Genomic DNA, 57671 nt, shown 5'->3' with positions numbered 1-57671 from the left:
GCTTCTGTCTATCTTCAAGGTCAGGTTCAATTTAATAATGAGGCTTATACGGGAAGTGCCTCGGTAAGTCTTTCCTGCCGTGGGTCTGGGTGGATTTATTCTTCAGATTGGACCCAAACAAATTCAAATGGAGAATATGAGTTTGAGTCAAGCGATGATTTTTATAATCCCTGCTCTTCTACTTATTCGAGTTACAGCTGGAGTTCTTGCGAAGTGTACGCCTATCAGTGGGGTAATTCCTCGGCTTCAAGTAGCACAAGCTATGAATCCGTTTCTATTGATTGTGCCCAGACTCAGGAAAAAAATCTTCAGTTTATCTCCAAGGATGAAACCATCGAGGTGACGCTAAGCGCAGGAGGCACTCCTGTTACAGAGGGAATGGATGTTTCATGTTCCCAAAACTCTTCGCCTTGGGGTTATGCCTGGATTGATGAGTCCACAGAGGGTGTTTATGTGTTGAATTCTACACCCGGGACTTACACCTGTTACGCCTATTGTGATTGGACTTACTGGAATAATCAGGGCAGCTCATGTCCCTATAGCAATTTTAGTCAGGCTACTGTTACTGTTACCGATGGGGGTGATGCCGCCACAGCCGCACTGACAGCAAGCGTCAAGGACAAGACAATCCGTATCGCTGTGACAGCCGGAAGTGAGGAAGTGACCGATGGAATGACGGTTTCTTGCAGTCAGCAAGCATCCCCATGGGGTTATTCAAGCACGTCGGAGGCTTCCGATGCGGGTCTGTATGAAATTTTAGTAACAGAAGGCACTTATTATTGCTCTTCCTATTGCAACACATGGCCATGCAGCTATTCGGGAAATCCAAGTACTTATGTCACGGTCAATTCTTCAGATACAACGGTGGATGCCGAATTGGCCTACCAGGTTAAGGACAAGGATATTCATGTGCAATTATATGCGGGGGATGGGGCCATCATCAGTGGGATGTCGGTATCATGCTATCAGCAAGGGGGAGCCTGGGATTATGTATCTGACTATGAGTCAAGCAATGGAATTTACGAACTGGATGTGGGGACGGGAACCTACATGTGTTCGGCTTATTGCCTCAATTGGAATTCTTGTGATGCAACGGGTTACCCTCAGGCAACCGTCGTTGTTGAAGAAAGCGATAACGAGCCCATTGATGTAACGCTGACCTTTCTTGAAAACGATGCCACTTTGTCGGGCATTGTCACAGACGGATCTTCGGGACTGGCCAATATCTGGGTGAGTATTAATGCCTACCAAATTTCTGGTCAAACATCCGCATCGGTAAGTGCTAACGTTGTCAAGGCAGCTACCGTGAGTGGGGGGACTGCCAGTTCAACCCAGGTGTATGCTTCCGCCCAAACCAACTCTAGTGGCGCTTTTACAACCACTCTACCGGCGGGAACCTATACCGTGTCGGTTTATCCCCCATGGGATCGGCAAGATCTGGCGGCAACAAGCCAGGAAGTGACGGTAAGTTCTAACCAAACCACTTCAGTTAGTTTGGTCATGCAAGAAAAAACATCCCAAATTACGGGAAGGGTGACCGATGGCGATGGAAACGGGATTCAGGCCTACATCAATGGAAATAGCTATAGTGGTTCCACTTATACAGGGGATTATTTCTGGACCGAAACGGCCGATGATGGAACTTATACCGTGTATGCTGTTGAAGGAAGAACTTACAATGTGACGGCCTCAGCTAATACATGGGATGGATCCAATACCGACATCTGCAATTACAGTAACGAGGGAATGCAGGCTGTTACAGCGACCAGCGGGAGCCAAACACTCAATTTTACGTTTCCAACCTGCGATTGTTCCATGACGGTCAATGCGGTTGATTCAAACGGGAATATCATTTCCACTGTTTCCGGAAGTGTCGATGCAACGCCTACTTCTTTTGGATCGGGGGATTATTTTTATGGCATATGGGGCTGGTTGCAATCGGGAACGGGGATCGTCAAAGTTCAGGAAGGAACAGAGTATTCATTCAATGTATGGTTTTATGATTCGGATTATGTCGGGGATTCCGAAGAAATCGGCACCTGCAGCGATGGAGTGGGTTCGGTCAATATAACCATGGCTCCGATTATTGAGAATGCTGTTTCGGGAGCCTATGTCGATGGCGATGGGGATGCCGTTGATCTTTCCGATACGGGCTATATTTCTGTCTATGCCACCAAGGGTAAAATGTATCGAAGTTGTACGGCAACCACTTCAAGCTTTTCCTGTGATCTTTCGGAAGGGGAATGGATGTTGGGTTACTGGATCAATCCGGCAAGCGGTTGGGCCTCGGCTTCTTCAGGAACAACGACAAGCACCGTGACGGTAAGTTCATCGGGAACCGTCGCCCAAAATATCACTCTCTTAAAAACGGGAACCATTCAGGTGACTGTTTTGGATTTGGACGGCAGTGGTCGATCCAATGTCACCGTTCAGGCCAATCCCTATTCTTCGGCGCAAGAAGGGGCTAATGATTATCAGCGGAATTTCGGCTCGGGTTGGTGTCAAACGGACGCAAATGGTCAGTGCAATCTCAATGTCAGTGCGGCGGCTGGTTCGGGCACTGTTTATTATGTCAATGCCCATGTTCCCAACAGCATGAAAATTGATGAATCGTTGAATAACCCTGAAGAACAAGCAGTCACGGTTGTGGCCAACCAGACATCTTCAGTAAGCCTTTCTTTTAAGGAGCCTGACGGATCCACCCTGATAACGGTTACCGAAGATGAGGTGGCGGCTTCGATTTCTTTAAAGTCCGTTCGAGCTTTGATCGTGGGTGCCGGGCGATCGAAGGCCCCCACTCCTTTAAAGGCGGTTGTCAATGCTGACGAATCAGCTTCTTCGAGCCCTGTGGCTTACAGCACCATTGATTGTTTTTCTCCCCAGGGTGGGTCCTTTGAAACCACCGCCGATGAAAGTGGACAAGCGACTGTTCCCTGCACGACCGATGACACCTGGTATTGTGTGGCTCATAAAAAGGTGGCCAATGCCATTTATCTTTCGGAGGCAACTTCAGTCACCTGTACGGCCGAGGGGGGAACGGGAACTTTGGCAGTGGATCATGTGGCCACCGTTCCTGAATCAAAAAGCATGACGGTGACGGATGCTTCCACCCAATCGGTTTCTATTGAACTTTCAGACGGGACATCGTTTTTCTTTCCCCAAGGATCCTTGGGGGATGCCGATGAGACGGTGACGGTCAATGTTGATATCACCATCACTCCCTTTACCTCAAATAAGATACCTGCTTCGTTTTACGCTTATTCTGTCTATGCTTTTGATGAAAACAACGTGGCCATTACGCAATTGAATTCTCCCGCTACATTCACCCTTGCTTTCAACAACACCCAGGTTGAAAACATGGGCCTTACCACGGGAGATATTGAACCCAGTTATTATGATGATTCTGCAGGAACCTATACGCAGATCAACAATTCCACAATTAATGGGAGCACCGATACCATCTCGTTTAGTCAAAACCATCTCACCGATTTTGCCGTTGTCGGAAACGGTTTCCTGGGAGCTGTTCAGGGGGATGATGGTGGAGCTATTGGGGAAGGGGATGATGAAGGAAGTTCGGGTTCGGCGGGAAGCGGTGGGGGATGTTCCCTTTTGCCATCAACCGAGGGGAAATCAGCCGTGTTTTTGATCATGATATTTTTTGGTGGCGTTGTTGTTCTAATTCGTTGGAACAAAAATGAAGTGTAGCCGTATCGCTTTCATTTCCCGTTTTTTTCCAGAGCACGCCTTGTTACAAACGTCTTGTTATCTAACAACTTTCCCAAAAATCTACCGATAACTGTTATAGGGTGGCTATGCATTCAATGATCTATGGTAGAAAAATCCTTAAAAGTGACTGAAAAGGCAGTAACGGCGGTTTATAAGCAAATAACGCCGAAAGACAGTCCCCTGCCTCCCATCGATTGGAACGCTCGATTCACAGCTGATGAGCAATTTATCAAAGCGCAGCAAAATAACCCTAACGCCAAAAGTAACCTTTTTTATATTTTGAGGGATCGCATTGCCGCTTATGGGGTTGAAGCAGAAACCATCAGCTCGTTCATAAAAACGCTAGAAACGTACGGGGGAGAGGAGTTAAAAAAGCGTTTCAAAAAAATAATTTTTCAGACAGCTTCCATTGGATATCGCGAGCATAAATTTGCAGAAGTCATTGGGTGGCTCAAAAATTATGTTGTCTATGAACGAAACGGCAGCAGCTATGTCTTAGCTGATGGTTTTGTCCCTTATTATAACAATCCTGATTTTCTCTGCACTCCACTTTGGTCGACATGGCGCGACCAAACCAAAACAAAAAACGCAACAGCATTCTGCGCTTTGGAAGCGGGCTGGAAAGAAAATGAATCGACCCGTGTGGGCCAGCAACTTTTTTCAGGTATGGAATATTTTCTCGAACATGAAGTGGCAGGCCAGAGACATTATGTTTTTGAAGCGCTCTTGAATAAACCTCAACAGGCTGCCAAGGCTGAACCTAAGCTTGAAACAACTAAACCTGCTCAAACTCAGGAAGTCTCTTCGAAAATCATTCAACTACCAGAAGGCGAGGTTGTCATTCCGGAAAAAACTCTTCAGGAACTGGCAACCATGGCCTTAGACAACAAAGCGAAAGGAACTCCCTTTGTTACAGAAAAATATATTGGCATTTTTATTCAACTACCATCAGATGTTCCGTGGCAGTTTCATTCCATAGTCCAAGCTAATATTGCTACTGATATAAACATCCAGGGGGGCCTTGGAGAAGTCGTAGAAAGAAGCTGGTCACCTTTTAAGCCCGTGCCCGGAGAGAAGGGCCTTTATTATAGCTTATCAGCCATCCTGCCTTGGACAAAACCCGGCACTTATGTATTGAATGGAGCAAGCTACATTCGTAAACAAGCTGCCGTTGTTGTTGTTGAAAAAAAAAGTGCCGTTGTTGTTCTTGAAGAAAAAAGTAAGGGTTTCCGATTAAACATTCCAGTCACTGGAGAAGTCGTTATTCCTGAACCAGCACAAGCGACTGTGTTCAAAGTGGCACCATTGCAGACAGCCAACGATAAAATTACATTTCAAGTCAACATTATCAATCCAGCGCCAACAAAAAAAGATGCCTTGCAGTTGCCCAATAAATTAAACATGACAGTCTATCTTGAGAGCAACACAAAAATTGGAAGGGTTTATTATTTCCAAAACCTTATGGCACAAAAAAGTGAAGGAAAAGATTCTTCCGCCTACACTTTTACTCTTCCCTATCAGCATTTTTTTAAATTGAAGGATGCACAGCTCAACGTAGCCTTTGATGTGGTGACTGCAGGGGGGAAACAAGCACGAATCAGTTTCCCCTTTACCTTACCACCCCAAGCAACAAGCCCTTTCGATGCCTTGAGCCTACAACTGCCTAAATATCCAGCTCCATTTCCATGGACCATATTGGAAGTGCAGTCTTCGGATACTGACGACGTTCTTGTTCAAGCAATAGCATCTGGGGATATTTATTTCGAAGGCTTTCAAGAAATTGGCACAGCTCGTTTGGATGTGGTGGAAAATAAACGCCGCTTAAAAATTCCATTGCTGTTCGATCGACAAGACCGTTGGTGGGATTATAGAAATGGAAACAAAAAACTCCATGTCGCAGGAACTTTGAGTTTTAAGTTGCCCACTGCCCCTGCTGGTGAATGGCAAATTTCGATCAATGCTTTTCTTGATATTCCCTATTTGAAAGGGATCAATTATCCAGATCCTCATTTACGACCAGCAAAAGAGCCCCCTCCCCAGAACTCCCCCATTGATTCAGTTTCTGTTGACGACTTTGAACGCAACCATTCCATGAAGTGGAAGCTTGCCAAATCAGAATTGCAAGCAGGCGAGACCACAACCTTACATATGACAATCCCCGAAGTTCCTGGTGATCTTGATTTGCTCTCCTTTAACGAAAAATCCGTTAAGCGCATGACCTTTGAGTTGCAAGGACCAGATAATCTCAAAATGTACATTCCCATTACAAAAGTAAAACAAACAAGTCATAACGAATGGGATCTTCAATTTCAGATTCCATTTTTAACTCCAACGGCAAATTATTCACTCAAGCCTCTATTCTATGATTACATAAGACCAACCCATCAAATCACAAGTACCGTTAATGGGAAAAAATATCGCCAAAAAATCATGCTCAATTTAGAGAAATCCGAGACGCCAACGTATCAGATTCACATTACCGGAACCAGTGGTATATCAGGGCACGGAAAGCGTGTAGAAGAAAAGGTGCCAAATGAGTAAACTTATTCGCATCGGAATTATTTTTGATGGAACAGATCAAAATCGTGATGCTGTTGCCGTTCTCGACTCAGGAGTCAAACACGAACTGACCGACGCATGGAAGGCAGCAGGTTATGATTCCGTCTATCTTTTAGCCGGAAATAGATATGATTTTTGCAATGCCACCGTGCAATGTCGTGGCAATCAATTGAAAGATTTGCACGATGTCATTCAAAAAATTGTCGCGCTCGATACTGCTGGAAAAGGCCCTGCATTTTGGAAAGATGTTGCGGTTGAATTTGTCTCCAATGGGCACGGAGGTGGGGAAGGCAAAGAGCATCAGATTGGCGCGCTTAAATTAACCGACATCATACAAGAATTAGGGAATATTCCTCCGGAAGCGCAAAGAGTGATGCGTTTTGAAGAATGCGGCGCAGCAAATATTATCGGTGTTCAACATATGTTGGATCCAAACGATCTTGCGCTTGCCTACTCTGGACAAGATGCAGATGGAACTGCTCTTCACAATTTTACCGACAGCGCAGCACTCGGTTATCGTGGGGCACAAACAGGGAACGATTCACAGCAAAGCATGTTTTGGCGAGGTCAGGCGAGTATTCAAGGTTCTCGATTTGCTCATCGTGGCATGGTATTTTTGCGCGGGGCACAATTTGTTGATCGCGGCTTTGGCACAGAAACTTTACCAGATCCATTTCCGCGAAGCATCGTATCTGTAACAGATCTGGTAACATTGATTGAAACCTTGGGAACCTCCTATGATAAGGGCATCACCATTGTTGGTTTCTCAGCAGGGGCTTCATCAAAACAAAAAAATACATTAGAGCAATTTAAAACTTTTGCAGAAAAATATCCAGGCTGGGTACAATTTTTATGGGTTGATAGCAAAACAGCAAAAGAATTTTATCCACAAGCAACGCGCTTCCAAGAACCCCAATTTATTTTTCACTTTCCCGGTGCTGATCCAACAAAACTTTTTACGTTAAATGAAACAAAAAAAATGCTCGACGACATCCTCCATGGCACCAGCATGTTGCGATAAGTTAAGTTGCAGGGGTTATCCATTAATGCCCAAGTTAAGCAAGAACCTGCAAATGTTCCTGGCACGCGTGTAAGTTTAAAATTTTCACTTTCATTTCCCGTTTTTTTCCAGAGCAGTTTTCGTCGTTTTCCTGGATCGGACTTCGGAGGGTTTGCCATCCACGATGGGAAGGAATTCTTCAAGGGTAGCAATCACGCAAGGGCCATAAGCCATCGCGGCATTTGCGGGAATGACGCTTTTGACGACTCCTTGCGATACTTCCATAAAAACATCTCCCACATCGCAGGTTCGTGTAACCGTTTTGCGGTAAAGGGTGGGCCATTGGGTTTCGGAGTCGATTATTTTTTTCTCTTCGACAGTTTTATCTTCTTTTTTTTTGGTATAAAGCCATACCTGTTCCCCTTTTTTGTGTGAATAATGCTCTGTCTGATAATAGGGTTGGCCTTTAAGACGAATTAATTGCTCCTCGCTTAAGCCCGACTGGATGGAATCTGAAGCCAAGGAAGTAGACACAAAAGTGATACAAAGTAAGATTAAAAGAATGAATAACTTCATGAGTTAAAGACATGTCATAAGACGATTTGTTTGTACAGGGGCCCCTTTTCAAAAAAATTTTCTCAAACTTGGTTTTGTGATCAATGGTATGCACCCCAAGGCAAGCCCTGGACCCAAGATTCTCCGCCTAAGGCGGAGGGCTTTGACTCGGCAAGGCTCGCATCCTACGCCAACAAGCGTAGGGGATAAATAAAATATGAAACGGTGTATTCTTAAAATTAAAGGTCGTGTCCAAGGCGTGGGCTATCGGGCCAGTGCCCTTCGCGAGGGTTTACGTTTGGGATTAACAGGTTGGGTGTGCAATTGTTTTGATGGAAGTGTGGAGGCCGTCGTTGAAGGCAAGCCGGAAAAAATTGAAGCTTTTGTAGCTTGGTGCCATCGTGGACCGGCCTTAGCCCATGTATTAGAAGTAAAAATTTCGCAAGCTCCTGCCACGGGAGAATTTCAGGATTTTTTTATCCGGTAGAAAAAACCATTTCCCTAAAATTTCGCCTTTTTTCTTATTTCTTTGTTCTTCTGTGGATAAGTTGTGGGTAAATATTCAAATCCCAATAGAATAAATAAGTTAAAAGGAGTTTATTTATCCACATCTCTTTTAGGGGCGGCCAAAATTTTAATTTCAAACAAAAAAAGTCTTTAATTTTAATAATTTAAATCAAATCTGATTGAGTATTTGCCTTGACAGTTTCCCGTTCCTTGGTTTAATCTGCCCAAATAGTGGGATAAAGTGGTAAAAGGTAGGAGTGATTCCTGCCTAAGGCAGGCACGGCGTGAATCGCCCGTACCAAAGTGGGAAATTAAAAATGTTTAGAGGTAGGTTTGAACATACAATTGATACGAAGGGACGCACCTCCATTCCGTCCAAGTTTCGTGAGATTCTCATCACCAACTACGATGAACGCCTTATCATTACCAATTTTGACAATTGTTTATGGGCTTATCCCTTTGCAGAATGGCAGACCATTGAAAATAAAGTGGCTGCACTTCCCCAATTCAAAAAAGAAGTCAAAGCGCTTCAGCGTGTTTTTATTTCAGCTGCCACCGAATGCCCCATCGACAAGCAGGGGCGCATTCTTATTCCCCCCACTTTGCGTGATTATGCAGGGCTGAAAAATAATATTGTTTTTGTCGGGATGACCAAACGAATTGAAGTCTGGTCGAAAGACCGTTGGAACGAAGAATTTGAAAAGTCGCAACAGCATGTAACGTCCGATGAGGCAGGGCTCGGTGATTTGGGCCTATGAAATTTTACTTCTAAAAGAGGGAGGTAAACATGTTTGACATTATCAAGGTGCAGGACATTTCCGTTTTGCATTTATACGGCGAAATTTCACTTTTAGAAGTTGAGTATATTCGCGAAGTTTTTCATTCGCTTAAAAATTGTGACCACAGAAAAATCGTTCTCGACCTGGCCAATGTAGATCACGTGCACTTCAGAGCCGTACAGCATTGGGCCCATGAAGCCAAATTATTGCAGGGAATAGAAGGGGATCTGTGCCTGGTAAAACCCAGCCGTGAAACCAAAAACATGATGCAGTTTACCGGGGCTGATCAATATTTGCGCGACTACGAAACCTTGGCAGATGCCATTTTAAGTTTTTTGAAATCGCCTTCGGTTTTTTCAGATGCATCGGTGATGAGCTTAAAAGACGTGGCCAATCTTACAATGGATAAAGAAACCACGGACAAAAAACCAAAGAGCTCCTCGTTTTTGGTGCATTAAATTTTGTGCATATTAGTGTTCTTTTAAAAGAAACAATACAAGCCCTGCAGGTCAGGCCGGATGGGGTTTATCTGGATGCCACAGGCGGGATGGGTGGGCACGCCAGGGAACTTGTCCAGAATCTGGGTAAGAATGGCCGGCTGTATGTGGCTGATGCCGACTGGCGCACAGTTGAAAAATTGGAGGATATTTTCAAGGGCGATGCCCGCGTGTGTGTATTGCATGCACGATTTTCGGAACTAGGGGCTCTTTTACAAAAAAAAACGATGGAACCCGTCGATGGGTTGGTTGCTGATTTGGGTTTTTCAAGCTTTCAGCTTGAGAGTGCCGAATATGGTTTCAGTTTTAAGGAAACAGCCCCCCTGGATATGCGGCTGGATGTACGGCGTGAAAGATCGGCTTTGGATCTTATTGATGATTTGAGCGCAGAAGAACTGGCCAATCTTTTTTATACGCTGGGGGAAGAACGTTACTCGCGCAAAATCGCAGTTGCTTTAAAGCATGACTATCTCCAGGGAACCATCCATTCCACAGCGGATCTGCGGGGGTTGTGCGAACGGGTGTTGGGGCGATGGTATCGGGGACAAAAAATTCATCCGGCGACGCGGGTGTTTCAGGCTCTGCGCATAGCGGTAAACCATGAAGTCCAGGAACTTGAAGCTCTTTTAAAAGCATTGCCAAGTCTTCTTAAAAAAGGAGGAAGGGCGGCCATTATTTCGTTTCATTCGCTGGAAGACCGGCGTGTTAAAATTTTTTTCAGGGAAATGGCCAAGGGGGACTGGAAAGTGATCACAAAAAAACCGGTCACACCCAGTGAGGAAGAAATAGGAAATAATCCTCGCAGCAGAAGTGCCAAATTAAGGATCATAGAAAGGACATTCTAAATTCATGTCACGCGTATTTTCACCTTCCATGATGGGTTCTGATCTTGTTCGTCGCCAGCGGGTGTTTACCAAGGACGATTTTGTCAAAACACGTTTTTTGTTTCGAATACTTTTCCTGGTGGCTTTCATGGCCATTTTAAGCCTGTTTTATATCTGGACGCGGGTTCAAATTGTTGAATACGGGTATGAACTAAACATGCTTAAAAGCCGTCAGCATCAGTTTGCAGAAGAAAATAAAAAATTAAAACTGGAAGCGGCAACACTTAAATCCCCTCAAAGATTAGAACAGATGGCCATCAATGAATTAAAAATGGCGCCGCTAAAGCCGGAACAAATTCAGACCCTGCCGTAGGGGCGAACACCCTCCTTAGGCGGGCAGGCAAGGTTCGCCCCTACCGATTCCATTATGGAATGGACCTCAATTAAATGGATCAAGCTTCGCATTCTCATCATTAGCACTTTTTTTGTGCTTTTTTTGGGCCTTATTTTATTCCGTAGTTATCAATTGCAGATTTTTGAGAATGCCCGTGTTAAAAACCTAGCCCGCAGACAATATCAAACGACCCTTCCCGTACAATTTAAACGGGGGACCATTTATGACCGCAATGGGAATGCCTTGGCCCTTGATGTGCAGGTGGCCTCTGTGGCCATTCACCCTTCTGAAATAGAAGACAAAAATCAGATCGTCAAAGAACTTTCAGCCATTTTAAAAATACCCCCGGTTAAAATTTCCTCCAAAATTCGTGAAGGACGAAAATTTGAATGGGTGGCCAGACGTCTGGCTTTTGAAACAGGGCAAAAAATAAAGGATCTAAAACTGAAAGGTGTTTCCATTGTTCCGGAGTATCGGCGTTTTTATCCCAATAAAGAATTGGCCGGAGCCGTACTTGGCTCGGTGGGTTATGATGCCAAGGCTTTGGCGGGGATTGAGCTTTCCATGGATTCGTTCTTGCGTGCGGGCTCTGATGAAGTGATTGCCGAAAAAGATGCCCGTGGCCGTTTTTATACACCCGTTCAGAGCCAGGATTATTACCATGACATTCACCTGACTTTGGATGCGAACCTGCAATATACCGCCGAGAAATATCTTACCGAAACAGCCAAGCAATATAATCCCAAAAGCGGCTTTGCCATTATCCTTAACCCCCAAACGGGGGAAGTGCTGGCCATGGCCAATTACCCCACCTTTAATCCCAATGTGTACTGGGAATACAGCATGGACAACTGGAAGAACCATGCCGTGGTTGATACTTACGAACCGGGGTCCACCTTCAAGGCCATTTTGGCGGCTTCAGCCCTTAACTCGGGGAAAGTGAATATCAACGACAAGTTTTTTTGTGAGAATGGTTCGTATGTGATTGGCAAACGTGTCATTCACGACCACGAAAATTACGGTTCTCTTTCACTTGCCGAAATTGTCAAGGTTTCCTCCAACATCGGGATTACCAAAGTGGCTTTAAAAACGGGCAAAAAAGTATTTTACGACACCATGTTTGATCTGGGCTTTAACCAGGCCGTCAATCTGAAACTTCCCGGGGAACAACGTGGCTCTGTGGCTCCCTATCAAAAATGGAAGGATATTGATTTTAGCAATATGGCCTTTGGTCAGGGTTTGACTGTGAGCGGAATGCAAATGGCCCAGGCTTATGCAACCATTGCCAACAAAGGGATCAGGATGAAGCCCTATCTGGTGCACCGCATTGTTGATTCAAGTGGTGTGACCATTATCGAAAACATGGCGACAGTGGCAAGCCAGGCATTAAAGGAAGATGCGGCTATTGTCTTAAAAAATGCCTTGAAAGGCGTGGTCCAACCCGGTGGTACGGGGAAACTGGCCAGGCTTGATGAATATACTGTGGCAGGAAAAACAGGGACGGCCCAAAAAGTGAATGTTCAAACAAAGGTCTATGATGAGCATGATTATGTCAGTTCTTTTATTGGTTTTGTGCCTGCCGACAATCCTGAGTTCATGATTTATGTGGTTTACGATTCCCCCCATCCCCTTCATACCGGCGGTGCCGTGGCGGCGCCCACTTTCCGTAAAATTGCGCAGGATGCACTGGCTTATGCTGGGGTTCCTCCGGAACATATAAAACTTGCCTTGGGACGGGAAGGTGATGCAGAGAAAAAGAGATGAAACTAGAAACCTTGCTGAAAAACTGTCTCCCACTCAAAACACGCGGGAATACGGATATCGAGGTAAGTGGTGTCGAATATAATTCAAAAAAAGTAAAACCAGGGGCGCTCTTTGTGGCCATCCCCGGGTTTAAGACAGATGGCAGGGCCTATGTATTCCAAGCCGTGGCGCAAGGAGCCTCTGCCGTCGTTTTTGAAGGGGAGTTTTTTGAAAATATAAATCTGCCTCAAATACGGGTTGCCAACGCGCGAAGCGCTCTTGCTTTGTTGTCGGAAGTCTACTTTGGGTATCCATCCCAAAAAATGTATGTGGCCGGTGTTACCGGCACCAATGGAAAAACCACCCTTACCTATCTGGCCGAAAGTCTCTGGAAAGAAGCCTCTTATAAAACAGGAGTGGTGGGAACCATCAATACCCGTTTTGGCAACAAAGTTTGGCCCAGCGACCAAACCACACCGGAATCGCGCGATTTACAGGAAATCTTTTTGACAATGAAACAGGCCCAAGTCTCTCATGTGTGCATGGAGGTTTCTTCCCATGCCCTCGATCTGCATCGCGTGGATGGGTTGGATTTTGATGCTGCCGTTTTCACAAATTTAACCCAGGACCACCTCGATTTTCACAGGGATTTGGAAAATTATTACAAGGCCAAGGAAAAACTGTTTGTTTCGTGTTTGAATCAAAGTTCCAAAAAAAATCGGGTGGCTATCGTCTATGGCGATGATGTTTACGGACAAAAGCTTTTGAAGATATTGGAGCAAAAAAAAATACCCAACATCAGTTATGGATTTACAAAAATAAATCAAACTTATCCCGAAAAATATTCTTTAAGCCTGGATGGTTTTGAAGGCCGTCTTCGTACTTCACTCGGTGTTTTAGACGTTTGTGTTCCGCTTATGGGGCTTTTTAACGTGGCCAATGTTTTAGCCTGTGTTGAGTTGGGGATTCATTCCGGATTGAATCTGAAGCAAATCCAAAAAGGTCTTTCTGGATGCAAACCGCCCCCGGGGCGCCTTGAAAAAATAGCAAACAAGGCGGGACTTTCTGTTTTTGTTGATTATGCCCATACCCCTGATGCCCTTAAAAATGTTTTGACCACATTGAAAGCGCTGGCTCCGGGCAAAATAATCGCTGTGTTTGGATGCGGGGGGGATAGGGATCCGGGCAAGAGGCCTTTAATGGGATATGAAGTGGGAAGCCTTGCTGATGTGGCGGCGGTAACTTCGGATAATCCACGAACAGAAAATCCTGAAACCATTATTGACGCCATTGTTCCGGGCCTTAATCGGGCTGGAATGTCTCCTTATAGTCAGGCAAAGGGTTATCTTGTTGAGCCGGACCGTAAAAAAGCCATTGAGAAAGCCCTTACTCTGGCCAAAAAGGATGATGTAGTTTTGATTGCAGGAAAAGGCCATGAGGATTATCAGATTATAGGAACCCAAAAATTCCCTTTTTCGGACCAGGAAATTGTGAGAGAGCACCTCGGCCCTTCGACTCCGCTCAGGGACCACCCCGAGTGATGACCGGTCCCTGAGCGAAGTCGAAGGGAACGAGTAATATGCAACTATTTGTTCAAGAAATTCTTAAGGCTACCGGTGGAACCCTTCTCGCCGGTGATCCCCAATCTGTTATCACCCGTATTTCCACCGATACACGCACGCTGAAGGCGGGCGATTTATACTGTGCTTTGGTCGGCCCCCATTTTGATGGGCATCAATTTGTGGAAGACGCCATAAAAAAGGGGGCCAAGGGGATTTTGGTTTCGGATATCACCCTCTCCCTGGCCCTCCCCCCTTTCCGCGTACCGGAATCCCGCTACGCGGGACAAGGGGGAGGGAATAAGAACATTATCATCCATGTTTCTGACACTCTCAAAGCTCTGGGGGATATGGCCCATGTCTGGCGGAAAAAGTTTACAAAGCCCGTCATTGCCATTACAGGGAGCAGTGGGAAAACATCCACAAAAGAACTGCTCTCTTTGTGTTTGGAGTCCCATTTTAAAGTTCACAAGACAGAAGGAAACTTGAACAATCTTGTGGGGGTCCCTCTGACTTTGTTTCAGTTGGAAGAAGAATGTGATGTGGCCATTATTGAAATGGGGATGAATGCTTTTGGTGAAATTGCCCGGCTTACCGAAATTGCCAGCCCCACGATGGGGCTTATCACCAATGTGGGAGCGGCTCATTTGGAAGGAGTGGGAAGTTTGGAAGGAGTGGCCAAAGCCAAGGGGGAACTTTTTTTAAATCTTTCCCCTTCAGCGCATGCCTTGGTCAATGAAGACGATCCTTTCATTAGGGCCATGCCTACTCGGGCCAAAAAACTGACTTATGGATTTTCTCCATCAGCCGATATTTGTGCCGAAAAAGTTTCCTACAGAACCCATGACGCAGAAGTTTGCGTCAAAACACCCTTGGGAAAATGGAATTTGACCCTGCCTGTAACGGGAGAGCACCATGTTTCCAACCTGCTTGCCTGTGTGGCGGTTTGCTCCTTGTTAAAATTGTCGGAATCACAGGTACAGAAAGGTATATCCGGTTTTTCCCTTGGAGAAAAAAGGGGTGCTGAAACCCGATTGAAAAAGGACATTGTGCTTGTTAACGATTGCTACAATGCCAATCCCAGTTCGACACATGCTGCGTTAAAAGCACTTTCCCTTAAATATCCCACACAGCGCAAAATTGCCGTATTGGGAGAGATGCTCGAATTGGGAGCTCAAAGTTCTTCTCTTCATCAAAAAACGGGAAATGCCGCTCGTCATTTGGGAATATCAGTTCTTTTGGCTTTGGGAGATCATGCAAAGGATTTGGCAAAAGGTTTTAATGAGTCCCAAGCCCATGCTTTTGACAATGTCGAAAGCCTGAATCAAAAACTGCAAACCTTGCTTGTTCCGGGGGATGTCGTTCTTGTCAAAGGATCGCGGGGAATTCGCATGGAGCGGGTTGTTGACTATTTAAAAGAAAGGATGGGCTAGTGTTTTATCATTTTCTATATCCCTTAAATGAATTTTTCGGGGGATTTAATGTTGTCAAATACATCACCTTTCGCACTTTTGCAGCGCTATTAACGGCGATGCTCTTTTATCTTGTCTGCGGCAAACCCTGGATTCGTTTTTTAAAAAACAGGCAAATGGCGCAAACCATTCGTATGGATGGTCCCCAGGCCCATTTGGGAAAAAAGGGAACCCCCACCATGGGGGGACTTTTGCTTATTGTTTCGGTTTTGTTTTCGGTGTTTTTATGGGGCAATTGGGGAAGCGACTATTTGGGGGTGAGTTTGTATGTTTTTGTGGGGATGGGAGCCATTGGTTTTGTCGATGACTACAAAAAAGTGATGAAGCGCGATACCAAGGGTTTTGCCGGACGCTATAAAATTATTCTGGAAGTGTTCATTTGCCTGTCAGCAGCTCTTTTTATTTATGGGTACAAGGGGCTGGATACGCGGCTGTATGTTCCTTTTTTAAAACAAGTTCAGCCCGATCTTTCTTTTTGGTACCTGTTTTTGACCATCTTTGTGGTGGTGGGCGCTGCCAATGCCGTTAATTTAACTGATGGTTTGGATGGTTTGGCCGCTGTTCCTTCCATGACGGCTTTTTTGACCTATGGATTTTTGGTGTATGTGGTGGGGCATGTAGTGATTTCCAATTATTTGCAGATTCCTTTTGTCAAAGAGTCGGGCGAATTGGCGGTGCTTTGCGGGGCCGTTGTGGGGGCGTGCATCGGGTTTTTATGGTTTAACGCTTACCCTGCTGAAATTTTCATGGGCGATGTGGGGGCCTTGGGATTGGGGGGCTTGTTGGGGTTTGTGGCCTTGATTGCCAAACAGGAAATTCTTCTTGTCCTTGTGGGGGGGTTGTTTGTGATGGAAACCCTTTCGGTGATTACGCAGGTGATTTCCTTTAAGCTGACGGGAAAGAGAATTTTTCGCATGGCGCCCCTGCATCATCATTTTGAACTTAAGGGCTGGAGCGAGCCAAAAATTATTGTGAGATTTTGGATTCTTTCTTTTGTGCTGGCCCTTTTGTCATTGGCGACACTGAAGTTAAGGTGAAGCAATTTAAAAATCCCCCTTAATCCCCCTTTTATAAAGGGGGAAAAATACGGGGGCCCCGTATTATCCCCCTTTAGCAAAGGGGGACACAGGGGGATTTAATAAATGAGTTTAAAAAACGTTATTGTTGGTTTGGGGATTACGGGCGAATCCCTTTTGGATTATTTTATAAGCTTGGGACAGCCCTGTGTGGGCATTGAAGAAGTTTCAAGAGAGATTTTTCAAAAAGTAAAAGAAAAATATGTGGGGAAGGCCGCCCAATTCTATTTTGGGGATATTCCAAAAACGGTTTTTGATGATGCAAAACAATTTTTTATCAGTCCGGGTGTTCCTCCGACACGGGAGTGGGTGGCTCTGGCCAAAAAGAAAAACATTCCGGTCACGGGAGAAATGGAGTTTGCCTCGCAAAAACTTTCAGGAAAACTGATCGCAGTCACCGGGACTAATGGCAAATCAACTTCAGTCTCTTTAATTCAAACAATCCTTCAAGAGGGGGGATATTCTTCTGGTCTTAAAGGGAATATAGGAACCCCGCTTATTACGGCTGTGAACGAATCTCCCAAGGACTATTATGTATTGGAAGCCAGTTCGTTCCAGTTGGAAACCGTTGAAAATTTCAAGCCAAAAGTAGCCGTGGTCCTTAATGTCACCTCCGATCATTTAGAACGGTATGAAAGCATGCAGGCTTATGCCGATGCCAAGGCCCTTGTGACCAAAAACCAATCAGCCGATGATTTTTTTATTTATAATGCGGACGACCCTTATTGTGTTTTGATGGAAACAAAGGCAAAAAAACTTCCCTTTAGCTTGGTCAATCAATTTCCCGAAGGGGCTTTTGTTGAAAAAAACACCATGGTGGTGCGATGGAAAGGGACAGAGTTCCGATACGAGCTATCCGAAATGCCCATTTCGGGTTTGCACAATCAGGAAAACATGCTTGCAGCCATTTTGTCCTTAACGGTTTTAAATGTGCCCTACTCCGTCATTTTATCCGGATTGAAAAAATACAGGGCACTGCCCCATCGTTTGGAAAAAGTGGGTTGTTTTAAAGGGATCTCTTTTTATGATGATTCCAAGGCCACCAATGTGGGTTCTGTGGTGATGTCACTGGCTTCTTTTGACAAGAATGTCATTCTTATTCTGGGAGGACGAGACAAAGGGGGGGAATACAATCCGCTCTATGCCATGGTCAAACATAAGGTGAAGGCCCTTATCATTTATGGGGAAGCGCGTGAAAAAATCGCCAAGGCCTTTTCTTTTTTTGAAAATAAGAAAGTGGTTCCCACCATGCCTGAAGTGGTGAGCGAGGCGTATCGTGTGGCAAAGAGTGGGGATACCGTGCTTTTTTCTCCCGCCTGTTCAAGTTTTGATCTTTATAAAAACTATGCCCAGCGCGGGAATCACTTTCAGGAATTGGTAAGGGGGATGGGGGATTGTTGCTAGGGGCGCTTCGCGAAGCGCCCTTACATTTTTATGTTTTTTAACAACAACAAAAATACAAAGTCCCATGTGCATTATCAGCGCTTTGATGTGTATTTGTTGTTTGTGACCCTTTTGCTTGTGCTTATCGGCATGGTCATGGTGTTTTCAAGTAGCGCTGTTTCGGCCCAGGCCCATTATAACGACAGTTATTATTATCTTAAGAAAGAAGTCTTGTTTGTGGTGATGGGGTTTTTTCTTATGTTGTTGGTCAAAAAAATTCCGTATCGTCTTTACTTAAAAATTGTTTATCCCTTTTTGTTTCTTAATTTGGTTCTTCTAATTGTTGTCCTGTTTTTTGGCCATGGGGGGGCTTCAGAGGGGGTTCATCGTTGGTTGTATGTGGGACCTTTTTCTTTTCAGCCTTCTGAAATGACCAAGTTATCCGTCATTATTTTTGTGGCGTATGCGCTGGCTAAAAAACAGGAAAAAATTCGTGAATTCAGCACGGGTTTTTTGCCGGTCATTTTAATCAGCAGTGTTTATATTCTGCTTATTTTGGCCCAAAAAGATTTGGGAGCCGCCCTTACCCTGGGCATCATTGTTCTTCTCATGCTTTTTATCGCAGGGACCCGGCTTTCCTACTTGGCGGGGGCTTTTTTACTTTCCATCCCGGCCCTTTATTTTCTTATTTTCTCCGTTGATTTTAGACGTCGCAGGATCCTGGCTTTTCTGGACCCATGGAAATATCAACTCGATTTTGGTTTTCAGATTATTCAATCCTTTGTTGCCTTTAAAGAAGGAGGTCTCTTGGGGGCAGGTCTTGGGGAAGGAAAACAGAAGCTTTTTTATTTGCCGGAAGCCCATACCGATTTCATTTTTTCGGTGGTTGGAGAAGAATTGGGATTAGTCGGGGTTTTACTTGTCGTCTCCCTGTTTGTGTTCTTCATATTTAGGGGGTTTCTTATTTCTTTAAAGTCGCGCGATTTATTCGGGCTTTATCTGGCTTTTGGTTTGACAAGTCTCATTGGGGTTCAGGCTTTTATCAATATGGGTGTTGTGATGGGCCTGCTTCCCACGAAGGGATTGGCACTTCCCTTTATAAGTTATGGGGGTTCCTCCATGTTGGTTTCGTTTTTGATTGTGGGAATTCTTTTAAATATTTCGATGGACACGGAAGGGGAATGAATAGTTGCTAGTCGCTTGTAAATCCATGAACCCGTATTACGAGCGACGAGTTACTAGTGAAGAATGCTTTTCTCGAATACATATTCGAAACAGGTTCGGGTGCTGATAGGAATAAAACCAATTCTCAAGTGTGGGATGGAGACCAGCTAAACATGACCGCAAAGCATGCCAATCTTTATCAACGTATCCGGCAAATTCTTGAATTGGCACGTTCGAATGTCGCCCGTTCGGTGAATACAACGCAAGTTATCGCCAATTGGCTGGTTGGGCGTGAAATTGTCGAAGAGGAGCAACAGGGTGCAAAACGTGCTGCGTATGGTGGGGCAATTTTAAACATATTAGCGAGACGCTTACAAAAAGAGTATGGCGAAGGTTATTCTGCTCGTAATTTGAGATTCATGCGGAAATTTTATATCGAGTATGTTGAGTTTTTGCCCGAATCAATGATTTGGAACGCACTGCGTACCAAATCTGAACCCCAACACAGATTGTCTGTAATCGGGAAACGGAACGTACCGCGTACCATTTCTTGGAAACCTGGGAAGATCAGTGTTGATTTGTCTTGGACACATTATCGAACACTCCTTCGTGTAGAGTCTCTGCAAGCCCGCGCTTTCTATGAAATTGAGGCCATTCAAAACAATTGGGGTGCCCGTGAGCTAGAACGCCAAATCAACAGCCTCTTGTATGAACGTCTGGCTCTTAGCAAAGACAAACGTGGCGTCATGAAACTCGCGACCAAAGGTCAAATCATACAAAAACCGGCCGATGTTTTCAAAGAGCCGGTCATGATAGAATTTTTGGGTCTACCGGAATCCCACAAACTTGTTGAATCTGATTTGGAACAGGCTCTCCTCGGCAACCTTCAGAATTTTCTTTTGGAATTGGGCAAAGGGTTTGCTTTTGTGGCACGTCAGGAAAGACTGACGCTGGACGGCGATCATTTTTATGTTGATCTGGTTTTCTATCACACCATTCTGAAATGCTATATCCTGATTGACCTCAAAACGGGAAAGCTGACACATGCAGACCTGGGCCAATTGCAGTTGTATGTAAATTATTTTGACATGGAACGCCGTAGTCAAGGCGATGCTCCCACATTGGGGCTTATTCTTTGTGCCGATAAAAACGATGCTATGGTGAAGTATCTGCTTGGAGACAAGAAAGAGAAAAATATCTTTACCAGGCATTATCAACTTAATTTGCCCACAGTCGCGGAACTTAAAGCGGAACTTCGTCGAGAACTGAAGCAACTTAAAACTGATTGAACACCATGCAAGATTCCATTGGTGTGAGAGAACAGGGGCTTAATAGCCCCCTCCGGTTTGATTTATGACCAATCCACAAACACAATCCCTTCTCCTCATTGCAGGGGGAGGAACAGGGGGGCATTTGTATTCCGGCTTGGCTGTAGCCGAAGACTGGTGCGCTCGCGGGGGTGAGGTGCTTTTTGTTGGGACCAACTACGGGTTGGAGAAAAATTTGGTGCCCCATTATGGATATAAGCTTGAGACCGTTCCTGTTTCCAAATTAAAGGGAAGCAGTGTTGTGGTACGGTTAAAGACATTGGTGCTTTTGCCCTTAGCCCTTGTAAAGAGTTTATGGATTATGGCCAGGTACAGGCCAACGGCTGTTTTGGGCATTGGAGGGTATGCTTCCGGCCCCATGGTGGTGGCCGGTTGGATTTGCAGGGTTCCTACAGCCATTGTTGATCAAAATGCCATCCCTGGTTTGACAAACAGGTGGTTGGGAAAAATTGCCAAAAAAGTTTTTTTGGCTTTTGATGTGGCAGGTTCTTATTTCAAAAAAGAAAAAGTAAGGATCACGGGGAACCCGGTATTGAGAAGTCGATTGCCTGCCATGTTGGGCCATGATGAATCGGGTAGGGACAATCCTAGGATTGTCCCTACAGAATATCCGGAGATAACCCTCCTTGTCTGTGGGGGTTCCCAAGGGGCGCATGCTCTTAACGAGAGTGTCATGCAGGCATTTGGTTTGATTTCAAAAAAATTTCCGGGCTTAAAAATAATCCATCAAGCGGGACCTACCGATGAAGCTCTTGTTCGTAAGACGTATGCGGAGATGAAAATAAACGCTGAAGTTTGTGCGTTTATTCATGATCTTGAAAATTACTATGCCAAAGCCAACCTTGTTATTGCCCGTTCCGGTGCAGGGACATTAACGGATTTGTCCAACTGGGGACTTGCTTCCATTTTGGTGCCCTATCCCTTTGCTGCCGATGACCATCAGAGGGCCAATGCCCGTATTTTTGTTGATGCAGGAGCGGCTTTATTGTTGGAACAAAAAAACAGCACTCCCGAAAAGCTTGCCGAAATGATCGCCAGCCTGCTAAAAGACACCACTCGCTTGGAAAGCATGGGACAAGCGGCAAGACTTTTATCGCGTCCGGATGCAGCAAAACTGGTTGTGGATCAATTATTATCCCCCTTTGAAAAAGGGGGACACAGGGGGATTTGACTTCAGAGCCCGTTTTGTACGGGTAAAATCCCCCTTTGATTCCCCCTTTTTTTCAGCCAAAGGACTGATCCGTCCTTCGGCGGAAAAGGGGGATAAGAAAGGGAATTTGTACAAAAAACATCGAATTCATTTTGTAGGCATTGGGGGCATTGGCATGAGTGGTATTGCCGAGGTCTTGATTAACCTTGGCTATCCCGTCAGCGGTTCCGACCTAAAACCTTCCCCTCTTACCCGGCGGCTTAAATCAAAAGGGGCCAGGATTTTTTACGGCCATAAAAAAGATAATGTTGTCCAGGCTGAAGTTGTTGTGACCAGTTCGGCTATCAAGCCTACCAATCCCGAGGTCGTCGAAGCCAAAAACAGAAATATTCCCATTATCGGTCGGGCTGAAATGTTGGCTGAGCTCATGCGTTTTTCCAAGTATGGCGTGGCCGTTTCCGGAACCCACGGAAAAACGACCACCACTTCCTTGGTGGCCAGTGTGCTTCATTATGGGGGGTATGATCCCACCATGATTATCGGGGGCAAGGTCAACAGTCTTCGTTCAAACGCCCGGTTGGGGAAGGGGGAATTCATGGTGGCCGAGGCCGATGAATCCGACGGGTCCTTTTTAAAACTTTCTCCTTCCATTGCGGTGGTCACCAATATTGACCCCGAGCACATGGATTTTTATAAAAGTTTTGATCGTGTTAAAAAAGCCTATCTGGAATTCATTCACAAAATCCCTTTTTATGGTGTGGCCGTTGTCTGTGTGGATCATCCGGTGATTGAAGAACTTCTTCCAAAAATCGAAAAGCGGGTTTTAACCTACGGCTTTTCTGAAAAAGCCCAATTTCGTGCTGAAAATATTGATTCAAAAAACGGGCACATCGATTTTGACTTTGTTGTTTTTGGTGAAAAGAAGAAGCGGGTTTCCCTCCATCTTATCGGACATCACAATGTGCTTAATGCCCTGGCAGCCCTGGCGGTGGGGTGGGAATTGGGCATTCCTTTGGTCAAGGCGATAAAGGCCCTGAAAAATTTCAAAGGAGTCCAAAGGCGTTGTCAGGTTTTGCTCCAAAACAATCATTATACGGTGATTGATGATTATGGGCATCACCCTGAAGAAATAAAAGCCACCCTCAAAGCCATTCGTGGTGCTTATACGGGACGTTTGGTGACATTGTTCCAGCCCCATCGTTACACACGGACGCGCGACATGTTTAAAGAGTTTATGGCCGCTTTTGATTCTACCAACCTGTTACTTGTCACCGATATTTATCCGGCGGGCGAAGCTCCCATTTCGGGGGTTCATTCAAAAAATCTGGTAGAAGGTTTAAAGAAAAATTTGGGGGAACAAGTGCGCTATATTCCAAAAACAGCTCATTTGGTAAATGATGTTTTGAAATGGGTGGCGCCTGGTGATATTCTTCTCTCGCTTGGAGCCGGAGATGTGACAAAAATAGGCAAGGAATGTGCGAAACAATTTAAAAAATATGGATCTACAACCTGACTGGAAAGAAGAAATTTTGAAAAAATGGGCAGCCTCCTCCAAAGCCAAGGCCGTTGTCATTAAGGATGAGGTGCGTGACCGGTTAGCCCGCGAATTTCGCGGTACCACGAATTATCGCGAACCCATGAAGAACCACACCAGCATTCGCATTGGGGGTCAGGCGGATGTTTTTTTAAAGCCTATTGACCTTGAAGATTTAAAGGCCGTCCTCAAAATTGCCACGGAAGAAGATTTGCCCGTGATGTTATTGGGGGCGGGAAGCAATACCTTGGTAAGGGATGCGGGGATCAGGGGATTTGTCATCACCTCTTTAAGTTTACAAAAACAGGAAATTGTCTCTCAAAATGAAGAAACTGCCGATATTTTTTGTGAAGCGGGGGTTAAAATTTCGGCTTTTGTTCAAATGGCCGCTGAAAAAGGCCTGTCTGGTTGTGAATCTCTTATTGGTATCCCTGGGACAATGGGAGGGGCCATTTTCATGAATGCCGGGGCCCGGGGTATTGAAATAAAAGACATTGTTCGTGAAATTACTTTTTTGGATGTCCAAGGAACCCTTCATACGGTTTTACGGGACAAGCTTGAATTTGGTTATCGCCATTTAAAACTTCCGCGTGGAGCGATTATCCTTTCCGGAATTTTTCGTTTAACCAAAAAAGATCCCCAAGAAGTGGAAGAAACAGTCAGGAATTATCAAAAAGTGCGTGCTGAAACCCAACCACTTAATTACCCCAGTTTAGGCTCTGTGTTTAAAAATCCGGAATCCACCAAAAAAGGGGAAGTCGTTTCCAAGGCGGGGGAACTTATTGAAGAGTGCGGCCTAAAGGGAGTGCGCGTGGGTGGGGCGCGGGTTTCTGAAAAGCATGCCAATTTTATTGTGAATGAAAAACAGGCCACTGCCAAAGATGTGGTTGTTCTTATCAATCTGGTTCGCGATAAGGTGAAGGAAAAAACAGGTGTGTTGTTGGAAACAGAAGTAAAAATTTTAGGAGAGGACACGTAGGGGCGAACCTTGCCTGCCCGCCTCAGGAGAGTGTTCGCCCTCTTTTGGCCCCTACAAATCAATCATGAAAATAGCCGTATTAAAAGGAGGCATCTCCAAAGAACGTGAAATCTCGCTTCGTTCGGGTGGCGCTGTGGCTTTGGCCTTAAAACGCAAGGGCCATGATGTGGGAGAGTTTGATCCTCAAAGTCCCCATTTTGTGAAAGATCTTTTGGCTTTTAACCCCCAAAAAGTTTTTTTGGCTCTTCATGGGAAGGGTGGGGAAGATGGAACCATGCAGGGTTTTTTGCAAACAGTGGGCCTTCCCTATGCGGGTTGTGGAGTTCTTACTTCGGCTATCTGTTTTGACAAAGTGGCTACCAAAGAATTCCTGGGTTCCCATCAAATTCCCATGCCCAAGCAAGCCGTTTTTTCCAGGGGACAGGACGTGGCTTGGTTTGTTCAAACATTTCCTCTCCCTTTCCCGGTTATCGTCAAGCCCAATACGGAAGGATCAACCATCGGGGTTTCAAGGGTTTTTAAAAAGGAAGAGTTGGCGGGGGCTTTGGAAGTAGCGCTTGCTTTTGATTCAATCATTCTCGTTGAAGAATATATCCAGGGGCGTGAAGTGACGGTGGGGGTGGTTAATGGACAAGCCCTTCCCGTAGTTGAAGTGGTTCCCAAGTCGGGTTTTTATGACTTCACATCCAAATACACCAAGGGACAAACCGAGTACAAGGTGCCCGCACCTATAGATGAAGTTTTGACAAAAGAGTTGCACGTTTTAAGCGAAAAAATAAACCGTGTTCTTGGATGTAGCGGGGGAGTTCGCATTGATTTCATGTTGCAAAATGGTAACCCCCTTTTTCTGGAAGTAAATACCATTCCCGGCATGACAGAAACCTCGTTACTTCCCAAAGCAGCGGCCTGTGTGGGCGTGAGCTTTGAGGATTTGTGTGAAAAGATTTTAGAGGGATAAGATTTCACAGTAGATTCCCACGGGCTTACTTAAGTTGCTCGCGTCTCTTGCCGGAATCTACTTAAGCGCCACAGGCGCGTTGAGGGGGCGACGCGAGCCCCTATGATAGTTTTTTCCATCCAACCATGAAATTACTATTCTGGAAAAATACCGAGAACCGAAGGGTGGTCCGCAAAGCTCCTCTTTACAGGCAAAAGAGGGGATGGGTGGGTTGGCTCATTTTAGTGGGAGGGTTTTCATTATCCGTTCTTGTTTTGGCCGGGCTTGTCCATTTTTTTGGGAGCTCCCCTTATTTTGCCCTGAAAGAAATTGAACTCATTTCCGATTCAGAGGCCTATCCAAAAGAATTTTTTCAAAAATTGGCACAAATTCCCTATGGCAAAAATTTGTTTTGTGTTAATCTTCGACAAATTCGGGAGAACATCAAACGCTTTCCGTGGGTACGTGATGTTCAAGTAAGGCGAAAATTTCCCCAAGGGCTTGTTGTTCATGTCGAGTTGTTTGAACCGGTGGCCCTTTTGGTGGTGGAAGACGCCGGAAAAGAAATTTTTTACTACTTAAGTCACGAAGGGGCGGTTTTTAAAAAACTTGGACCGGAAGATGCAACTGACTTTCCCCGGATTTACGGTTTTACAAAAGCGGGGCTGGGAAAATTTCCACGATATTACAGGGCAAAAGTCAATGAAGCTTTTGCATTTCTAAAATCATTTATTGCTGACGGGGTCAATGCTCCTTTCAAGCTAAAGGGTGTTGTGTATCAGGGGATAGCAGGAATAACAGCCCATGTTCAACACGAGTCGTCAAAGATAGGTTTGAAAATTTATTTTGGGCCCCATGCTTACCCAGAACGTCAAAAAGCCTGGGGGGGGCTTGTGGCTAAAATGCAGGAAACCCGGAATTATTTTCAGGAAATTGATTTAAATGGTGAAGATAAAATTTTTGCCCGTTTGCAAAAAACTGAAGAGCTACCCTCTGATGAGAATGGTGTAGAAAACATGTCGACAACCACCAACTCGCGGTAGGGTTCTTTTACATCCAAAAGAAAGAGGGAAGAACAACATGGCCAGAAAAGACAAGCTTGTTGTTGGTTTGGATATTGGCACAACAAAAATTTGTGCCATCGTCGGGGAGCTAACCCACGATGGCATCGATATTATCGGCATTGGGTCGCACCCATCGCGGGGCCTAAGAAAAGGGGTTGTCGTTAATATTGAGGCCACGGTTGAATCAATCAAGCGAGCCATCGAAGAAGCCGAGCTTATGGCCGGTTGTGATATCACTTCTGTTTACGCAGGGATTGCCGGAGGACACATCAAGGGGATTAACAGTCACGGCATTGTGGCCATTAAAAACAAGGAAGTGGGCGAAAGCGATATAGCCCGTGTGATTGATGCGGCTCAGGCTGTGGCCATCCCCATGGACCGCGAGGTGATCCACGTTATTCCCCAGGAATTTATTGTTGATGATCAAGACGGTATTCGTGAACCCTTGGGCATGTCGGGAATAAGATTAGAGGCCAAGGTCCATATCATTTCTGCAGCGGTGAGTTCAGCGCAAAACATAGTCAAATGTGCCAATCGGTGTGGGCTTAACGTGAACGATGTGGTTTTGGAACCATTGGCCAGCAGTGAATCTGCTTTGTCCCCCGATGAAAAAGATTTGGGTGTGGTTTTGGTGGATATTGGAGGGGGGACAACCGATATTGTCATTTATTCCCAGGGGAGCCTGGTTTATACATCCGTCCTCACTATCGGAGGCAATCACATCACCAATGATATTGCCGTGGGCTTAAGAACCCCTGCCATTGAAGCTGAAAAACTTAAGCAAAAATATGGTTGTGCTTTGGGGGCGATGGTGCAAAAAAATGAAACTATCGAGGTCCCCTCGGTGGGGGGGAGAAAGTCCCGGATTTTATCAAGGCAAATTCTGACCGAAATTATTGAGCCCCGCGTAGAAGAAATCTTTTCGCTTGTCAGACAAGAAATTTCGCGTTCTGGTTTCGAAGAAGCCATTGCCTCCGGGATTGTTTTGACTGGAGGTGCCACTCTTTTGGAAGGAATGCCCGAACTAGCCGAGCAGGTACTCGATTTTCCCGTCAGGCGGGGGGCTCCCAAGGGGATTGGAGGACTTATTGACGTGGTAAAAAGCCCGATGTATGCCACGGGGGTTGGGCTGGTTCTCTATGGGGCCAGGCAATTACATCAAACCCGGTTCAAAGTGAAGGATGATGGGGTTTATGGAAAAGTGAAACAACGAATGAAGAGTTGGATCGTTGAAATATTTTAAAAAATCTTTTGTGTAGGGGCGATTCTTGCCTGCCCGCCTTAGGAGGGTAATCGCCCATATCGCGGGTGAACACCCTCCGAAGGCGGGCAGGCGAGGTTCGCTCCTACATAACTTTTCATGGGAGGCCCTATGTTTGAATTTGAAGACAGCCTCGATTTTTCAGCAAAAATAAAAGTAATTGGTGTGGGCGGTGGGGGCGGCAATGCCGTTCGCACGATGATCCGTTCCAAGCTTGAAGGGGTTGAATTTATCATGGCCAATACCGACGTGCAGGTATTGCGCACCAGTGAAGCTCATACAAAAATCCAGTTGGGGGCTGACAAAACGCGCGGTTTGGGGGCCGGGGCCAATCCGGATGTAGGGCGTGAAGCCGCCGTTGAAAGTTTGGAGATCATTCGTGAGTCCCTTGTGGGCTCGGACATGGTTTTTGTGACTGCAGGGATGGGAGGCGGCACGGGGACGGGGGCCGCTCCTGTTATTGCCAAAGCGGCCAAGGAAATTGGGGCTCTTACGGTGGGCGTTGTGACCAAACCCTTTGCTTTTGAAGGTAAAAAAAGGGCGCGTCAGGCCGAAATGGGGATTAATGCCCTCAAAAAAGAAGTCGATACGCTGATTACCATCCCCAATGAAAAACTTTTAATGGTGGGTGGAAAAGACACCCCCATGCTCGACGCCTTTAAAATGGCCGATAATGTTTTACTGCAAGCTGTTAAAGGGATTTCCGATCTCATTACCATTCCCGGGTTGATCAATCTTGATTTTGCCGATGTAAAAACCGTGATGAAGGAAACAGGCATGGCTCTTATGGGTACGGGTATTGGATATGGTCCAAACAGGGCCCTCGATGCGGCCCGGCAGGCCATATCAAGCCCTCTTTTAGAAAATGTTTCTATTTCAGGAGCCATGGGAATTTTGCTCAATATCACCGGTTCGTCTAGCATGACCTTGTTTGAAGTAAATGAAGCCTCAAAACTCATCCAGGAAGAGGCCCATGAAGATGCCAATATTATTTTTGGTGCTGTCATTGATGACAAAATGAAAGACGAAATTCGTGTGACGGTGATTGCCACCGGTTTTAATCGTGAAAGCGATCGTAAGGTTTTGGAAACAAGTCAGAGTGAAAAACAAACTCCGTATGTATTACGCAGCTGGGATCAATACAAACGCAGCAAAGCTCCAGAGCCTGTATCGACGCCCTCTTCTCAGCCTATTTCTGCCCCTGTTGAACGTGAAACACCCACGCCTCCTCCTTCAACAAGTCAGGCAAGTTTTTCTTCAGCGCCGGCCCAAGCCGCACCTAAAATCTCTATGGGGCGAACCCCATTTTCGTTTTCTGGGCGGCCCGAAGGAGCCATGGCTTTGACAACCACCCCTGTTTCAACCAGCGTGGCTGATTTTCGTATTCCTCGTCAACAGCCCATGGAAACGGTGGCTGTTCAGGAAGTAAGTCAAACAACCACCGAAAAATATTCTTTTCATATTCCCGCTCAAACTGACGAAGGGGCCGATCTCAAAAAAATCGCAACGGAAGTAGGAATGAATGATTTGGATGATGAATATGACATCCCGGCATTCATTCGCAGGCGGGCTGATTAAAGGAATACCAAAAATCTTCTGTAGGGGCGCCCGCTTGCTGCGCCCATGATTGGCCCGAACAGGGCGCAGCAAGCAAGCGCCCCTACGCTAGTGAAAATAGAGGGGGCACCCCTACAATTTTTTCTTATTTTCGTGACTCGTAAAATTCGTACAACCCAGGAAGATGAATTTACCCTGTTTCAACGTGAAATATGGGCGCTTATCTTTTTGGCTTTTGGGGTTTTCATCTACTTAAGCCTTTTTTCTTACAGTTCCACGGATCCTTCTTTTTTAAGCCTGACAACCAAAAAAATCATTCATAATTGGGGCGGTATTTTGGGGGCCTATTTGGGGGATTTTCTTTTGTTCTTGTTTGGGGCTGGGGCCTATTTGGTCGGCTTTTTTCTGGTGTTTATGGCGGCTCTTTTGTTTTCAGGGGTTCGTCGCAAACTGTCTTTGTACGAAATTCCCGCTTCGTTCGCGTTTGTTGTTTTTGTTTCAGTCCTTTGCCAGATGACTTTGGGTGAGCTACATTTTGGCCGTGATTCAATGGATGCAGGTGGTTTGCTCGGTGGAATTGTCGCTCGTTTTGGAATTACTTATTTGGGTCATCCAGGCACCTATCTTTTGGTGGTTGTGGGAGCCATCCTTACTTTTTTATGGTCCACTCATTTCTCCGTCACTCATTTGTTACGAAAAACATTTTTGTTCATCAAACCGATTGTTGAAAAAATATTCCAACAAATCCGGATTTATTGGGCACGATTTGTAAAACGCATCCACAAATGGAAGGAACAGAGATCCCAACAGAAAAAAGAAGAAGATAGAATTGAAGGGTTGAAAATAAGCAAAGACAAGCCCGGCTTTACCTCTATTCCCAAAGTGGAATCAGCTTCCCAAGCTTTATCGCCTTTGCCTTCCAAAATTTTAAATGAGGAAGCCGATGGCCCGAAAATTTTGGATCGCGTTGATAAAAAGCGCAAAGCTGTCTCTCCCCAGTTGGAATTGGAGAACATGTCCAAGGACTACAAGCTTCCTCCTTTGAATCTCCTGGATTCTGAAGACCAAAAAGAAGTTTTTATTGATGAAGAAAGTTTGAAGATGAATGCGCGCCTGCTTGAAAAAAAGCTGCTCGATTTTAATGTGACAGGCCAAGTGACAGAAATTCATCCGGGGCCGGTCATCACCATGTACGAATACCAGCCGGCTTCCGGGGTTAAACTTTCCAAAATTTCAAACTTGGTGGATGACTTATGCCTGGCCATGGGCGGGAGATCGGTCCGTATTGTGGCCCCGCTGCCGAACAAAGCGGCGGTGGGAATTGAAATTCCCAATAACGAACGCGAAACCGTATGGCTTAAGGATGTTATCGCCGATGAAAAATTCCAGAAAAGCGATTCGAAACTCACTTTTGCCCTGGGGAAGGATATTGAAGGAATCCCTTATGTTGCCGACCTGACCAAAATGCCGCACCTGCTTGTGGCCGGAGCCACTGGTTCAGGGAAATCGGTTTCCATTAATTCGATGATCCTTTCCATTTTATACAAGGCCACACCTGAAGAAGTGCGGTTGATCATGGTGGATCCCAAGATGCTGGAACTTTCCATTTACGAAAACATTCCCCATCTTCTGCTTCCCGTGGTGACCGAGCCCAAAAAGGCCACGCTGGCGCTACGTTGGGCTGTGCGTGAAATGGAGGGCCGCTACAAAAAATTATCCGATGTCAATGCCCGGAATATCAAGGACTACAACCGTAAAATCGAAAAGAAAGACTTGATCAGCCGCCAAGCCCAAAGAATCAAGGAACTGGGCGATGAAAGTATTGCGGGGGAGGATAAAATTGAACATGAACACAAACTCCCTTACATCGTCATTATTATCGATGAACTGGCCGACCTGATGATGGTGGCCGGTCGCGATGTTGAAGAAGCCATCACACGTCTGGCCCAAATGGCGCGGGCTGCCGGCATCCATCTCATTTTGGCCACACAGCGCCCTTCGGTGGATGTGATCACGGGAATCATCAAGGCCAATTTCCCTTCGCGTATTGCCTTTAAGGTTTCATCCAAACATGATGCACGTACCATCATGGACACCATGGGGGCTGAGCGTTTGCTTGGCCATGGGGACATGCTGTTTTTGCCGCCCGGCACTTCCCGGATGCTGCGTGTGCATGGGGCCTACATCACTGATGAAGAAGTCACGCGCATTGTTGACTATTTAAGGAAACAGGCAAAACCCGTTTATGATGAAACCATTTTAAAACCTGTGGAACCCGAAGGGGGCCTTGATATTGAAGGGGAAGAAGGAGCCGATGAATTGTACGACCAAGCCGTGGCCATTGTGACTGAAACACGCCAGGCCTCCATTTCAATGGTTCAACGAAAACTCCGCGTGGGCTATAACCGTGCCGCCCGTATGATTGAACGCATGGAAACCGAAGGTATCGTCAGCACCGCCACCGGCGCCGGCCACCGCCAGGTGCTTGTTTCGGCGATGGGGGGTGGGGAGTAAAAAGACTTGCGCATTTATACTTATAAAAAATACAATAAATTCATATAATTAGTTTTAAAATACTATTTTATGTTTGATTAAGCATATAAATGCGCTAAGCTCTTAACCATGGAATTAAACCCTATTACAAAAACAGAATTTGGTGCTGAAAAAACAAGAGAAATATTGGCGCAGACCTTTTTTAATCTCACCCAAAAGTGGCAGTTAAAGAGGGAAGAGGAAGCCCAATTGTTGGGATGGAACTACAAGGAAAAAAGAACGAAGTTAGAGAGTATGCGTAAAGGAGCCACGGTTTTGGATAACGATCGTGACAAGTTAGAGCGGATCATCGATTTGATCAATATCCACAAATCTCTTCGAATTCTTTTTCCCAACAACCTGAGCGCGGTTTATGAATGGGTCAAAGTAAAACGGGAACGTTTTGGAGGGTATTCGGCTCTTGATGTCATGCTTGAAGACGGCAAAGAAGGTATCCACGCCATACGCTGCTATTTGGATCATGAAAGAACCCGTTAAACTTATCCATTATGAAGGAAATGTTTTCCGCAACATTGCCTCTTTGAGTCCAAGCCAAGAACTCACCGATGATATTGCGCCATCCCATGAAGCCCAAGAGATTTTAAAAAAGTTCTACTATCATGATTCTTCGGTGCCGATCATGCAATCTCCTGCAGAAAGGGTTCTTAAAAGATCCATTGACGAGTTCATTGGTGAGGAAATCTCAAAAAAATTTAAGCCCGAAAATTGGTATTCCTCCCGTTTTTCAGATGGCACGTGGGCCGTGCTCTACACTGCTGAATCCGAAGTGACGGCCTTAAAAGAGGCACTGTATCACGCTGTTCATTATTTTTATAAGGAAGAGTTGGAGGGAAAAAAGGTTTTACCGATCACCCGTCGGGTGATCGGCCTTAAAGTGCAATCCAAATACTGTGGGGACTTAACTCGCAATAAGAATCTTGATCGGAGCCTTCTTACTTCAAAGGACTCATCGGGGTATTCTTATTGTCAAAAACTCGCCAAGGATTTTCAGGCCCATAAAGCCCATATCTTAAAAGCACCATCGGCCCGCGATAAGGATGGCATTTGCATCCCCATTTTTAATCGGGAAGCCATTCAAAAAGATTTTGGTCATCTTAAGTATGTAAAATGTGAACTCACCAAGGAATATGTGAAGGTGTTTTCAGAACAGGAAACCTATAGGCTGGATTAATTAAGCACTCCGCTTATAAGTCAATTCTAGGCCCAGGATGCAATTCCCATGGTTTAAGACGGTGGGCCGTGCATCTATTTGTTGCATCTGAAAGTTTGGGAACACCATCGCCACTGATATGCACAGCGGGTTGATGATCTATGGTGCACATAAGGCTATTGGGACTATCTTTAAGGCATTCCAAATCAGAAGATTTGTAAACCTCGGGAAAGTTTTGGAGAGAGACCGGATCGGTGCAGGCATTGCGAACAAATTTTAAGAGATCATCGGCTTTCTGGAACATCCGCACGGCGAAATTTTTATCCAACGGTCCAATGGATCCATCCATCATTTTGAATTCTTGATTTGTGGGATCCCGGCCGAGAGTGAGGAAGGAACATGTACTAACAGTGCAATCTTTAGGCCCGCTACCTGTTGTTGAAACCACCGAAACAAAAACGGCTTGTCCCTCTTTATTTACACCAATGTCTTGAATGTAATCATATACAGGAGGTGCCGGGGAGGCAGATGGAGGTGGGGGGGTGTGTTGAGAAGGGGATGGATGGATGGGGCTTGGTTTACTCATGATTATTTCCTTTTAATGCGGATGACGAAGGCCTCAAAGGGGTTATCCCCTTTTTCATTGGCGAAAGCGCCTTCGGTGATGCTTATTTCATATTGGCCATCTTTTTTTAAGCCTGTTTGATCAAGTAGTTGATTAATGTCGTCTTTGGTAAAAAAGTGTTTTGTCTGAACCTCAGACCCAAATTTCAAGGAAAGAGTTGTTCCCTTCAGACTGGCACCTTCTCTTTGGGATACTTCGGTGTATCCTGCCCCGGAAGCCTTATCGACTACAATATAAAGTTCTCCTTTTGGAAGAAGGGCCGCCGAGGTTTTCTTAAAAAAACCGGCCCATTGTTGGGGAGGAAGGTATTCCAAAAGATTGATGGCGGTGATGAATGAATACGTGTTCGGTGAATAAGAATAAGCGCTAGCATCTCCACGGATGGCTTGAATGGGAACTAAATTTGGCACTTTTCCATGAAGGCCTGCCACGCGCTGGGTGGCCACGTAAGAAAAGTCGAGAGCATCCACCCTGGTGAACAAGGCAGATCCGTCGGGTAATTTTTTTGAGGCCAAGGCCAGGGCTTCCGGGCCTTCCCCAGAACCTATCGAGAGTGCGGGCCCCGCGGGAATATTATTTACGAGTTTAAAAATGGTTTCCAATTCGGGGGGCGGGTTTGTGAAACTTAGCGAGCCGTTACTGGCATAACCTATTTCCTCAATGCGTTGGGCCTTTGATAAGGCCGCCATGGAGGGAACAGCTGACGCTGTCTCCAACGTTTTTACATTGCTGTTAGGGGAATGAGGAGCCCGAATTTTTTCGGGTGTCAGGCCAAGGCTGATGACATTGGGATCAGTCTGAAGATCTTTATACCCCTGCTCGGTTGTTGTCTTGTCAGATGAAATTAACTGCCCTTTGTTTGTTAAAAAATAATAGATTAAAATTTGTAACTGATAATTACGGATATAACTTTGTGCCAGGCGCGTTCCTAAAGGTGTTGATAAGGGGGTTGCGATTAGGCCCTTTTTTTCGGCAGCGTAGACCATGTAGTTAAACATAAGGGGGGATTTCTGAATCGGGTTTTTGAAATAAAAATGCCCTTTATAAAAATTAAATTTTGTAAGCCCCTCTGCTTCGTAGTTTGATAAATCATTGGGGAAATAGACGGTTTCAGTTGCGTTCCAGTGAACACGATCTTGGGGAACACCAAATTTTGCTAATATTTCACGCGCCTCTTTTTCGGATATTGGTTTATCTTTGGCAGGAATGGCACTGGCCAATTTTAGCCCTTCGCTCTCCACATACTGCCACGCTTCTATTTCCGCCTGGGTCCACAATAGATCCTCGGCGGTGGGACGTGGTAGACGTAATCCGCCGGCATCTATCCTAGGCAATAACTTGGCAGACAAGTTTTTTACAGCATCCCCTTTTACGCTTAGAACATAGGGTAAGGTTAATTGTTCCACAGTGTAGACAAGAGCAGGGGGTAGAGCTTTAAGCTGACGTGTTAATAAAAGGAGATCCGTGAGTCTTTGTCTTGCGAGTTCGGTGGCCCCTAGGGAGAAGAGGGTTTGAACATCCTGAAGCTGGCCCTGAAAGAACCATTCAAAATAAGGCTGCTCACTGCGTAAGTAGGACGATAGTGCAGCCGTTTGACTCATTTTTACGCGGTCTTCATTGACAGCTTTATTTACTTTTTTAAAAAAAGGAGTTGACGTAAAGGCTTTCAAATCAGCCAAGATCAAATGCACCCGGTTGGAAAGCCTCTGAAAATCAGCCTGGTCCTGGGGAGAAAGGCCTATGGGGGGCCGTGCTGTAATTGAAGTTGGGGCTTTTGACTCCTTGGCCTTAACGGGAGGGGCAGCCATGACAACCCCCACCATCCCTGGAGAAATTACAACTTCAGGCACGGCTGATATCAATTGCGGTAATGCAGGGAGACATTTTTCAAAAGTGTTAAAGTAAACCATAGATACCCATTATTTTCGGTAGAAATGAAGAGATGTTGCTAAAAAATCAGCTTTTTTTCTAACATTGAGCAGTCCCAAATATCGGCTTGACTATGCTTACCGGGTAAGCATATCATCCGGTTATGGCTCACCTTTCCAAACAAGTCAAAGACCGTTTTCAGCAATGGGGAAAGCAAGGGGGGAAGGCGCGGGCGGCGCGTTTGTCGGCTAAGCATCGGTTGGCCATTGCAGCCAAAGCAGCCCAGGCTCGATGGGGAAAATCGGCATCCACTCTTTCGGTTCATACCAGCACCCGCCTCTCTCAATCCGGGTGGGATGATCCCGTCTATCTCGAAGAAATTCTTTCGGAAGGTTCACTTGCGGCATGGGGGGAGCTTTATCAAAAAGTTTCGGAGCATCCCTTTGGCCCTTCGGCAGAAGCGTTGGAGAAGGTTTTGGGCTCGACAGAAATTTACGGGGTTGTTTCCCTGTGGAAGGGGCTTTTAATCCGTGCACGAGGGCTGCCCCCATGAGTAAAAAAGGAAAAACCACTCAAAAAATAGACGATCTTCCCGAATGGGAAAAGCTTCTCTCCGTTCAAATGGTGTTTCAGTCCCATTTCCCCGAATGCATTCTTGTGGGGGGGACCGCGGCATCCCTCCATGCTGGCCATCGCATTTCTTTGGATGCTGACCATGTATTTACGGATTTAAAAAAACGATTTCAAAATATTTTGAAAGAAGTGGAAAAAGAAGCGGGCTGGCGCACGAAAAGATTGGAGCCGCCGGTTCTTATTTTGGGGCATTTTCAGGGGGTTCGAACCGGGTTAAGACAACTTATTCGTAAGGCTCCTTTAGAAACAACGATTGTTCGGGGTTTGAAAATTCCCACCCTCGAGGAAATGCTTCGGATTAAAGCCTATCTGGTTGTGCGGCGCAACACGACAAGGGATTTTATTGATTTTGTGGCTCTCTTTGATCGGCTGGGGGTTTCAAAAGCTCTTGAAGCCCTTGATTCGTTGGATCGCCTCTATCCCCAACGGGAAGATAATTCGATCAGCCAACAACTGGCCATTCAGCTAGCCGAACCCAAACCCTGGGATCTTTTGCAGACGGATTTAAGCCGCTATAAAGCGCTTCAATCTCCCTATACTCATTGGAAAGAAGTGGTTCGGCGCGCCTATGCGGCAGGGCAGAAGATTATTACCAATCGTTTTATCACCTAAGTCCCGACATTCTTGCCCCAAAAGTTCCCGTGATGTTTTGTGGATTAAGGGGGGCCAACACTTCCTGCGCTATCTGGGCGTAGATTCCTGCCGCCCCCACAATGGTATATCGCAGTTCGGCAAGAATTTGGGGAGGGACGAATTGACTGTGAAAGGCATCATAACCGGCTTGTCCACCTGTAAAGACGCTTATATGCCCATCGGCATCGGGGGCGATATCCAAACCAACTTGGGCAAATCCGGGAGTGCGGAAACGTTCAAAATCCTCAATACGGATTTGAGGAAGAAGAGCGGCAATCCCTGCCAGATTTGGCAAAAGGGCGAGGGTGGCACTTAATTCTCCGCCGGCGATGAGGGTGCCGTGGGTGTCCATACCCGATGTTCCTCCCAGTGCCAATTTTGTATGGGGATAAAGATTTTCTTCTTCAAGAGGAGGGCGGGAATCCCCTTGATCAAGAATATTTTTAATATCGTTTACCCAATGTTTTGATGACTCCTTCCCGGCGATAAAACAATGATCGGCTCCCTTTAGAACATGCACATTTCTAAAGCGTTTCCACATCTCTGGATTGGCAAGAGGGATTAAACGGTCGTTGGCGGCAAAGACTAGTTTAAGTTTAGGGTCCTTTTTCACAGATTCCAGAAGAGGTTCTTGGTCAATAGCCATGACAACTTCCATCTGATTAAAAAATCCAACGGGAAATTCTTCGCGCCCCACAATTTTGTCCAACCATTCTGCTTCTTCTTCGGGGTGATTATTGAAGAGGAAGTGGGGAAGCAGGGTGGGCTTTATTTTCCCAAGAACCATGGGTTCTATTCCGGAAGCAGCGGCAAAGGTGGGATGTAAAAATAATCCCGCCTTATATTCTCTTTCAGCGGGGCTAGGGGTGACTAAAACCCATTGTTCCACCTTGCGGTCCAAAAGTTTCTGATGATGGTAGAGGTGGCGAAGGGGAATTGTCCCCAAGCTGTGCCCCATCAGGGCTACCGAAGAGTCAGCGGGAATGAGTTCGTGGACGGTTTTACAAACGGCTTCCACCATAAGTTGGTGAGTAACAGACTCTCCGTGTTTAAGCCCGCTTTCTCCCATGCCCGGCAGGCTGACTACATGGATGGTACGTCCCTGGGCCTTGGCCAATTCTGTTAAAAAAGGAAGATAGACGGCGGCCTTGTGCAAAAGGCCTCCAAAAAACACAAGGGGTGGGTTGGAAATATTTTGTGGTTGGATTGTGGTGGCCCCTATTTGTGTCCCGCGCGAAATTTCAAAAGTGTGAAAGGAAAGTGTCACGCCATTTGGATCCATTGTGGGTAAGTTAAGGGCCTCGCGCAATCTGTGAGAGGCCAGATAATCGTTTTGGTTGAGATAGGGATCCCGCACATTTTGACCTTGCTCTACTTGGATAAGAAGCTTGAACAAATCGGCCTGGGTTAGTTCATGGGCTTGGGGGTCGAACTGGGTCGCAATATTTTGTATTTCGGGATCAGCAATATCTGAAACATCCATGGCATGGGGCCAATTGTTTTCGTCCATCAACTTGATGGTTCTTTCAACGGCTGCCAGTGTTGGATTGGGGATTTTGATGTTTGTCATAAGATACAAAGACCCGTTCTACCCAGTAGGGCTGAAGTACCAATCCGTTTCTGAAATAAAAGGGACTTCTAATTCCAGGTCATCGAAGGGATGCCAGCCGAAATCGATAACCGGCGAATAATTGTTTGGATTGTCCGGTGTGCTAGGTCTGTCTTCGGCCATGCGTTTCATTTCATCGGCTAGATCACCCACTTTTTTCATGGCCATGGTTACAAGGCTTGGGGAACTTCCCTTTGGTATTAAGATAGCCGGGGTGAGTGTGGTGGAAAGAGAGATTTGTTTTGCCACATAATCTGCAGGTACAGGTGTGCCGGGAGCCAGAGCAATGGTAAGCTTTTGTCCATCGGGTGCCATTTTTTCATAAATGCACCATCGTTCGACATCGGCTATTTTGGAAAGGCTGGCTACTTTGCTGATGCTTTCAAGTTGATCGTACAAAATCCCATGAGCTTCTCCAATGGCAGAAATGAAATTTAGCATTTCATCGGTGGAAATATCCTTCCCCTGATAGAAAACCTGGTAATGGCCACCTTCTTCTTTAAGGCAATAACCGCGTCCTTGGTAAATGCCACCGGGAAGCGGGGGCACTTTACTTGTCATGCCATGTCTTACTTTAAAGAAAATCCTTTCGAAATGGGTGCAAATATAATTTGAAATGATTCCGATTTCTTTTGAAGAAAGCTTTTCCCCGTTGGTCCTTGTGGCTTTCATGGCGATAAAAATCTCATCGCCCCCTTGGGTTCCCAAAATAACTTCCACTCCGTTGGCCTGATAACCTTCGGCCAAAATATCCATGGTGAGCCGATGCATGGTGTCACCCGGATCTGCGGGGTTATTCATGTTGTGGCCGTAATAATCGCGATATTCCGCCATTTGGATGTAAAAATCATCATCGCCAAAAAGGCGTGTGGCCGCATTGGCAAAAACATTGATGCGATAAATGCCCGGGAAACGTTCTTGTTCAAGGGAGCGTTGATAAATCACATCAAGTAAAGCATCTGCATTCACTTGCATGGGTTGACCTTCGGTATCCAAAATTTTCAAATGAGGGTTTGCCAAATACTGATGAGCTTTCGCCGCCAGTGCCTGAGTTTGGGGATTCTCAGAATCCAACAAAGCCAAAAGACGCGAAACAGGGTCTAGTGCTTCATTAGCCACTACAATGAGTCTTTTCCCATCGTGATTGGGACGGGGAAGGCGCCCTTGGTGGATATCTTCAGGGGTAAGTGTTGGGCGGCCTATTTCAGCGGGGGTTGGGAGTGCCTCAATGGGAGTAAGCCCGTGTGGATCCAGTTTTTCGGAAATGGGTTGCTCTGTATTTGCCGCAATGACCTTGGGTGTGGCCAGCAAGGGGCGCATGCTTAAGGGAGTTTCGGGTGTGACCACAAGTTCCACCGGAATGCGCCCGGAGTCTTTGGATTTTTTTTCGCTTTCAGCCAAAATTGCCAAAAATTTGATCATTTCAACTTCGGCTTCCCCATGGTTTGCATCCAGGGGTATATTATAAGCAGCATGTCCGGCAGTCAGGCCAAGACTCTCTGATCCTCCTGCAACAAGTTCCGCCCACCCTGTAAGCTGATGGGTGCTTAACCCATCCCTGCCCATGAGTTTGGCAATGTCCAAGCGGAGATTGTTTGTGTCTGTGGGTGAAAGGGCCTGGTCTTGACCTACAAATCCAAGTACGGACAAAATAACATCCCGATGAAAATCTTCCATTTCATCAGCCTTCACCCCATACACAGCGGTGTTGGTTCCCCAAATACCCAAAAGTTTGCCCCCTCTTTTTTTAGCTTCAATGCCGGCAAAATTATAAATAAGCAGTTTCACTACCGTGCCCAAATCATAAGAGGTGTCTATTTTATTGATGTTGCCCAGGTTAAATCCAAGCATGATGCCTTCAAAGAGAACGCTCGTTCGATCTTCAACGGGAGTTTGTCTTTGCATGTAGTAAAAAATATCGAGAGCGCGCTCAAGGGTACTGTATTCATTAACCCCACCACGTGTGTAGGCAAAGTGAATGGCTTGGGCAGTAGCTTCGAAAGTTTTTAAGGCGGCTTGGACACGTTCTAGTTGGGCCCGGGTGTATTGGGGGGGACGGGTGTGGGTCGCTAAATCTTCCAAAATTCTTAAAGATTGAAAAAGAGCTTCGCGGCCTTGAAGATAATTTGCGTGATGGGTGTCTTTTTCCTTTTTCGGTTTGGCCCGCAGGGTAAACGGGGGGGCATCAGGGTAGATTTCAGTTGTCAGACCCTCAAGAGGATAAAAATGGCTTGGAAGAATAAAGTTTGCGGCTGCCTGAGTTTGGGGTTTTATTTGAGCAGGAATAAATGCGGGAGTTGGTCTTGGAGAGTGAAAGTGCCCCACGGACCCTGTTTGGAATCTAGGAAGTGCCCCTCCCAAAAATGGATTGGTGGCCTTCATCCCCAATCCCCCACCAAATTTTAAAAATACACCCATAAATTTTGTTTTTCGAAACGAGTTGAAAGTCCAATGAATGGGTCGACTTGCCCGTTTTTGCCTTCTTCATTTTCAAATAAAAATGACATCCATCATTGAATCGTCAACTTTTATTAATAACTCTCTTTCGGCAAAGGGGTAAAAAAGTTGCGTCTTTTTAAATACTTAAAAAATAAGTGGTTTTTACAGCAACCTTAATTGTAAGGGCGGTTGGAAGAGTTTTTAGACAAATTTGTCTAATATGTAATAGACAAATTTGTCTTATAAATATAATATATTGAAATGTTTGATGAATATTCTAACCATAACCTATTTTTAAAAGGGATGGATCTGTTTTTAAAACATGATCCCCACTTAAGTCCCTTAAGCGAAACCCCCTTGGTTCATCCCATGGATTGGTGGCGAAAAATCGATTGGCAAGCTCCGGGCATTTATCTTTTAACGGGAGGGCGCCAAATCGGCAAAACAACCTCCACCAAACTTCTCCTAAAAGAGCTTCTCGTCACAAAACGATTTCCTCCCCAATCCATTTATTACCTTCCTTGCGATCAAATCGACACGCACATTCAACTGGGTCAAAAACTTCGACTGCTTCTGAAAGAAATTTCCCGACACTCCCCTCTTTTTCTTCTTGTTCTCGATGAAGTCACCTTCGTCAAAGATTGGGACCGGGCCATCAAAGCTCTTGCCGACGAAGGTTGGTTTCGCCGGGGCTTTTGCATCATCACCGGATCGGACAATGTCATCCTTAAGGAAGCCGCAAGCCGTTTTCCCGGCAGGAGGGGGGAAGCTTCCCAAACGGATTTTCATCTTCACCCCCTCACCTTCTTTGACTATGTCCGGTTAATCGACCCGAACTTAATCCTTACGGAACATCCTGATCCCTCCCAACTCCTTTCACTCCTCAAAGATTATTTCCAATGCGGGGGGCACCTCAAAACCATCAATGACTTCCATAAAAATGGAAGTATCAAAGAGGCCACTTACATCACTTACGAACAATGGATCCAGGGGGACATGGAAAGAAGGGGCAAATCACTCTCCATTCTTTTGGGTGTTTTAAAGACGGTCCGGGAAACCTTGGGCTCCCAGGTCACATACTCCTCGCTGGCCCAAAGGATGGGGGAAATCAGCAAGGAAACCTTCATTGACTATTGCAATCTTTTGGAACGGATGGATGTCTTGTTCACCCTCCAAGCTTTTGATCAGAATAAAAAGATCGGCTTTCCTAAAAAAGCCCGCAAGATCCATTTTTGGGATCCCTTCATTATGAACACCGTCGAACGCTGGCTCCACAGGGAGGGACTTTGGAACCACACAATCGAGAACGAACCGATCAAGGCGGAATCAGTTGTGGCTGGTGCTTTCAAGCTAAAAGGCCCCACTTATTATTGGAAGGGAAAAGGAGAAATCGATGTGATCGCCGTGCAGCCCAAGCAAACCCTTGCCATCGAAGTCAAATGGACGAAGCAACTGAAATCGTGGGACCTCTCCGAATTAAAAAAGCACCCCAACTCCATTATCCTCACTCAAAACCAGGAAGGAGCCAACGATGGCATTCCCATTTTGCCGATGCCACAATTTTTGATCAAGGGTATCAACCCCAGAAGCCCTGGAAGATTCTCCTAAGGCGGAGGGTTTTGACCCGGCAAGACGCGCATCCTGCGCCAACGAGCGTAGGGGATTAAAACAAACCCATGAGGTTATGTTCTGACAATTACGCATACATCTTTTCGATCAAACTTTTAAACTTCTGCGCGACGAGTTTCTTTTTTAATTTTAAGGTGGGGGTGAGAACTTCGTGATCTTTTGCCAAGTCGTAGGGCACCAGTTCAAATTTTTTGATTTGCTCAAAATTAGAAAGTTCCGCATTGATGGCATGCACAATATCCATATATGGCTTGCGGATATTTTCATTTTCACACAAATTTTCCAGCACTTCCCCTTTTAAATCCTCTTTTTTGGCCAGTGATTTTATTTTTTCGATGGCGGGGAAAATAAGGCAGGCGATATATTTTTCATTATTTCCCACAAGCATGGCCTGAGCCACCAAGGGGGAAAGGGCCATTTTTTGTTCAATGGGAAGGGGCGCCACTTTTTTACCCGTATTTAAGACAATCAGTTCCTTGATGCGATCGGTAATTTTCAGATAATTGCCGTCATCAAAACAACCCACATCCCCGGTGTGGAACCAGCCATTTTCATCAATAGCCTCACGGGTTTCCTTGGGCTTGTTGAAATAGCCCGCCATCACACTGGGGCCCTTGACCAGAATTTCACCTTCCTCTGAAAATTTGATCTGGATATTGGGTAAAAGTTTTCCCACGGTTCCGGGCCGGTATTTTGATTCGTAATTAAAGGCGATCACCGGGCTGGTTTCCGTAAGCCCATAACCTTCATAAACCATGATGTGGAATTTTTTAAAAAACTCGGCAATCTTGGGCGAAAGGGCGGCGCCTCCGGCAATGAACATGCGTAATTTTCCCCCGAAACGGGCCTGCACTTTTCGGTAAACCAAAAAATGGGCCAACCAATGCTGGAGGGTCAGCCATGGCTTTTCCCAAAAACTGAAAGACTCATCCCATCTATCTTCTGGACGATGGCGAAACCGCCGGTCAGCTTCCCCACTCTTGTTTTTTTTGTCAAGATAGGCCCACACTTTGTCACTCACCTTAAAAGACCAGTTCAAGATGGTTTTTTGAACAAGACCCAGGCTTGCAAAATTTTCATTCATCTTTTCGTAAAGTTTTTCCAAAATGCGCGGGACGACGCAGCATACCGTGGGTTTAATTTCGCCAAAATCCTTTTCCATGGTTTGAATGCTTTCGGCATAACCAATGCTGGCGCCGCATAGAAGGGGCATGTAATAGCCCCCCGTGCGTTCAAAAACATGGGAAAGCGGCAATACCGAAAGAAACCGGTCCCGGTAATTGTATTTGGTGATCGAGAGCATGGCATAGGCATTGGAAAGAAAATTCCGGTGTGTCAGCATGACCCCCTTGGGATTGCCCGTGGTTCCGCTGGTGTAAACAAGGCTCGCCAGATGGTCGCGCTTGATGTCGTTTACACGGTTGTCTATTTCGTGATCGGCAATGGCACTTTCAAAGCCGTTTTCCAGAAACTGTTTGAAGCTGACAATTTTGGAATCGAAAGTGATGTCCCCTGGTTGATGAACGATTATTTTTTGTAAATGGGGGAGTTCTTTTTCAATGGCCAAGATTTTTTCCAGCTGACGATCGTCTTCGATCACAATCATCTTGGCCTGTGAATCATTTAAAATGTACTTGATCGCTTCAGGAACCAGGGTGTGATAAATGGGGACCGTAATGCCGCCGGCAAACTGCGTTCCCAAATCGGCGTAAACCCAGGCCGGGGAATTGCCCAACAAAAGGGCGATTGTCGATTGTGGGGGAATTTTGTCTTCGATAACTGATTTTGCAAAAGCCCGGGCGTGATTAACCATTTCAAGGTAGGAAATCGGAACATAACGGCCATCCACTTTTTCCTGAAGCGCTGTTTTTTGGCCATACTGTTTTAGAACGCGCGTCAGTATTTTTGGAATGGAAATTTGCTGGTCCAAATCCAGAGCCAAATCCGACTGAAAATAATAAAGAAGCGATTCTTTCCAATCTTCATGATTTTTTTGGGGACGTGCGGCTGGAGGCATTCAAATTTACTGCTATACTCCGGAGCAAGAATCAAGGGTTTCTTGGGTCATCCAATCCTTAAAGTGCCCCAGACCATGGCGTAGAGAGGTGGGTTCCGTCAAAAACGAAATCACAAAATAAAGCCCCTTGTTTAAATCGTAAAAATAACCCGGGTGAATAAAAACGCCCTTTTCCTTCATAAAGCTAATGACACAATGCTCTTGGGCATCTTCCCATGAAGAAAGGCCAAAAGGGATGTGCGGGGTCTTTATTTTGAAACTGAGATAAAACCCGCCTTGCGGAGGGATCAAATCAATGGATGGATGGTTTAAAAGATCTAAAGCGAGGGCCAGCCTGTTTTTGACTTCCTGATGATAAGAAGCGACAAAGAGTTCCGATTTTTTCAGCAGCAAGGGCAGGGCTTTTTGAATCCCGGTATGGCAGCTTAAAAATGTGTCGGCCATGGTTTCAAGGGCATCGAGGACTTGGATTACTTTTTCAGAATGCCCTGTCGCAAGAATCCACGAAAGTTTCATCGATGGCAGCGCCAGCATTTTAGAGAGCCCATTTAAGGTAAAACACAGGGCAGGCTCCGCCAAAAAAGCAGGACGGGGGAAAGTGTTTTGGCCAAAATAAAATTCGGAAAATACCTCATCACAAATAAGGGCCACACCATGTTCATTGGCCAAGGCCACAATTTTATCAATCTGGTTTCCCTCAATAACTGCTCCTGTAGGGTTATTGGGAGAAACAAGGATGAGGGCTTTTGTCTGCGGCGTTATTTTTTTCCTTAAAGCTTCCAGATCAATGCTCCAATTGTCCGTTTCATCCAGGGGATAAAAATCCAGGCATACATGGGCCATGGCGGCAATGGATTCAAAGAGTGGATAAGAAGGTGTGGGTGCCAGGATGGTTTGGCCAGGTTGGGCCAGGAGTGAAAAAAGATAAAAGAAAGACTCACTGCTGCCTGAGGTAAGAATAATATGTTCAGGGTTAGCCAGATGATGATGTCTTTTGTAATACCTTGCGATAGCTTCCCTTGCTTCCAAGGAGCCCTTTGGATGGGGGTTGTAATCAAGTTTATCAAGATAGGGGAGATAAGCTTCTTTGAAAAGTTTCGGGGGAAACAAAATTCCGTGCTCTGCTGGATTCCCTGAAAAAAGTTTAAGAACGTTTTTTTGTTTGGCTAAAAGCTCGCGGTAGGTTTTTTCAATGGCGTTAACCGATGACACGAAAATCAATGCAGATTGCCAACACTGATGCGTGCATTGGCATTTTGGGCTTCCCCAGCCATGGCATGGGTTGAAAGCGGTGGAAGAAGGGCGGCCAAAATAAAATCGATCATTCCAGAAAGGTTTTGTTCAAACTCAAATGGTTCACGCGTCAGCCAGTGGAAAACGGCCTCTTTGACCGAACCGATAATGCTACGAGCCGCTGATTTCGCATTGACAAACCGGAACTCCCCCGAACGCACCCGGGCTTGAATGGTGCTTTCGATGACCTGGGTTGTCTGATCTAAAAACAAACTAATTTTTGCCTGACAATCAGCTTCAAGCGTATGCACCTGTTTAAAAATAAGCTCTGCTAAAAGGCGATTTTTGGTCAAGGTTGAAATAATCCCCGTGAGTTGTTGCCGTAAATTATTTGCTGGATCTATTTCGTTTAAAAAAACGTCGGCGGAAATTTTGGTGAACTCGCTATTTATTTGCGTGAAGAATCCGTCGAGCAATGCATGGAACAAATCTTGTTTGCTTTTGAAATAAAGATAAAAAGTTCCACGGGCGACCTGGGCTTCGTCGATGATATCAGCCACGCACGTAGCCGCATAGCCTTGGCGCGCTAAAACTTTAAGTGCAGAAATAAGGATGAGTTCTTCCCTCTTGCGGCGATTCATTTTTTAGGGGCTCGCGTCGCCCCCTCCAGTGGCACAGCCACTAGAGCCTCCCCCTCACCGGCCCTGTGGGCCTAGGGTGGGAGATTTCCTGACGGGGTTTTTTACCACGTACAGATTGCACGAGCGAGCTACATTTAACAAGTTTTCTAGGAAGCCTAAAAAAAAATGTCAATAGCATAAGAGTGATTTTTGAAAAAAAATGAAGAAATTTTTCTTGCAACCAAAAAGAAAAATTGCTGGGCCTCTTTTAGAATTAAACAAAGAAATACTTGGAAAGGGGGCCGGCTTGCATTAAACTTAACTTCTTTGAATCATACCCATTTTTTGGAGGGATTATGCGCTTTACCGTTGAAACACGCGATTTCCAGACTCTTAAAACCCATCTTTTGGTGCTTAATATGCACGATGGTGAGGTAGATACCCACTCATTTTTAGGCAAGCTCGATAAAAAAACAGGCGGGTTTATCAAGCAAGTTTTAAAACAGGAAAAATTTGAAGGTAAAGCAGGTCAAACCAAGCTTATCAATACCTGGAAAAAACTGTCGGCGGATTATGTCTTGATTGTGGGTCTGGGCGAAAAGAAAAATTTTAATCTTGAAATAGTTCGCAAAGCCTCCGCAAGTGCCTATCAGACAGCTTTACAAATCAGGGCCTCAAAGATTGTCACTGCCGCGCATGGGGGGCATTTGGGCGTTTTCTCCAAAGGGGAATGTGTGCAAGCCGTGGTAGAAGGCATGGGGCTTGCCGCCTATCAGTTTAGTCGATACAAAAAATTACCCAAGGATTCGCCCACGGTGGAAGAGGTGGCGCTTTTGTGTCCCGACCCTAAAAAAGTCGCTGAGGTAAAAAGGGGATTGGAACGTGGAGAGCTTGTGGCCCAAGGAGCTCGTTTAGCGCGGGATCTTATCAATACGCCCGCTGCAGACATGGCCCCGTTTGATCTGGCCAAAATGGCGCAAGGCTTAAAGGGCATCAAGACTGTTGTTTACAAAGAACCCCAAATTCGTGCGATGAAAATGGGAGCCTATTTGGGTGTGGCCCAGGGGAGCATCCATCCCCCGGCTTTTATTGAAATGCACTACAAGCCCACCGGCAGTGCCAAGAAAAAAGTGGTGATTATTGGCAAGGGCGTTACCTTTGATTCGGGAGGCCTTTCTTTAAAACCCCCAAAATCCATGGAAACCATGAAGGACGATATGTCGGGGGCCGCCGCGGTGATAGGGCTTATGTCTGTGATTGCCCAACTAAAGCCCAAGGTTGAAGTATGGGGGCTTGTGGCTGCCGCTGAAAACATGCCGGATGCCAAATCCCAAAGGCCGGGCGATGTGGTGACAGCTTCCAACGGCAAAACGATTGAAGTGTTAAATACCGATGCCGAAGGGCGGCTTACCTTAGCCGATGCCCTTGTCTATGCCCAAAAGAAAAACCCGCACTACACCATTGACCTGGCCACCTTGACAGGAGCGTGTTTGGTGGCGCTGGGAGATCGCATTTCAGCCATCATGGGTAATGACAAAAAATTGGTGGATACCCTGATATCTTGCGGCCTTAAAACCGGGGAAAAATTGTGGGAACTTCCCTTGGCCGACGAATACAAAAACGATCTTAAATCCCCCATTGCCGACCTTAAAAATATCGGTGGCCCATACGGGGGGACCATCAACGGCGGTCTCTTTTTGCAGGAATTTGTTGGCTCCATGAAATGGGCCCACCTCGATATTGCCGGCCCATCCTGGACGGATGCCCCTCGCGAATACGAGAAAAAAGGCGGCACCGGTGTGATGGTGCGCACCTTGGCGGAGTTTTTGGAGAAATTATAGGCGTCTAATTCTACTTTTGGTGAAGCTTGCAAAATTTATTTTTTTTTGGGGGATTTGAGGAAATGGATTTTCTTATCTTACATTTGAAAAAGTGAAAAAGGAGATATGAAAAATTGGTTAAAAATAATGATGATGGCGGGAGTTATATTCCTGAATACTTGGGCAGTTCATGCGGCTAACCCATTTAGGCAGCAAAGAATAGAGGGCAGAAATCCAATAGACGTGCGTGTAAACCTGCCTGTCAGGGATGCAAAAACATGGAAAGCCCCCATCCCTTTGCAACAAAATGCCGCCTTGGTTAACCCCAATAATGTTTATTTTGCCGGTGCCGCATGTAATGATTCCGAATTCTGCCAGATTCTGCAGATCGACTGTATAACAAAGATCTTATATGTGACGACCTATCAAAATGGACAAGTGTCCAACCCTGTTCCGTTAAATCCACCTCATGAGGAATTCTATAATTCTATGGGGTGTTGGGATGACCCAGATTATTCCACAGAAATTTATGTCGATAAGCATCGAAATTCGATCATCGCTTGGACAAGCAAAACCATGCCCGCAGGGGCCAATAAGCCCCATGTGTTGATTTCCTTCAAACGCAGTAATGATGTGGCTTGGTCACCGCCCGTTGTCTTGAATGAGGGGGTTAATAATAACAGTGATGTTTTTCCGCACTATATTTTCATGCATAATTCGAAACCTCCCCTTTACACCCTTATTGTCTCTTCCGAGGACGTGGGCGTCTTTTCCATAAGGTGTTCATGGGACCAGTGTGATGCACCTATTCATATGGCAGATGAAACGGATTGGTTTAGTGCTGCTCTTAGTACTCGAGGGAATCTTGCCCTTAGCCTTACTCGTAACCTATATCTTTCAAATTCTTTGGGAGTTTGGGAAGCCGATCCATTGGATATCCAGGTCTTGGTGGATCCAAATAATGTTGGTGGTGGATTTGAGGGGCTCGAATATCATGACGAAGATACCTTATTAGGGATGGTTAAATCCCGTGCGAATAGAGCAAATAGAAATGAAACGGTTGCCACAGTGAGAATGGAAGAAGATGACCCTGTTAACAGCGCCCACTGGCTTACATCTTTAGTAGGAGAGGAAATTGAGTTTCAGATGGAGAATGCCCACAATGATTTAACATATAATTTGTATTTGATTAATACCCGAGACCCGATAAATAGGACTCTTTTTACTGACTCTTCTCTTTTTTTTAGAACGTACGACGGAGGGGATGATTGGACCAATCCACTTTTGGTAACTCAGCTTCAATCGGGCTCGGGCATTGCCCACATCTGGCGGATTGAATTATCGGCTAATCCCAATGAAAATGCCTTAATGGCATGGGGGGAATTGGCGACGGTCGGAGAAATTTATGCCAGCTTTTACTTCCCCAAGCAACGCAACCCTATCACTCCAAAGGTCAAAGTTATACGGGATGACAACCCAAGTAAGAGATTGGAATTTGCTCATCTCTTTGGAAATGGGAAAGCGATTGTTATTGCCAACACATTCATATTTGATGATCAGCAACCGGTGAACCCCATGCTCAATCATCGGGTACTTTTGGTGGAATATAAATGATGAATTATAGGAGAGGACTTCGGGAAGTTATAAAATTTGGGCAGTTCCAGTTTGAGAATCTAGGCAAAAAGTTCCGATGTGTCTGAGACGATCATGGGGGGATATTTCTTAAATATCTAAAAAATAAGAGGATAATTTATTGGTATTCTTTGTTTTTTTGGCATTGGGTTTGCTTATGATTTAGGCTACAAGGAGTTTTGTATGGAATCGACAGAATTAGCCCAGCTATTTGATGAGCAAACCCAAAATGTGTCCCATGATGTAGAAGAAGTCAGGAAACAAATCCATGAACATGCCCATCGTGTTTCAAAACATGCCTTAACCGGTTCAAGGCTGGCTTGTGGAGTTGATTTTTTAAAATCATCCCAAATTAATTTGGATCAAAAGCTCAATCAATTATCGGAAAAACTCGAAAAAATAAAATCACACCTTGCATCCTATCGCGCCTAAAATTATACTCGCGCCAAATTATATGTAATGTCATTCCCGAGCGTTTTTGTCGGGAATCCATGGATCCCCGATAAAAGCACTCGGGGATGACAGTGAGAATCAAGATCCTGAAAATTTCTCTTAATCTCTTAAAAAAATGGAAAAACGTAAATATCAACGTCTGGCCTTAAGGGCCCAACAAAGAGTTTTATCCCTTGTTGAACCCAAAAGAATCGACAAGAACATTGTCATTTCAAAAAATGTTTCGGCGGAAGGCTTTTGTTTTCGTTCGAACAGGCCCTATCAAAAAGAAGATCTGGTTTTGGTTTATTTGCAGGATCATTTTTTGGCCGATGTTGAATTGGAAATGCCGCGCATTCTCAAGTCGGGCAATTACGTGATGGCGCGGGTGATGTGGTCCAAGCCTGTTAGTTGCGAGCTGGATCCTTTTTATGAAATTGGTTGTGGTTTTATCAAAAAAGAAGAGAGCGATGTGGATAATATCAATCTTTTCACCCAGCTTATCAATCAGGATACCGTTGAGCGCATCGCTCTTTCTTAATTCACCTTCATTAATAGGGCATTTTGGAATTTTATGGTTTTTCCCCAAATCTTCATTCTAGGTGTTTTGGCCATCGTGCTTACGATGGCCGGGGGGATTGTTCCGCTTCTTTCGCGATGGGAACAGGGGCACTTGCATCGCTTTGTCAGTTTTAGTGCGGGGGTTCTGATTGCCACGGCTTTCCTCCATTTATTGCCCGATGCGCTGGAACGGGCCGAGCCCCGATCGGTCGGGTTGTACATTCTTCTTAGTTTTGTGGGCCTGTTTGTGCTTGAAAAATTTGTGATGGTCCACCCCTGCGAAGAAAGCCATTGCAACTATCACCACATGGGGGTGACTGCTTTTGCAGGCATGATGGTGCATACCCTCTTTGATGGCTTTGCCCTGGGAGCCGCCCTTGTTGTAAGCAACCACCTTGCGTGGCTGGTTTTTTTGGCCATTATGGCGCACAAGGTGGCTTCTAGTTTTTCGCTGGCCAGTATTTTGCGGCGGGCTGGATGGCGTCGCAGAAAAATTGTTCTTTTCCTTTTTCTTTTTGGAAGTGTGATTCCTTTTGGCGCCATTATTTCAATGGCTCTGCTTCAAGGGCACTCTCAAACGGGCAGTGGACTGGCCTTGTCACTGAGTTTGGGAACCTTTCTCTACATTGCCACCAGCGATTTTCTTCCTGAAGTGCATCGGGTGGGGGAACATCGCATTCAAAATCTTTTCGCCTTTCTTTTGGGTGTGGTTCTTATGAGCCTGGTCACTTTTTTTCTGCCACATTATTAATGAGTAGTGACAGGTCGCGACCTGTCACTACATGGCGTAAATGCCGAGTGATGGTTCGACTAAAGCTCACCATGTCCAATGAGAATATTGAAATGAAAAAAGCGACTAACAACGATTATGACGCACCTTGTCTAGATTAAAGCGTTGACGAGAGGGGGAATAATTTTGTAAATCTATCATTGCCTTTTTAGAGGGAGGCCCATTTATGAAAGAATCCCGTTTTTTGTCCCACCCGGAAAAGCGTAACCATCGAAGGTTGGATGTCGATCTTGATGTTAATTTAGTCATCGATGGAAAGCGCATTGACACCACAGCCACAAACATTAGCTGTGGAGGAATGTTTGTGCCCATTGGAGAAGGCGTTGTTTCCCATGACACGCAACCTCCCCAGGAAATTGAAATGATTGTTCATCTTCCCGACACCGAAAAACCGGTCCGGGTTTATGGCCATGTGGCGCGCTGCCAGTTTGGCACTTCTTATACGCCTGGCCAGGAAGGCGTGGCCATCAAGTTTAAAGGTTTATACGACGACAATATCCTGGCCATCGACCGTTTTATTAAAACCAATTTTCATTAAATGATCCTCACCCCCCTTACCATTCGTGAAAAAATCCAGCGTTTTCAGGGCTGGAAAATTTTGGATGGAAAACTCACCAAAGAATTTCGTTTTGCCAATTTCCCTACGGCTATTGTGTTTGTCAATAAGCTGGTTGACCCTGCAGAGGAAATGAACCATCATCCCGAAATTAGGGTGGCCTACGATCGTGTGGAAATAAAATTGTTTACCCACACCGAGGGGGGCCTTACCGAAAAAGATTTGAAGCTTTTGGAAGAAATTGAGGCGTTGGCATGAATACTCCCGCCATTGTAGCGCAGGTTTTGGATAAAATCCCCATACACTACTGGACGCGTCGTATTTTTGATCTTCCCATTTTATTAAAGTGGTCACGCATTCCCCGCGGGGCTTCCATTCTGGAAGTGGGTTGCAATAAGGGGGAAACGGCGCGTTATCTTTCGGCCAAACTTAAATGCCTAAATTATATAGCCATAGACATTGACCCCCAACGTGTGGCCCGCGCTGAGAGTGAAGCGGATAATCCCACCAATCTTATTTTTCAACGAGCTGATGTGTGCAAGCTTCCTTTTGAGGATGAAAGTTTTGATGCCGTCATCATGATCGATCTGTTGCATCACCTGGAAGACTGGCGCAAGGCCATCCGTGAAGTGCATCGGGTTTTGAAATATGGGGGTGTTTTGCTGATGCGCGATTATAGCATTGAAACCTTCACCATGCCGGGAATGGGTTTTGTATTGCAGCAGTTGTTTAATCATCCGTATCATCACATGTATGACCAGATTGAACTTTTAACCTATCTGCGCAAAAACGGTTTTGTGATGACCCACCAAAATGACATGCCCTGGCTCCTGATTTTTTCGGCGGTAAAAAAACTGGCAGGCAAGAAACACCATTGACCTTCCAAACGCCATCTACCCCACCTTAATCCTCCCCTTATCACCGCATAGCGGGATTCCGTTTGCGGAACAAAGGGGAGGAGATGAATTATGCACAGACTCTCCATTGGCATTATTGGGGCCGGAAGTTTTGGAACAGCCCTTGCTTCCATTTGGAGCCAAAAAGGGCATCGTGTAACTCTTTGGGCCAGGGATGTCCAAATTGTAAGTGGCATCAATACTTCCCAAAAAAATCCGTGTTATTTATCCAATCTCAATCTTAAAAATATTTTAGCGACAGAAGATTTATCCTCCGCCATGGAAGACAAGGACATTGTCGTGTTTACAATCCCGACCCAGTTTTTAAGGGCTGTTTTAAAAAAAGGATCGGCTTGTTCCATTCATGAAAAAACCCTTTTTGTGAACACATGCAAGGGAATTGAGCAGGAAACCTTGGTCACACCTTCTGTTATTTTTGAGGAAATTTTTGGGTTACATATCAAAAAACGTTTTGCCGTTTTATCAGGCCCCACTTTTTCCGAAGAACTGGTGGCGGGGCAACCGACAGGGGCTGTGATCGCTTCTTCCAATCCGGGCGTGGCTAAACAATTACAAGAAATTCTTTCGGCCCGTACTTTCCGGCTTTATACCGGGGATGATGTTTTGGGGACTGAATTGGGGGGCGCCCTTAAAAATGTGATGGCCATAGGAACAGGCATTGCCGAAGGGCTTGGGTTTGGTTTGAACACGCGTGCGGGTCTGATGACACGCTGCTTGGCCGAGATGACAAGGCTGGGAGTCAAAATGGGGGCCGATCCCTTGACTTTTTCGGGCTTGTCCGGTTTGGGGGATCTTATTTTAACTTGTACGGGGGATTTGTCGCGTAACAGAAAAACGGGCCTTCTTTTGGGAAGGGGCCAAAAGCTTCCCGACATTATTCGAGACATGAAGTGCGTGGTGGAAGGGGTGGCCACGGCTAAGTCGGCTTATCTCTTGGCAAAAAAACATGCCGTAGACATGCCCAACACAAAACATATTTATCTTATCCTCTATGAAAACCTCCCCCCCTCCGAAGCCCTTAAAGGAATTCTTTCCCGTGCCCTCAAAGATGAGATGGAAGGGATTGAATGATCTTGTTTTTAGAGCAACTTATGGCCCTTCGTGGCGATAAGGACAATATTCTTTTAAAATTATATGACTATTTCCCTCTACAGAGTCATGGGCCCAAGTCTAGGGTTTTCGCGTATGATCGGTTTTGGAGTTGCGACACCCAAACCTCAACATCCTCATGCTCCTGTTTATTTTTTGCCCTACGGATCTCTTAGACTTTCAAAACTTGAGGAGGGGTATCACGACCGGTCCCCCCCCATTCATTTCGAGCCTCCTTCTTCGCCGATAGAAATGCATTCTCCCAATCTATTTCCATGGTGGGAACAAATCCCCAATGACGAAGAAGGTGGTTTAAAACCCGTTTATGGCAGTAAAGCCAAGCATTCTCACCCAAACAACTTCGATGTACGGCCCGTTCCTGATTCCGTTTCTTGGGAGCGTCTGAACTTAGCGCTGGGGCAGGAAGAACGCATGGTTTTGTTAGGGCAGTATCTTTTTGAGTTGTTTCATTATGGCCTGGAGGGGGGGATCACGCGGACTTTGGATGAAATTGCTGCCACCATACCCCGCCCTGAACAAGAACCATTACCCGAAGTTCGCCCAACCACTTTTTGGAAAGATATGGAAGAACATCTTCGCATCATCCATGAAAATTTAGGTTTGTTGGATGACGCTGTAGAACAAGTCTACGATAGGCAACAACGATTCATTCTCATCGCTCTTGAAAACACATTTTCCCGATTGAGTTGGACAAAAAAATTAAGGTTAATCTCCAATGTTGCTCGATTCGGATTTGCTCTTAAAGCTCTCGATGCTTTTTTGGAGACCCTAGGACCGTGTCCCTATCAGCAAGAGCTTGTAAATGTAAGGAATAGGGTGAACACGTGCTATTTAACCAAAGGGGTTTTTGATCCACTGTATGCCATGATGAAAGATTTATTGCGGGAGGATGCCCCTCTTATGGAACAGGTGGCACAAAATCATGGGGATGTGCCCGCCGACTGCGAAGATAAATGGCGGGAGATCGAAAGAGGTTTTGCAGAATTCATTTGTGGCTTACTTCCCGATGAACCTTGTTCGCTTGAGGCTTATCGTCCTTTTTCCCGCTGGGGGATCATTTTTAGGGACGAAGTTGAAAGCACCTTTTATTTCCCCCTTTATATCGAATGCCTCCTTGTGGTCATGGCCAAGCATCGTCCCCATTTTGGAGAAAGAGAATTGGATCTTGTTTTAGGATTGTTGGATGTTCATGAATCAATTTATTCTACCCCGGATGTTTTTGCCCATCCTCTTGAAGTGGAACCCTATGGAAATGAGTTTTCCTGGCACACCCGTTTTCAAGATTATTCCCGTGTTCTCTGGGTAGGGATAGGGGATCGAGTGCGGATAACTTTGGATGTTTTAGCCTGGATCCGAAAACGAATTCAGGGCAAGGATTTTGGGACATTGGAAGCGATTTTTGATAAAAGGATGGAAACGCTCAGGTTGCGATATGAAGAATCCCTGCAATTTTATGAGAGAACGCTGGTTGGACGTGTTGGCTCGCTGGAAAAATTGCGTTTAAGGGCGCTTTTCGCCGTAGATGAGAATGTTTCAGATGAAACAGGACGCGATCTTATGGAACAAATCATGATTCACGGAGCTATTTATCCAGATGAGGAAAGGAAGAACATCTTGGGCGGTATTCTTTTGGCCATGGCCTTTTTTCAAGGGAAAGGAGCTCTTCATTACATCATTCAAGCCTATGTTTTCCTCAATGGTCATGAAAAGGAATGGGCTTATCTGCATCGAAAGCTCAATCATTATTTTTGGGAATGGCTGTCTTATTTTGAAGAAAGGGAAGGTGCGAATCCAGCCCGGGATTTAACTCAATTTCTAAATATTGAAGCCCGGGGGTTTACTGTTGCGCAATCCGGCCTTTATCTTAGGGCGCTTTATTCTTTTTTTGCCCGTTATTTTGATGATGAAATATCACGACGAACTCTTCTGCCCCGTATTCGGACGCTTATGCAACAGCATAGTATTCCTGTCCCTCGTGTGCGCCGGTCTTAAAGAGGTGCCAAAATAACCATTGACGTTTCCCTTCCAATTTCAATAAGACTACATCTTTTTAAGGGGGGGTGTTTATGGTGGACTATGGAATTAAAGATAAAGTGGCCCTTGTGACGGGGGCTGCGGGGAATGGGTTGGGGCGGGCGGATGTTTTAGCCTTGGCTGAGTGTGGTTGCAAAATTGCCGTTATTGATGTGCGCCCATCGGATAAAACAATCAAAATGGCCACGGATAAAGGGGCCCAAGCCAAGGGTTATGTGTGTGATATTTCGAAGATGGAAGAGGTTTCGGCCACGGTTCAAAAAATTAAGGAAGAACTTGGACCCGTTCAGATTCTTGTCAACAATGCCTCCATTTTAACGACGGTGGGCATGTTTTTAAGCATTCCCGTTGAAAAATGGAATCGGGATGTTCAGGTTAATTTAATTGGGACGGCCAATGTAAGCCGTGCCGTATGGCCCCACATGGTGGAACAAAAATGGGGGCGCATTGTGATGATGGCTTCCATTGCAGGCACCATGGGAGGGTTGGGGCAAACAAGTTATTCTGCCACCAAGGCTTCGGTCATCGGTTTGGGGAAATCTTTGGCGCTGGAAGGCGCACGCTACAATATTACCGCAAATATTGTGGCCCCCGGTGTGATCAAAAGTCAGATGGCCATGGAAGGGTTGCGCGGCGACATGCTTGAACGCATGAAAGAAGCCACCGCCATGCGGCGTTTTGGTGAAACACGGGAATTGGCCGATGTTGTCACTTTTTTGTGTTCCGAACGTTCAAGTTACGTCACGGGGCAGGTGTTTCAGGTGGATGGGGGAATGGGGTTGTTTGTATTTTGAGGTAGGGGCGACATTCATGACGCCCGTATTGTGGGCGCAATAAATTGCTCCCCTACATATATTTTTATGGATCTTCAAGACGAAATAACAGACTGGACCAAGCAGGTTGAAAAGGGGGGGCATGATATTTTTGAAAAGGCCCTTACCTGGAACCTGGTTGAAATGATCGAACAAACAGGGCTCTATCCCTATTTTCAAGCCTTGGAAGAAAATCAGGGTCCGGTTGCGCGCTATAAGGGGAAGGAAGTGGTGATGTTGGGGTCCAATAATTATTTGGGCTTGACCACTCATCCCAAGGTTCGCGAAGCCTCAATCGAAGCCATCAAAAAATATGGAACCGGGATGACGGGTTCCCGTTTTTTAAATGGCACCTTGGAAATCCATCACGAACTCGAAGAAAAACTTGCCAAATTTTTGGGTAAAGAAGCGGCCCTGGTTTTTACAACAGGGTACCAGGCTAATTTGGGAATGCTGACAGCCCTTGTGGGGAAAAATGCAGTGGCTGTGGTTGACCGCTTTGCTCATGCCAGTATTCACGATGGATGCCGCCTCATGGATGGGGAAACCATCAAGTGCAAACATAACGATGTGGCCGACATGGACCGGATTTTATCCGAAATTCCTGAAGACAAGGGGCCCATTGTTTTTGTCGATGGAGTTTACAGCATGGAAGGTGACTTGGCTCCCCTGCCTGAAATGATCGCCGTGGCCAAAAAACACAAAGTACGCATCGCCGTTGATGATGCCCATGGTTTGGGTGTGCTGGGGCCGGGAGGGCGTGGAACAACCCATCATTTTGGAGTTCAGGATCAGGTCGATTTAATCGTGGGAACTTTTAGCAAAAGCTTGGCCTCTACCGGTGGTTTTGTGGCCGGAGACAAAAAAATCATCCACTTCATCAAACATTTTGGCCGCCCCATGATTTTTTCAGCGTCGCTGACTCCTTCTTGTACAGCCGCAGCCAGCG

47 protein-coding genes and 1 pseudogene (2 of these 48 running past the window's edge) are annotated in these 57671 nt (G+C 45.7%); 40 read left to right on the top strand and 8 right to left on the bottom strand.

Annotated elements, in window-relative coordinates; translation table 11 throughout:
* From A2048_00610 to A2048_00600, 3 genes are all read left to right on the top strand, one after another.
* Positions 1-3705: the 3' portion of a hypothetical protein gene (locus A2048_00610; protein OGP08154.1), read on the top strand. Its footprint begins 78 nt before the window's first position; only the last 3705 of its 3783 coding nucleotides appear in the window; its start codon lies off the left edge, out of view; it ends in the stop codon at positions 3703-3705.
* Between the two features lie 123 nt (positions 3706-3828).
* Positions 3829-6267 carry a hypothetical protein gene (locus tag A2048_00605; GenBank protein OGP08153.1) on the top strand — a complete coding sequence of 813 codons (2439 nt, stop codon included), beginning with the start codon at positions 3829-3831 and terminating at the stop codon, positions 6265-6267.
* Positions 6260-7306 (top strand): hypothetical protein, encoded by a 1047-nt coding sequence (locus tag A2048_00600; protein OGP08152.1) that lies wholly within the window; start codon positions 6260-6262, stop codon positions 7304-7306. The genes A2048_00605 and A2048_00600 overlap by 8 nt, the downstream gene beginning before the upstream one ends.
* A gap of 90 nt (positions 7307-7396) precedes the next feature.
* Here the strand turns inward: A2048_00600 and A2048_00595 are convergent, their stop codons facing one another.
* Positions 7397-7861 carry a hypothetical protein gene (locus A2048_00595; GenBank protein ID OGP08151.1) on the bottom strand — a complete coding sequence of 155 codons (465 nt, stop codon included), beginning with the start codon at positions 7859-7861 and terminating at the stop codon, positions 7397-7399.
* A 196-nt stretch (positions 7862-8057) separates the two neighbouring features.
* Here A2048_00595 and A2048_00590 point away from each other — a divergent pair, with 196 nt between their 5' ends.
* The 22 genes from A2048_00590 to A2048_00485 all read left to right on the top strand — a co-directional run bounded on the left by A2048_00590 (position 8058) and on the right by A2048_00485 (position 32772).
* The gene (locus tag A2048_00590; protein OGP08150.1) at positions 8058-8327 is read left to right on the top strand and encodes an acylphosphatase; all 270 of its coding nucleotides are present in this window, start codon (positions 8058-8060) and stop codon (positions 8325-8327) included.
* A gap of 337 nt (positions 8328-8664) precedes the next feature.
* Positions 8665-9105 carry a division/cell wall cluster transcriptional repressor MraZ gene (locus tag A2048_00585; protein OGP08165.1) on the top strand — a complete coding sequence of 147 codons (441 nt, stop codon included), beginning with the start codon at positions 8665-8667 and terminating at the stop codon, positions 9103-9105.
* A gap of 29 nt (positions 9106-9134) precedes the next feature.
* The gene (locus A2048_00580) at positions 9135-9584 is read left to right on the top strand and encodes a hypothetical protein (protein OGP08149.1); all 450 of its coding nucleotides are present in this window, start codon (positions 9135-9137) and stop codon (positions 9582-9584) included.
* Positions 9585-9589: 5 nt separating this feature from the next.
* Positions 9590-10468: a 16S rRNA (cytosine(1402)-N(4))-methyltransferase gene (locus A2048_00575; protein OGP08148.1), complete on the top strand. Its 879-nt coding sequence runs from the start codon at positions 9590-9592 to the stop codon at positions 10466-10468.
* 4 nt (positions 10469-10472) lie between these two features.
* A complete protein-coding gene (locus A2048_00570) occupies positions 10473-10820 on the top strand; it encodes a hypothetical protein (protein OGP08147.1) in 348 nt (115 codons plus the stop codon).
* A 54-nt stretch (positions 10821-10874) separates the two neighbouring features.
* Positions 10875-12605, top strand: coding sequence for a hypothetical protein (locus tag A2048_00565; protein OGP08146.1), 1731 nt, complete (start codon positions 10875-10877; stop codon positions 12603-12605).
* Positions 12602-14125 carry a UDP-N-acetylmuramoyl-L-alanyl-D-glutamate--2,6-diaminopimelate ligase gene (locus A2048_00560; protein OGP08145.1) on the top strand — a complete coding sequence of 508 codons (1524 nt, stop codon included), beginning with the start codon at positions 12602-12604 and terminating at the stop codon, positions 14123-14125. Before A2048_00565 ends, A2048_00560 begins: the two co-directional genes overlap by 4 nt.
* Before the next feature lie 38 nt (positions 14126-14163).
* Entirely contained in the window at positions 14164-15576 is a 1413-nt protein-coding gene (locus A2048_00555; protein ID OGP08144.1) for a hypothetical protein, read from the top strand.
* Entirely contained in the window at positions 15576-16652 is a 1077-nt protein-coding gene (locus A2048_00550; GenBank protein OGP08143.1) for a phospho-N-acetylmuramoyl-pentapeptide-transferase, read from the top strand. Before A2048_00555 ends, A2048_00550 begins: the two co-directional genes overlap by 1 nt.
* Before the next feature lie 105 nt (positions 16653-16757).
* A complete protein-coding gene (locus A2048_00545; GenBank protein OGP08142.1) occupies positions 16758-18095 on the top strand; it encodes a UDP-N-acetylmuramoylalanine--D-glutamate ligase in 1338 nt (445 codons plus the stop codon).
* Positions 18096-18125: 30 nt separating this feature from the next.
* Positions 18126-19259, top strand: a complete 1134-nt coding sequence (locus tag A2048_00540; GenBank protein OGP08141.1) for a cell division protein FtsW — start codon at positions 18126-18128, stop codon at positions 19257-19259.
* Positions 19260-19411: 152 nt separating this feature from the next.
* Positions 19412-20527, top strand: coding sequence for a hypothetical protein (locus A2048_00535; GenBank protein ID OGP08140.1), 1116 nt, complete (start codon positions 19412-19414; stop codon positions 20525-20527).
* A gap of 64 nt (positions 20528-20591) precedes the next feature.
* On the top strand, positions 20592-21737 hold the full coding sequence (locus A2048_00530) for an undecaprenyldiphospho-muramoylpentapeptide beta-N-acetylglucosaminyltransferase (protein ID OGP08139.1): 1146 nt from the start codon (positions 20592-20594) through the stop codon (positions 21735-21737).
* A 106-nt stretch (positions 21738-21843) separates the two neighbouring features.
* Positions 21844-23229: a UDP-N-acetylmuramate--L-alanine ligase gene (locus A2048_00525; protein ID OGP08164.1), complete on the top strand. Its 1386-nt coding sequence runs from the start codon at positions 21844-21846 to the stop codon at positions 23227-23229.
* 58 nt (positions 23230-23287) lie between these two features.
* Entirely contained in the window at positions 23288-24229 is a 942-nt protein-coding gene (locus A2048_00520) for a UDP-N-acetylenolpyruvoylglucosamine reductase (GenBank protein ID OGP08163.1), read from the top strand.
* Positions 24230-24293: 64 nt separating this feature from the next.
* The gene (locus A2048_00515; GenBank protein ID OGP08138.1) at positions 24294-25187 is read left to right on the top strand and encodes a hypothetical protein; all 894 of its coding nucleotides are present in this window, start codon (positions 24294-24296) and stop codon (positions 25185-25187) included.
* A 206-nt stretch (positions 25188-25393) separates the two neighbouring features.
* Positions 25394-26209 (top strand): hypothetical protein, encoded by an 816-nt coding sequence (locus A2048_00510; protein ID OGP08137.1) that lies wholly within the window; start codon positions 25394-25396, stop codon positions 26207-26209.
* Positions 26210-26246: 37 nt separating this feature from the next.
* Positions 26247-27473, top strand: coding sequence for a cell division protein FtsA (locus tag A2048_00505; GenBank protein OGP08136.1), 1227 nt, complete (start codon positions 26247-26249; stop codon positions 27471-27473).
* Between the two features lie 129 nt (positions 27474-27602).
* Positions 27603-29069 carry a cell division protein FtsZ gene (locus tag A2048_00500; protein OGP08135.1) on the top strand — a complete coding sequence of 489 codons (1467 nt, stop codon included), beginning with the start codon at positions 27603-27605 and terminating at the stop codon, positions 29067-29069.
* Positions 29070-29243: 174 nt separating this feature from the next.
* Positions 29244-31562: a hypothetical protein gene (locus A2048_00495; protein OGP08162.1), complete on the top strand. Its 2319-nt coding sequence runs from the start codon at positions 29244-29246 to the stop codon at positions 31560-31562.
* A gap of 108 nt (positions 31563-31670) precedes the next feature.
* The gene (locus A2048_00490; GenBank protein OGP08134.1) at positions 31671-32078 is read left to right on the top strand and encodes a hypothetical protein; all 408 of its coding nucleotides are present in this window, start codon (positions 31671-31673) and stop codon (positions 32076-32078) included.
* Complete coding sequence (locus tag A2048_00485; protein ID OGP08133.1) at positions 32062-32772, top strand: hypothetical protein; 711 nt, start codon at positions 32062-32064, stop codon at positions 32770-32772. Before A2048_00490 ends, A2048_00485 begins: the two co-directional genes overlap by 17 nt.
* Before the next feature lie 13 nt (positions 32773-32785).
* Here the strand turns inward: A2048_00485 and A2048_00480 are convergent, their stop codons facing one another.
* Positions 32786-33337: a hypothetical protein gene (locus A2048_00480; GenBank protein OGP08132.1), complete on the bottom strand. Its 552-nt coding sequence runs from the start codon at positions 33335-33337 to the stop codon at positions 32786-32788.
* 2 nt (positions 33338-33339) lie between these two features.
* The gene (locus A2048_00475) at positions 33340-35286 is read right to left on the bottom strand and encodes a hypothetical protein (protein OGP08131.1); all 1947 of its coding nucleotides are present in this window, start codon (positions 35284-35286) and stop codon (positions 33340-33342) included.
* A 122-nt stretch (positions 35287-35408) separates the two neighbouring features.
* Between A2048_00475 and A2048_00470 the strand changes: the two genes are divergently transcribed.
* Both A2048_00470 and A2048_00465 read left to right on the top strand, forming a co-directional pair.
* On the top strand, positions 35409-35798 hold the full coding sequence (locus tag A2048_00470; protein ID OGP08130.1) for a hypothetical protein: 390 nt from the start codon (positions 35409-35411) through the stop codon (positions 35796-35798).
* 68 nt (positions 35799-35866) lie between these two features.
* Entirely contained in the window at positions 35867-36490 is a 624-nt protein-coding gene (locus tag A2048_00465; protein OGP08161.1) for a hypothetical protein, read from the top strand.
* Here A2048_00465 and A2048_00460 read toward each other — a convergent pair.
* Together A2048_00460 and A2048_00455 are read right to left on the bottom strand one after the other, a co-directional pair.
* Positions 36483-38081, bottom strand: coding sequence for a hypothetical protein (locus tag A2048_00460; GenBank protein ID OGP08129.1), 1599 nt, complete (start codon positions 38079-38081; stop codon positions 36483-36485). The genes A2048_00465 and A2048_00460 overlap by 8 nt on opposite strands.
* 18 nt (positions 38082-38099) lie before the next feature.
* Positions 38100-40538: a hypothetical protein gene (locus A2048_00455; GenBank protein OGP08128.1), complete on the bottom strand. Its 2439-nt coding sequence runs from the start codon at positions 40536-40538 to the stop codon at positions 38100-38102.
* A gap of 282 nt (positions 40539-40820) precedes the next feature.
* Here A2048_00455 and A2048_00450 point away from each other — a divergent pair, with 282 nt between their 5' ends.
* Complete coding sequence (locus A2048_00450; protein ID OGP08127.1) at positions 40821-42167, top strand: hypothetical protein; 1347 nt, start codon at positions 40821-40823, stop codon at positions 42165-42167.
* Between the two features lie 88 nt (positions 42168-42255).
* On the opposite strand, the gene A2048_00445 is transcribed toward A2048_00450, so the two are convergent.
* From A2048_00445 to A2048_00435, 3 genes are read right to left on the bottom strand one after another with little or no spacing between them, the layout of a single operon-like run.
* Complete coding sequence (locus A2048_00445; protein ID OGP08126.1) at positions 42256-44205, bottom strand: hypothetical protein; 1950 nt, start codon at positions 44203-44205, stop codon at positions 42256-42258.
* Positions 44206-44217: 12 nt separating this feature from the next.
* On the bottom strand, positions 44218-45426 hold the full coding sequence (locus A2048_00440; protein ID OGP08125.1) for a hypothetical protein: 1209 nt from the start codon (positions 45424-45426) through the stop codon (positions 44218-44220).
* On the bottom strand, positions 45423-46079 hold the full coding sequence (locus A2048_00435) for a hypothetical protein (protein ID OGP08124.1): 657 nt from the start codon (positions 46077-46079) through the stop codon (positions 45423-45425). The genes A2048_00440 and A2048_00435 overlap by 4 nt, the downstream gene beginning before the upstream one ends.
* A 335-nt stretch (positions 46080-46414) precedes the next feature.
* On the opposite strand from A2048_00435, the gene A2048_00430 reads away from it, so the two are divergent.
* The 12 genes and pseudogenes from A2048_00430 to A2048_00375 all read left to right on the top strand — a co-directional run.
* Positions 46415-47899 (top strand): hypothetical protein, encoded by a 1485-nt coding sequence (locus A2048_00430; GenBank protein OGP08123.1) that lies wholly within the window; start codon positions 46415-46417, stop codon positions 47897-47899.
* Positions 47900-48004: 105 nt separating this feature from the next.
* Positions 48005-49492 carry a hypothetical protein gene (locus A2048_00425; GenBank protein ID OGP08122.1) on the top strand — a complete coding sequence of 496 codons (1488 nt, stop codon included), beginning with the start codon at positions 48005-48007 and terminating at the stop codon, positions 49490-49492.
* 201 nt (positions 49493-49693) lie between these two features.
* Entirely contained in the window at positions 49694-49942 is a 249-nt protein-coding gene (locus A2048_00420) for a hypothetical protein (protein OGP08121.1), read from the top strand.
* Between the two features lie 136 nt (positions 49943-50078).
* On the top strand, positions 50079-50483 hold the full coding sequence (locus A2048_00415; protein ID OGP08120.1) for a hypothetical protein: 405 nt from the start codon (positions 50079-50081) through the stop codon (positions 50481-50483).
* A gap of 33 nt (positions 50484-50516) precedes the next feature.
* Positions 50517-51254 (top strand): hypothetical protein, encoded by a 738-nt coding sequence (locus tag A2048_00410; GenBank protein ID OGP08119.1) that lies wholly within the window; start codon positions 50517-50519, stop codon positions 51252-51254.
* A 205-nt stretch (positions 51255-51459) separates the two neighbouring features.
* The gene (locus A2048_00405) at positions 51460-51831 is read left to right on the top strand and encodes a hypothetical protein (protein OGP08118.1); all 372 of its coding nucleotides are present in this window, start codon (positions 51460-51462) and stop codon (positions 51829-51831) included.
* On the top strand, positions 51832-52107 hold the full coding sequence (locus A2048_00400) for a hypothetical protein (protein ID OGP08117.1): 276 nt from the start codon (positions 51832-51834) through the stop codon (positions 52105-52107). It abuts the gene before it with no gap.
* Positions 52104-52727 (top strand): hypothetical protein, encoded by a 624-nt coding sequence (locus A2048_00395; GenBank protein ID OGP08116.1) that lies wholly within the window; start codon positions 52104-52106, stop codon positions 52725-52727. The genes A2048_00400 and A2048_00395 overlap by 4 nt, the downstream gene beginning before the upstream one ends.
* Positions 52728-52817: 90 nt before the next feature.
* Positions 52818-53837: a glycerol-3-phosphate dehydrogenase gene (locus A2048_00390; protein OGP08115.1), complete on the top strand. Its 1020-nt coding sequence runs from the start codon at positions 52818-52820 to the stop codon at positions 53835-53837.
* A gap of 114 nt (positions 53838-53951) precedes the next feature.
* Positions 53952-55868 carry a hypothetical protein gene (locus tag A2048_00385; GenBank protein ID OGP08114.1) on the top strand — a complete coding sequence of 639 codons (1917 nt, stop codon included), beginning with the start codon at positions 53952-53954 and terminating at the stop codon, positions 55866-55868.
* A 74-nt stretch (positions 55869-55942) separates the two neighbouring features.
* Positions 55943-56704, top strand: a complete 762-nt coding sequence (locus A2048_00380; protein OGP08113.1) for a hypothetical protein — start codon at positions 55943-55945, stop codon at positions 56702-56704.
* Between the two features lie 162 nt (positions 56705-56866).
* Positions 56867-57671, top strand: a pseudogene (locus A2048_00375) (hypothetical protein); it runs 335 nt beyond the window's last position.

It is taken from the genome of Deltaproteobacteria bacterium GWA2_45_12, from assembly GCA_001797365.1.
Lineage (GTDB): Bacteria > UBA10199 > UBA10199 > UBA10199 > UBA10199 > UBA10199.
This window is presented reverse-complemented; position numbering and strand designations above follow the sequence as displayed.

Coding starts and splice junctions, on each gene's coding strand:
- A2048_00605 (OGP08153.1), top strand. CDS start 3,829: ATGGTAGAAAAATCCTTAAAAGTGACTGAAAAGGCAGTAACGGCGGTT.
- A2048_00600 (OGP08152.1), top strand. CDS start 6,260: ATGAGTAAACTTATTCGCATCGGAATTATTTTTGATGGAACAGATCAA.
- A2048_00595 (OGP08151.1), bottom strand. CDS start 7,861: ATGAAGTTATTCATTCTTTTAATCTTACTTTGTATCACTTTTGTGTCT.
- A2048_00590 (OGP08150.1), top strand. CDS start 8,058: ATGAAACGGTGTATTCTTAAAATTAAAGGTCGTGTCCAAGGCGTGGGC.
- A2048_00585 (OGP08165.1), top strand. CDS start 8,665: ATGTTTAGAGGTAGGTTTGAACATACAATTGATACGAAGGGACGCACC.
- A2048_00580 (OGP08149.1), top strand. CDS start 9,135: ATGTTTGACATTATCAAGGTGCAGGACATTTCCGTTTTGCATTTATAC.
- A2048_00570 (OGP08147.1), top strand. CDS start 10,473: ATGTCACGCGTATTTTCACCTTCCATGATGGGTTCTGATCTTGTTCGT.
- A2048_00565 (OGP08146.1), top strand. CDS start 10,875: ATGGAATGGACCTCAATTAAATGGATCAAGCTTCGCATTCTCATCATT.
- A2048_00560 (OGP08145.1), top strand. CDS start 12,602: ATGAAACTAGAAACCTTGCTGAAAAACTGTCTCCCACTCAAAACACGC.
- A2048_00555 (OGP08144.1), top strand. CDS start 14,164: ATGCAACTATTTGTTCAAGAAATTCTTAAGGCTACCGGTGGAACCCTT.
- A2048_00545 (OGP08142.1), top strand. CDS start 16,758: ATGAGTTTAAAAAACGTTATTGTTGGTTTGGGGATTACGGGCGAATCC.
- A2048_00540 (OGP08141.1), top strand. CDS start 18,126: ATGTTTTTTAACAACAACAAAAATACAAAGTCCCATGTGCATTATCAG.
- A2048_00535 (OGP08140.1), top strand. CDS start 19,412: ATGACCGCAAAGCATGCCAATCTTTATCAACGTATCCGGCAAATTCTT.
- A2048_00530 (OGP08139.1), top strand. CDS start 20,592: ATGACCAATCCACAAACACAATCCCTTCTCCTCATTGCAGGGGGAGGA.
- A2048_00515 (OGP08138.1), top strand. CDS start 24,294: ATGAAAATAGCCGTATTAAAAGGAGGCATCTCCAAAGAACGTGAAATC.
- A2048_00505 (OGP08136.1), top strand. CDS start 26,247: ATGGCCAGAAAAGACAAGCTTGTTGTTGGTTTGGATATTGGCACAACA.
- A2048_00500 (OGP08135.1), top strand. CDS start 27,603: ATGTTTGAATTTGAAGACAGCCTCGATTTTTCAGCAAAAATAAAAGTA.
- A2048_00490 (OGP08134.1), top strand. CDS start 31,671: ATGGAATTAAACCCTATTACAAAAACAGAATTTGGTGCTGAAAAAACA.
- A2048_00485 (OGP08133.1), top strand. CDS start 32,062: ATGAAAGAACCCGTTAAACTTATCCATTATGAAGGAAATGTTTTCCGC.
- A2048_00480 (OGP08132.1), bottom strand. CDS start 33,337: ATGAGTAAACCAAGCCCCATCCATCCATCCCCTTCTCAACACACCCCC.
- A2048_00475 (OGP08131.1), bottom strand. CDS start 35,286: ATGGTTTACTTTAACACTTTTGAAAAATGTCTCCCTGCATTACCGCAA.
- A2048_00470 (OGP08130.1), top strand. CDS start 35,409: ATGGCTCACCTTTCCAAACAAGTCAAAGACCGTTTTCAGCAATGGGGA.
- A2048_00465 (OGP08161.1), top strand. CDS start 35,867: ATGGTGTTTCAGTCCCATTTCCCCGAATGCATTCTTGTGGGGGGGACC.
- A2048_00460 (OGP08129.1), bottom strand. CDS start 38,081: ATGACAAACATCAAAATCCCCAATCCAACACTGGCAGCCGTTGAAAGA.
- A2048_00455 (OGP08128.1), bottom strand. CDS start 40,538: ATGGGTGTATTTTTAAAATTTGGTGGGGGATTGGGGATGAAGGCCACC.
- A2048_00450 (OGP08127.1), top strand. CDS start 40,821: ATGTTTGATGAATATTCTAACCATAACCTATTTTTAAAAGGGATGGAT.
- A2048_00445 (OGP08126.1), bottom strand. CDS start 44,205: ATGCCTCCAGCCGCACGTCCCCAAAAAAATCATGAAGATTGGAAAGAA.
- A2048_00435 (OGP08124.1), bottom strand. CDS start 46,079: ATGAATCGCCGCAAGAGGGAAGAACTCATCCTTATTTCTGCACTTAAA.
- A2048_00430 (OGP08123.1), top strand. CDS start 46,415: ATGCGCTTTACCGTTGAAACACGCGATTTCCAGACTCTTAAAACCCAT.
- A2048_00425 (OGP08122.1), top strand. CDS start 48,005: ATGAAAAATTGGTTAAAAATAATGATGATGGCGGGAGTTATATTCCTG.
- A2048_00420 (OGP08121.1), top strand. CDS start 49,694: ATGGAATCGACAGAATTAGCCCAGCTATTTGATGAGCAAACCCAAAAT.
- A2048_00415 (OGP08120.1), top strand. CDS start 50,079: ATGGAAAAACGTAAATATCAACGTCTGGCCTTAAGGGCCCAACAAAGA.
- A2048_00410 (OGP08119.1), top strand. CDS start 50,517: ATGGTTTTTCCCCAAATCTTCATTCTAGGTGTTTTGGCCATCGTGCTT.
- A2048_00405 (OGP08118.1), top strand. CDS start 51,460: ATGAAAGAATCCCGTTTTTTGTCCCACCCGGAAAAGCGTAACCATCGA.
- A2048_00400 (OGP08117.1), top strand. CDS start 51,832: ATGATCCTCACCCCCCTTACCATTCGTGAAAAAATCCAGCGTTTTCAG.
- A2048_00395 (OGP08116.1), top strand. CDS start 52,104: ATGAATACTCCCGCCATTGTAGCGCAGGTTTTGGATAAAATCCCCATA.
- A2048_00390 (OGP08115.1), top strand. CDS start 52,818: ATGCACAGACTCTCCATTGGCATTATTGGGGCCGGAAGTTTTGGAACA.
- A2048_00385 (OGP08114.1), top strand. CDS start 53,952: ATGATCGGTTTTGGAGTTGCGACACCCAAACCTCAACATCCTCATGCT.
- A2048_00380 (OGP08113.1), top strand. CDS start 55,943: ATGGTGGACTATGGAATTAAAGATAAAGTGGCCCTTGTGACGGGGGCT.